At 48.8% G+C, this 57671-nt stretch carries 37 protein-coding genes and 1 pseudogene (1 of these 38 running past the window's edge); 16 read left to right on the plus strand and 22 right to left on the minus strand.

The annotated features are described in order from the left end of the window. Positions 1-360: 360 nt before the first annotated feature. The 11 genes and pseudogenes from GC178_05660 (at position 361) to GC178_05710 (ending at position 12142) form a co-directional block, all read left to right on the plus strand. Complete coding sequence (locus GC178_05660) at positions 361-2199, plus strand: hypothetical protein (GenBank protein ID MBI1287049.1); 1839 nt, start codon at positions 361-363, stop codon at positions 2197-2199. 18 nt (positions 2200-2217) lie between these two features. Further along, positions 2218-5184, plus strand: a complete 2967-nt coding sequence (locus GC178_05665) for a hypothetical protein (protein ID MBI1287050.1) — start codon at positions 2218-2220, stop codon at positions 5182-5184. 3 nt (positions 5185-5187) lie between these two features. Continuing rightward, positions 5188-5373: pseudogene (locus GC178_05670) on the plus strand (glycine C-acetyltransferase). A 104-nt stretch (positions 5374-5477) separates the two neighbouring features. Beyond that, entirely contained in the window at positions 5478-5924 is a 447-nt protein-coding gene (gene rplM, locus GC178_05675) for a 50S ribosomal protein L13 (GenBank protein MBI1287051.1), read from the plus strand. A 13-nt stretch (positions 5925-5937) separates the two neighbouring features. After that, positions 5938-6324, plus strand: a complete 387-nt coding sequence (gene rpsI / locus GC178_05680) for a 30S ribosomal protein S9 (protein MBI1287052.1) — start codon at positions 5938-5940, stop codon at positions 6322-6324. Positions 6325-6355: 31 nt separating this feature from the next. Continuing rightward, a complete protein-coding gene (gene rpsB, locus GC178_05685; GenBank protein MBI1287053.1) occupies positions 6356-7147 on the plus strand; it encodes a 30S ribosomal protein S2 in 792 nt (263 codons plus the stop codon). Positions 7148-7171: 24 nt separating this feature from the next. Continuing rightward, the gene (locus tag GC178_05690) at positions 7172-7990 is read left to right on the plus strand and encodes an elongation factor Ts (protein ID MBI1287054.1); all 819 of its coding nucleotides are present in this window, start codon (positions 7172-7174) and stop codon (positions 7988-7990) included. Between the two features lie 71 nt (positions 7991-8061). Further along, the gene (locus GC178_05695; protein ID MBI1287055.1) at positions 8062-8769 is read left to right on the plus strand and encodes a UMP kinase; all 708 of its coding nucleotides are present in this window, start codon (positions 8062-8064) and stop codon (positions 8767-8769) included. A gap of 96 nt (positions 8770-8865) precedes the next feature. Then, positions 8866-9429: a ribosome recycling factor gene (locus GC178_05700; protein MBI1287056.1), complete on the plus strand. Its 564-nt coding sequence runs from the start codon at positions 8866-8868 to the stop codon at positions 9427-9429. A 121-nt stretch (positions 9430-9550) separates the two neighbouring features. Then, positions 9551-11269 (plus strand): single-stranded-DNA-specific exonuclease RecJ, encoded by a 1719-nt coding sequence (gene recJ / locus GC178_05705; GenBank protein MBI1287057.1) that lies wholly within the window; start codon positions 9551-9553, stop codon positions 11267-11269. Between the two features lie 3 nt (positions 11270-11272). Then, on the plus strand, positions 11273-12142 hold the full coding sequence (locus tag GC178_05710) for a hypothetical protein (GenBank protein MBI1287058.1): 870 nt from the start codon (positions 11273-11275) through the stop codon (positions 12140-12142). Positions 12143-12212: 70 nt separating this feature from the next. Here GC178_05710 and GC178_05715 read toward each other — a convergent pair whose 3' ends face one another. The 3 genes from GC178_05715 to dnaG form a co-directional block, all read right to left on the minus strand. Next, positions 12213-12776: a PIN domain-containing protein gene (locus GC178_05715; protein MBI1287059.1), complete on the minus strand. Its 564-nt coding sequence runs from the start codon at positions 12774-12776 to the stop codon at positions 12213-12215. After that, positions 12766-13227, minus strand: a complete 462-nt coding sequence (locus GC178_05720) for a helix-turn-helix domain-containing protein (protein MBI1287060.1) — start codon at positions 13225-13227, stop codon at positions 12766-12768. The genes GC178_05715 and GC178_05720 overlap by 11 nt, the downstream gene beginning before the upstream one ends. A gap of 126 nt (positions 13228-13353) precedes the next feature. Then, positions 13354-15324: a DNA primase gene (gene dnaG / locus GC178_05725; protein MBI1287061.1), complete on the minus strand. Its 1971-nt coding sequence runs from the start codon at positions 15322-15324 to the stop codon at positions 13354-13356. A gap of 272 nt (positions 15325-15596) precedes the next feature. Here dnaG and GC178_05730 point away from each other — a divergent pair, with 272 nt between their 5' ends. Beyond that, entirely contained in the window at positions 15597-17708 is a 2112-nt protein-coding gene (locus GC178_05730) for an OmpA family protein (protein MBI1287062.1), read from the plus strand. Positions 17709-17984: 276 nt separating this feature from the next. Here the strand turns inward: GC178_05730 and GC178_05735 are convergent, their stop codons facing one another. Beyond that, positions 17985-21476 (minus strand): leucine--tRNA ligase, encoded by a 3492-nt coding sequence (locus tag GC178_05735; GenBank protein ID MBI1287063.1) that lies wholly within the window; start codon positions 21474-21476, stop codon positions 17985-17987. Positions 21477-21536: 60 nt separating this feature from the next. Further along, the gene (locus GC178_05740) at positions 21537-22280 is read right to left on the minus strand and encodes a hypothetical protein (protein ID MBI1287064.1); all 744 of its coding nucleotides are present in this window, start codon (positions 22278-22280) and stop codon (positions 21537-21539) included. Between GC178_05740 and GC178_05745 the strand changes: the two genes are divergently transcribed. Continuing rightward, the gene (locus tag GC178_05745; GenBank protein ID MBI1287065.1) at positions 22257-23357 is read left to right on the plus strand and encodes a CoA transferase; all 1101 of its coding nucleotides are present in this window, start codon (positions 22257-22259) and stop codon (positions 23355-23357) included. The two genes, GC178_05740 and GC178_05745, sit on opposite strands and share 24 nt — an antisense overlap. Positions 23358-23522: 165 nt before the next feature. Here GC178_05745 and GC178_05750 read toward each other — a convergent pair whose 3' ends face one another. After that, positions 23523-24821 (minus strand): hypothetical protein, encoded by a 1299-nt coding sequence (locus tag GC178_05750; GenBank protein MBI1287066.1) that lies wholly within the window; start codon positions 24819-24821, stop codon positions 23523-23525. Between the two features lie 135 nt (positions 24822-24956). Here GC178_05750 and GC178_05755 point away from each other — a divergent pair, with 135 nt between their 5' ends. Next, on the plus strand, positions 24957-25418 hold the full coding sequence (locus GC178_05755; protein ID MBI1287067.1) for a DedA family protein: 462 nt from the start codon (positions 24957-24959) through the stop codon (positions 25416-25418). Positions 25419-25463: 45 nt separating this feature from the next. Here GC178_05755 and GC178_05760 read toward each other — a convergent pair whose 3' ends face one another. The 16 genes from GC178_05760 to GC178_05835 all read right to left on the minus strand — a co-directional run bounded on the left by GC178_05760 (position 25464) and on the right by GC178_05835 (position 44216). After that, positions 25464-26123, minus strand: a complete 660-nt coding sequence (locus GC178_05760) for a hypothetical protein (GenBank protein MBI1287068.1) — start codon at positions 26121-26123, stop codon at positions 25464-25466. A 207-nt stretch (positions 26124-26330) separates the two neighbouring features. Next, positions 26331-27191: an alpha/beta fold hydrolase gene (locus GC178_05765; GenBank protein MBI1287069.1), complete on the minus strand. Its 861-nt coding sequence runs from the start codon at positions 27189-27191 to the stop codon at positions 26331-26333. A 44-nt stretch (positions 27192-27235) separates the two neighbouring features. Then, positions 27236-27757, minus strand: a complete 522-nt coding sequence (locus GC178_05770; GenBank protein ID MBI1287070.1) for a hypothetical protein — start codon at positions 27755-27757, stop codon at positions 27236-27238. 106 nt (positions 27758-27863) lie between these two features. Further along, the gene (locus GC178_05775; GenBank protein MBI1287071.1) at positions 27864-29504 is read right to left on the minus strand and encodes an NAD(P)-binding protein; all 1641 of its coding nucleotides are present in this window, start codon (positions 29502-29504) and stop codon (positions 27864-27866) included. Between the two features lie 96 nt (positions 29505-29600). Beyond that, a complete protein-coding gene (locus GC178_05780) occupies positions 29601-30794 on the minus strand; it encodes a hypothetical protein (GenBank protein ID MBI1287072.1) in 1194 nt (397 codons plus the stop codon). After that, positions 30689-31549 carry an SDR family NAD(P)-dependent oxidoreductase gene (locus tag GC178_05785; protein MBI1287073.1) on the minus strand — a complete coding sequence of 287 codons (861 nt, stop codon included), beginning with the start codon at positions 31547-31549 and terminating at the stop codon, positions 30689-30691. Before GC178_05785 ends, GC178_05780 begins: the two co-directional genes overlap by 106 nt. Continuing rightward, positions 31546-31884, minus strand: coding sequence for a type II toxin-antitoxin system RelE/ParE family toxin (locus tag GC178_05790; protein MBI1287074.1), 339 nt, complete (start codon positions 31882-31884; stop codon positions 31546-31548). The genes GC178_05785 and GC178_05790 overlap by 4 nt, the downstream gene beginning before the upstream one ends. Then, entirely contained in the window at positions 31854-32108 is a 255-nt protein-coding gene (locus GC178_05795) for a hypothetical protein (protein MBI1287075.1), read from the minus strand. Before GC178_05795 ends, GC178_05790 begins: the two co-directional genes overlap by 31 nt. A 16-nt stretch (positions 32109-32124) precedes the next feature. Further along, positions 32125-33468, minus strand: coding sequence for a hypothetical protein (locus GC178_05800; GenBank protein ID MBI1287076.1), 1344 nt, complete (start codon positions 33466-33468; stop codon positions 32125-32127). Beyond that, positions 33365-34867 (minus strand): cytochrome-c peroxidase, encoded by a 1503-nt coding sequence (locus tag GC178_05805; protein MBI1287077.1) that lies wholly within the window; start codon positions 34865-34867, stop codon positions 33365-33367. Before GC178_05805 ends, GC178_05800 begins: the two co-directional genes overlap by 104 nt. A 25-nt stretch (positions 34868-34892) precedes the next feature. Next, positions 34893-36089 (minus strand): cytochrome-c peroxidase, encoded by a 1197-nt coding sequence (locus GC178_05810; protein MBI1287078.1) that lies wholly within the window; start codon positions 36087-36089, stop codon positions 34893-34895. Next, the gene (locus tag GC178_05815) at positions 36086-36850 is read right to left on the minus strand and encodes a c-type cytochrome (protein MBI1287079.1); all 765 of its coding nucleotides are present in this window, start codon (positions 36848-36850) and stop codon (positions 36086-36088) included. The genes GC178_05810 and GC178_05815 overlap by 4 nt, the downstream gene beginning before the upstream one ends. A 9-nt stretch (positions 36851-36859) precedes the next feature. Continuing rightward, positions 36860-40114 (minus strand): T9SS type B sorting domain-containing protein, encoded by a 3255-nt coding sequence (locus GC178_05820; protein ID MBI1287080.1) that lies wholly within the window; start codon positions 40112-40114, stop codon positions 36860-36862. 152 nt (positions 40115-40266) lie between these two features. Further along, positions 40267-42396, minus strand: a complete 2130-nt coding sequence (locus GC178_05825) for a fatty acid oxidation complex subunit alpha FadJ (GenBank protein MBI1287081.1) — start codon at positions 42394-42396, stop codon at positions 40267-40269. Between the two features lie 67 nt (positions 42397-42463). Next, the gene (locus GC178_05830; GenBank protein ID MBI1287082.1) at positions 42464-42829 is read right to left on the minus strand and encodes a four helix bundle protein; all 366 of its coding nucleotides are present in this window, start codon (positions 42827-42829) and stop codon (positions 42464-42466) included. Positions 42830-42932: 103 nt separating this feature from the next. After that, positions 42933-44216, minus strand: a complete 1284-nt coding sequence (locus GC178_05835) for an acetyl-CoA C-acyltransferase (GenBank protein ID MBI1287083.1) — start codon at positions 44214-44216, stop codon at positions 42933-42935. A gap of 203 nt (positions 44217-44419) precedes the next feature. Between GC178_05835 and GC178_05840 the strand changes: the two genes are divergently transcribed. Next, positions 44420-57085, plus strand: a complete 12666-nt coding sequence (locus GC178_05840) for a tandem-95 repeat protein (protein MBI1287084.1) — start codon at positions 44420-44422, stop codon at positions 57083-57085. Positions 57086-57360: 275 nt separating this feature from the next. Beyond that, positions 57361-57671: part of a hypothetical protein coding region (locus tag GC178_05845; protein MBI1287085.1), annotated on the plus strand (this coding region is incomplete at its 3' end). Its footprint extends 4742 nt past the window's final position; the window shows 311 of its 5053 annotated nt.

Consider the following 57671-nt stretch of genomic DNA (forward strand, 5'->3'; position numbering starts at 1 on the left):
AAACAAAACGAAATATTTGTTTCGTATGCAGAGTCGCCAGCATCTGCAATAGGGAAAGAAAAAGCGTGGGAAATAATCAAAAAGCCTATTAAGCTATGAAATATCGGAATCAATCCTTTATAGGGAGACGTACGAAATAATTTATTCGGGTTGGACTACCCGATTAGGCAAAACCGATAGTTACGAATATACTTACGTGTGGATCCCGAATTACAATATTGATGACACAACAGTTTCTAATCCGCTTGTGAATCCGAAATACAACTTGGAGTATCAAATTGAAACGACTAATGAAATGGGGTGTATTGCGGAGGATCAGGTAAATGTTGAAGTAAGACAACCAATTCAACTAAGTGGTAGATGTATTATTTATTAGACCGATATACATTTCTGATTCGGCCATTGGTGCTAATAATGTTTACGTTTTTCAAAACAAGCAACTATAGCGTCTGGGCACAAGGGCCAGCATTAGAATGGGTGGGGGTCATGGTAAATGGTGAGCGTGAAATGGATTCGTACGCCATGACAGTCGATGACGAAGGAAGTGTCATTACAATGGGTTACTTCCTTGGTATAGTAGACATGGATCCAGGTCCTTCTGAGTATCTCTTGGAAACAGATTTTACTTACACCGATATTTTTATCCAAAAACTGGACTCCTCCGGTAATTTTCAATGGGCAGCACAATTTGGTGGCAACCTACCGGATGGCTCAATTTCTCCACCAGCACCTTTTGATAATGCTTCGCCAATAGGTGGTGCTGTGAAAGCAGATTCTGTAGGCAATTTGTTCTTAGTCGTTGGGTTCATGAGCGACTCTGTAGATGTTGACCCCGGACCGGGTGTTAATTACATATATCGAACAAGTCCCTTTTCAGAAAGCGGTTGGGAGTTTGACTACGCTGTAATAAAGCTCGACCCAGAGGGAAATTTTATTTGGGCTCATTCCTTTGGCGGAACCATGTCGGAGTACGTAAGTGACGCTGAGGTGGATTCAGACGGAAATTTATATGTAGCAGGTTCATTTCAAGATTCTGTCGATTTTGACCCTTCACCCGCCAATAGTTCGTGGCTTTTGGCTGATGGAACCCAGTCTGGATTTATCCAAAAGTTCAATGGTGATGGTGAATTGTTATGGGTGAAGCAAATGGGAAGTCCGACCGGATATGCCATTGTGTCTGATATCGAAACTGATGCATTTGATAACCTTCTATTGGTCGGAACATTTACCGACACATTTGACTTTGACCTTGGATTAGGAGTATTTGAAATGATTGGTATGGTTGATACTGTGGCATTGAGCACGTTTGTTGTAAAGTATGACTCTGACCTGAATTTCCATTGGGCAAAACAACTACCAACGGGTGGCAAAACCTCAATGACCCTTCACTCAGGAGGCTCTATCGCCATTGCCTGTGAATTTGCAACTGGTAATGAGGTTACTGTTGACATTGACCCATCACCTATCAGTCAATTTTTTGTAAGCAACAATGGGATTTATGGTTTCTACATTGTTAAACTAAACATGGATGGCGGCTTTATTTGGGGGGGAAGTATCGATTCCTATTTCTATAACCTGCAATATGAACAAGACGAGGGTCTTGTGCTGGCCATTGAACTACCAAGTGTAGTGGATATTGATCCCGGACCTGAGTTCTACGTCCCTGATTCAACTGACTTTGTTGGTGCCACATTCCTACGACTACGTCCAGATAACTCGCTTGATTGGGCAAGGTCGGTTGGCTATCTCAAACCATTTCACCATGAGCAACTGTCAATGGAAGTGGATGATTCAAACAACATTTACATTTCATCTGGTTTCATTGGTACTGTTGATGTTGATCCTTCTCCAGCTGATACGTTCAATATTGATTGGGGTGGTACTTATTGGCGAAATTACGACATTTTTGTTCTGAAATGGTCTCAGCCTGACATATCGGTTAATGTTTTAACCGAAATGGACTCAGCAATCTTAGCCGTTTATCCTAACCCCTCTACTGGCCAATTTGTCATAGACTTTGGAGATTCGCATGAAAGAGGAATATACCGTGTAGTGGATCAGTTTGGACGGGTTGTTCAAAGTGGTAGCTGCCCCGATGGTCAATATTGTGAAATTTACTTGGATGTCAGATATGGAACCTTCATCTGCACCGTGAACACAGAATCCAATAGTTACTCATTCCCGATTATTATTTATTGACGTTTAGCTCCCATCACTATGAAATCTATTGTACATTTTCTACCACTTTTCCTATTTGCCAGTCTCCAGTGTGTCGGTCAAATTCAAGTCGGCAATTATACAATCTTCGCTGATTCAGAAAATTATGGAACACCATATCAATTGTGTGAAAACAGAATCAATCTGGTCTTTTTGGCCGAAGGTTATACAGGCAATGCGACCAATGATACATCCTATTTTCTTGCCCATGTGGATGCGATTGTACAAAGAATGTTTGATGATGACCCCAGTATACAGCAGCCAAATACAATTCCACTCAACCGTTACAGAGACTATTTCAACATCTATTGGGTTTGGGTTGAGTCCGTGGACACAAATGGACTTACAGGAGCGGGTTGTCGCTTTTATCCCAATTGTACTCATACCTTACCGGGGTATACTTGCCAACCACCGGTGAATAACTATTTCGGATCCGTATATGATTACGATACGGTTACGCATAGATTACTGTTCCCAATTGATCCGGAATGGGTGCTTGATGAAGTGCAACTGGAAATGTTCGGTGGTGATACGACATCTCCATTGGAGATAATTCTCTGTGTAAATACATTAACATCTCAGCCAGCGTCAGAGGCTACGCCTCCATGGTCTGAGTGGGGCGGTGGCGGTGATTGGGATGTATCCAACGGAGTTGGAATTCTGACCACTGCTAGATTTTCTTATTCGTATGATACTTGGGGACCAGCGCTAAAGTATTCTGCAGACCTATGCTTACATGAGTTCGGTCACATGCTCGGTGAAGTTCTAGATGAGTACTGGTTTGACATGACCGAAATCGGTGGTGTCAACGAAGCTGCTAATCGGACGGTTGACGATAGTGACCCGTCATTGAGATGGGGTGAGTGGCAAGATGGAGATTACCCAGTTCCAACACCAATGATTGATGTTAACAATTTTGCCAATGCCGTGGTATCAGGTCCCGATACAGTTTTTAGGCCTACACAGAATGAGACATGTAAGATGGAGAATGTGACGAGCCCGTACTGTGCAGTTTGTAAGGAAGGAATAATAGAAATGATTCACGCTTCAATTAAGCCATACGACCGAAATGATATATCGCCCGATACGAATCTGACACATCAGGCTAGCTCAAGCCTTGTTTTCGACCCCGCAATAATAGACACCGACCCCAGTTATATGCAGGTAACGTGGTATGTTAATGGACAACCTGCTGAAACAATCCTTGGCAGTGGTGCTGATGGAGGCACAACGGATTTTACTTGGCAATTCGATTGTTCGGATACAAACTTGGTAGTTGGAGAAAATATCATCTCTGTAGAAATATTCGACATTACGGGTTATGATGATTCAAATAACCCTTTGGGTCCCGTATTTACGGCAGATACTCGACTTGTCAGAGAAGCATACCATTCATTGAATCATAGAGACACCATTTCTTGGACGGTTACCTACAATGGTCTGGCGCAGACCGACCTCTGGATGAAAGATTATGATGAGGACATTGGAGATGAACCATGGAGCCCCTTTGGGTGGTTCTTCGATCACTGCCCGGATGTGAAGGTGCAGAACACGCAGGAGACAGGCAGCTATACGTGGGATGACCTCGTTAATGAGTCGCCCCATTATGACCCGGACTCCTCATCATTCATCTATGCTCAGGTGCGCAACCGTGGCTGTTCCACCTCTGATGGGAGTGACACCCTTCGGGTTTACACCACGTTCCGGGGTTCGGGCGATTCATGGGAAGCGGGCTACTGGGGCAACCCCGTTCCATCTCAGTTCGGTTACCAAGTGGGATATGGCATTATACCGAGCATTGCGAAAGGCGACAGCGGCATCGTTGAGATAGAATGGGACTGGGCCATGGACACCATCCATCCCGATACCGTGAACAACTGGTACTCATGCCTTCTCGCACGTATCGAGAACGTGACCGTTGACCCGATCCATACTCCCGATACGCTCAACATCACCAACTGGATCCATTACAACAACAATGTTGCGATGTTCAACGCCCATGTGCTCGACCTGAACTTTGCTGGTATAGTGGTGCAGACAATAGGAGGAAAACCCTATGTGGGCGGCTGGGTGTATGTAGATAACAACAGCAGCAGCACCGATGATTTCGATCTTGCATTCGATACCGACAGTGAAGGCAAGGAGACGGATATACGCGATGAGGCTGAGATCATTGTGAGTTTCGGTACACCATCTTCAGGCTTTGATGTGGTCAGCGCATTGGACAATGCCACCTTATCGGGTCTTGCCCAATTGGATTCGGTGACATTCAAGGTCTCCTCAGACAATGCGACCATCAGTGGTCTGGAAATTCCAGATGATGGTTATGTACCAACATTTGTAGGATTCGCCTTTCTCACACAACAGGTGACCGGCACGATGGACCGACTGTATCACATGAGTCAGTATCTGTCTTCTGAACCCGGTAAAAATCTCGCAGGGCAGCATTACGAGACCAAGCGGGTTTCCAGAAACCTGTTCTCGGCCAATGCGGGAAGTGATGAAACGATCCTTTCGGGTGACACCGTTACGCTTTCGGCCACCGACATCGGTGAAGATGCCCTTTACTTTTGGCTGAACGAAGCGGGCGAAGTAGTTGGTACAGGAGACCAGTTGGATGTTTCACCGAGTTCCACCACCACCTACACGCTGGAAGCGATTGCCGAGGCCGATGGTTACAAGGATTACGATGATGTGACCGTAACCGTCACCAACGGGCTGATAACCAGTATTGCTCCCAATCCCGCCAGTTCCACCACCACGGTGTATTACGAGACCACGGGAGTTACAACGGTCAAATTGAAGGTGGTTGATGTGGGCACCATGATGCAGGTTGACAATTTCACGGTAACGGCAGGTACAGGAAGTAAGGTCATTACGGTATCGGGATATAATTCGGATGCGCACATAATTACCTTGGAAGGAGATGGCGAGAATCTGGATGCCAAGACATTGATGGTGCAGTAAAATGCGCAGCAGTTTGCCGATAAGCTGTTGGAAAAAGGCATTTACGCCATCGGGTTCTTCTATCCCGTTGTTGGGAAAGGGCAGGCACGGATCCGAGTTCAAATTTCAGCTGCGCACGAACAGCATCACTTGGATAAAGCAGTGGAAGCATTCACCTCCGTTGGCCGAGAATTAGGCGTGGTGAAATGATTTATTTACAAACCATTGTTCATTCTGGAAATTAGTAATATCTTCGCAGCCCCAAATTCGGGGAGGAGTGGAAGCTCCTTTGATAAACTGAAAACAAATTTGAAGTGAAAGCACCGAGCTTTAAGACCATTTCAGCCAACAAGAACACCGCAAACAAAGAGTGGGTGGTGATCGATGCCGAAGGAAAAACCCTTGGCCGTTTGGCTTCTACCGTTGCCTACTACCTGAGAGGTAAGAACAAAGTCAATTTCACTCCACACGTTGATTGTGGTGATAACGTAATCGTTATCAATGCAGAGAAGGTGGAGCTTTCTGGCAACAAGCGCGAAAGCAAGCAGTACATGCACCACACAGGTTACCCTGGCGGACAGCGTTTGCGCAGCGTAGATCAGGTTTTGGCCAAAGACCCAACAGGGTTGGTGACCAAAGCGGTAAAAGGCATGTTGCCTAAGAACCGTTTGGGCCGCGCGCTTTTCGGTAACCTTCACGCCTATGCAGGACCTAACCATCCGCATGAGGCTCAGAAACCACGAACTATTTCACTTAACTGATATCCGAATTTAGATGGAAGTGATCAACACATTAGGAAGAAGAAAGACCGCAGTTGCACGCGTTTACCTGAAAGCAGGTAAGGGCGCAATTTTGGTTAATGGAAAAGACGCAAAAGTGTATTTCCCAACGTCAATCCTTCAGGATACTATCAGAAGACCATTCAACGTATTGGAAGTTGATGGTAAGTACGATGTAAAAGTGAATGTGAACGGTGGTGGTATCACCGGACAGGCTGAGGCCATTTCGCTTGCAATTGCCAGAGCATTGGTGAAGCAGGATGAAACTGTGAAGCCGGCATTGAAAAAATTCGGACTGATGACACGTGATCCACGTATGGTTGAGCGTAAGAAATTCGGTCAGAAGAAGGCAAGGAAGAAATTCCAGTTCAGCAAGCGTTAATCAAGAAGATATTTCAAACAACATTATTCGAATGGCTCAACCTACAGTACAGGAAATGCTAGAATCAGGTGTTCATTTCGGACACTTGAAAAGAAAATGGAATCCGGCAATGGCGCCTTACATCTTCATGGAGAAGAATGGTACGCACATTATCGACCTGAACAAGACCTCAGCCAAGTTGGACGAGGCTTGCAAGGCCATCAAAAACATGGCGCGTTCAGGAAAGAAGATCCTTTTCGTTTCTACAAAGAAGCAAGCGCAAGGAATCATTGCTCGCGAGGCAGGTCGTGTAAACATGCCTTACGTTACTGAAAGATGGCCAGGAGGTATGCTTACCAACTTCGCTACTATCCGTAAAGCGATCCGTAAAATGGCTGCTATTGATAAAATGGCAACTGACGGAACGTTCGATACCATGTCGAAGCGTGAGCGTTTGATGATCACGCGTCAGCGTGAGAAATTGGAGCGTGACCTTGGTTCAATTGCTGACCTTACACGTCTACCATCTGCGATCTTCATCGTAGATATCGTGAAGGAGCACATTGCGGTTAACGAAGCACACAAGTTGAACATCCCAACTTTCGCAATCGTTGATACCAACGCAAATCCGAAAGAAGTTGATTTCGCCATTCCTGGAAATGACGATGCCGCCAAGTCGATCGAGTTGATCGTGAAGGCATTGACAGATGCAGTTGCTGAAGGTCTTGCTGAGAGAAAAGCAGGAAAAACGAGTGATGCTGAGGAAGAAGAGGAAGAAGGAGAAGTGGAAGAAGTTCCAGCAAGCGTAAAAGCTGTTGCTGCGGATAACGGAGACGATGACTAAAAACTAATTAAAGTGGAAGCTACAGTGAAAATTACTGCTGCTCAGGTAAACGAGCTAAGACAGAAGACAGGCGCAGGAATGATGGATTGCAAGAAAGCCCTTGTTGAGGCTGCTGGCGATTTTGATGCTGCTATTGACCTACTTAGAAAGCAAGGACAGAAAGTTGCTGCAAAGCGTTCTGACCGCGATGCTGCTGAAGGAATGGTTCTGGGTAAGGTGAACGGCAACAAGGCCATTCTTCTTAACCTAAGCTGCGAAACTGACTTCGTTGCGAAAACCGATGATTTTGTTGGTTTCACAAACGCGTTGGTTGATCTTGCTTTCGAGAACAACTTGACCACAGTTGATGCATTGGTTGCAGCTTCTTACAACGGAACAACGGTAGCTGAGGCTATTACTGAGCTTACTGGTAAAACGGGAGAAAAAGTTCAGGTTTCAGGACTTGAGGTGATTGAAGCTCCAACTGTTGTTGCTTACAATCACCCTGGAAACAGAGTTGGAACCATCGTTGGACTTAACAAGGCTGGTTTCGAGGAAATGGGACGCGATGTGGCAATGCAAGCTGCTGCCATGGCTCCGGTTGCCTTGAACAAAGAATCAGTTTCTGATGAGGTCATCGCCAAGGAAATTGAGATCGGTAAAGAGTTGGCCATCCAAGAAGGAAAGCCAGCTGATATGGCTGAGAAGATCGCTCAAGGTCGTTTGGGTAAATTCTTCAAAGAGAACACCTTGATGGAGCAGGCCTTCATTAAGGACAACAAGTTGAGTGTTGCTCAGTACTTGAAGACCGGAGACCCTGAATTGACGGTTACAGATTTCAAGCGTTTTTCGCTTGGAGCTTGATAAAAACAGAAAAAAGAGGATTTAAATCCTCTTTTTTTTTGCCCACAATTTTTTAAGATCGTAGCATGAATTTGAAGTACAAGAGAGTGCTCCTGAAACTCAGCGGAGAATCGTTGATGGGAGATAAGCAGTTCGGTATCGACCATGATCGTTTGGGTCAGTACGCGCAGGAGATCAAAGAAATTGTGGAATCTGGTGTTGAGTTGGCCATCGTAATCGGTGGTGGAAACATCTTCCGAGGAATTCAGGCGGCAGAAGGCGGTATGGACCGCGTACAGGGCGATTACATGGGCATGTTGGCCACGATGATCAACAGCATGGCGCTTCAGTCGGCTTTGGAGAACATCAACCTGGATACACGACTTATGTCTGCCATTAAGATGGATGAGATCGCAGAGCCGTTCATTCGCAGAAGAGCAGTTCGTCACTTGGAAAGAGGCCGTGTGGTCATTTTCGGTGCAGGAACTGGAAATCCATATTTCACTACGGATTCGGCTGCTTCGCTGCGCGCCATCGAAGTAGAAGCCGATGTGATTCTGAAAGGAACGCGTGTGGATGGAATCTACACGGCTGACCCTGAGAAAGACGCTACAGCCGAGAAATTCGATACCATCAGCTTCAATGAAGTTTACAACCGAGGACTTCAGGTGATGGACATGACCGCATTCACACTTTGCAACGAGAACAAATTGCCGATCATCGTTTTCAACATGGATGAAGGCGGAAACCTTTCTCGTGTTGTGGCAGGTGAAACGGTCGGTACGCTTGTAGAAGGATAGATTACGCAGCCTCAAGCCTCTGTGTAACTCCTTTTCTCAGGTCATCTCTGTGCAACAACTTTATTCATAATCCCTATTTTCGACCAAATTTCAATTATGGAAGAAGAGTTAGAGTTCATTTTCGATTCGACTAAGGAAGGGATGGAGAACGCCATTGAGCGTTTGGAACATGAGTTGGCGCGTATCCGTGCGGGAAAGGCAAGTCCTCAAATGCTTACCAGCGTGATGGTGGAGTATTACGGTTCCATGACTCCGCTCAAGAATGTGGCGAACACCACCACGCCAGATTCCAAAACGTTGCAGATTCAACCATTCGAAAAAGGAATTCTTGAAGAAATTGAGAAAGGCATCATGCGTGCAAATCTCGGTTTCAATCCGATGAACGATGGAAAAGTGGTACGCATCAGCATTCCACCGTTGACAGAAGAGCGCAGACGCGATCTGGTGAAGCAAGCGCGAGCCGTAGCCGAGCAGGCAAAGGTTTCCATCAGAAATGCGCGTAAGGACGCCAACGATGAGATAAAGAAGCTTCAGAAAGACGGAATGTCGGAAGACATTGCCAAACGCGCTGAAGGTGACGTTCAAGAACTCACGACCACTTATTCGAATAAGGTAGATGCGTTGGTTGAAGAGAAGGAGAAAGACATTATGACGATTTGATATTTGGTCATGCTGTCCGCCCGAGGCGGATTCAGCATCTAAATAGACCCTGAAATAAATTCAGGGTGACGAAAAAGTCCCGTGCCAAGCGACACGGGGCTTTTTGTTTTAAATTAAGGGCATGCTTGAAACCGAATGGAAATATGCTGACCTGCCCGACCCATCGTTGGTTCGGAATCTGTGCGACCAACTGGGCGTGAAGGAAGATGTGGCGCAACTGCTCATCAATCGCGGTATTACCGATTTTGATGAGGCCAAAGCGTTTTTCCGACCAACGTTGGAGGACCTGCACGACCCATTTCTGATGAAGGATATGGACAAGGCGGTTTCGCGGTTGGAAGAGGCCTTGGGAAACGGGGAGAAGATTCTTATTTATGGCGATTATGATGTGGATGGAACCACTTCGGTCGCGCTGGTTTACAGCTTTCTGAAAGAGCTCGGACAGGTCGATTTCTACATTCCAGACCGCTACACGGAAGGTTACGGACTTTCCATTGCTGGAATTGATTTCGCCAAGGAAAATGGCATTTCGCTCATTATCACTTTAGACTGCGGTATTCGCGCCATTGAGAAAGTGGCGTATGCGAATGAGTTGGGCATCGATATCATCATTTGCGATCACCATTTACCAGGTTCAGAACTGCCAGCGGCTTACGCCATTTTGGATGCGAAGCAAGAAGGCTGCAACTATCCGTACAAGGAATTATGCGGTTGTGGAGTCGGCTTCAAACTGCTGCAAGCGTATTGCGAAAAGAACAATTCTGACTTCGACCGACTGGCTTCACGATTGGATCTGGTGGCGGTGGCCATTGCGGCTGATATAGTTCCGATTACGGGCGAGAATCGTGTTCTCACAGCTTTCGGATTGCAGAAGATCAATCAGGAGCCGTCAACGGGAATCCGTGCGCTCCTCGAATACACCAAAATGAACCGTGAAATGACCATCAGCGATGTGGTCTTTACCATTGCGCCACGCATCAACGCGGCTGGTCGTATCGCTTCTGGAAAGCGCGCGGTGGAACTGCTCATTTCGGATGATCTGAACGAAGCGTTGGAGTTCTCGGCAGAGATTTCCAAGTACAATACCGAGCGCAGAGACTTGGATAAGACGGTGACCGAAGGCGCGCTGGAAATCCTGCAAACGGATGATTTCTACAGCACTTCCAGAAGCACGGTGGTGTTCAACCCCGATTGGCACAAAGGCGTGGTGGGCATTGTGGCTTCACGGCTCATTGAGAAGCATTACAAACCGACCATTGTGCTGTGCGAATCGGAAGGAAAGGCCACGGGTTCGGCACGTTCGGTGCACGATTTTGACATTCACGAAGCGCTTGCCGCCTGCGAAGACCTTCTGGAGCAGTTCGGTGGGCACAAGTACGCGGCCGGTATGAGTTTGAGCTTAGAGAATGTGGATGCATTCCGACAACGGTTTGAGGAAGTGGTTGCCGACCGCATTCAGGAACACATGCTCACGCCCAAACTGGAAATTGACCTCGAGATCGACCTCGACCGCATCACACCCAAATTCATGTCGTTGCTCAAGCAGTTTGCGCCCTTCGGGCCAGGAAACATGAATCCGGTGTTTGTTTCTCGGAATCTGGTGGCGGAAGATGTGCGCACCATGGGCGCGGACGATTCGCATTTGCGGTTCAAACCTGCGCAGCATGGCGTAAAGCATCTGATGCTACAGGCCGTTGCCTTTAAAATGGGACAACTCTATCCGCAACTGGCCGAAGGAAAACCCTTTGATATGGCGTACACGATTGAAGAAAACCATTGGAAAGACAAGGTTTATCTTCAGTTGAATGTGAAGGATATTAAGTTTTGGCACAAGACCTAGACGTTGGATTCAGCAACTTCATTTCTCGAAGCAATTTTTGATGCTCTCAGTAATCGTGAGATTTCAGTTCTGATTTGGATTGCTGGAGCACTCCTCTTAATGCTCGCATCAAAGTCTATTCGAGAGTCGATTTGGGATATTGTGAAAATTCTTTTTGGTAGAACCTTCTTGGTTATTTACGCAATACTATTCTCTTATCTCGGAGTGATGTTGCATTGGTTGTACTCTTCTGAAATATGGGGTTTGGCTCAAGCAAAAGATGTGCTCTTCTGGACTTTCTCGGTTGCCATTATTTCGATTTTCAATACAAAAAAGAAAGATTCGGCTTATTTCAGTGGAGTAATCTTAGATGGTTTGAAATGGACTGCCATCTTGGAATTTGTGGTTAATTTCTACAGTTTCAGTCTGACCGTTGAACTTGTCCTTATACCATTCATTATTTTTTTGAGTCTTATGCAGGCCGTAGCCGAGACTAAGACAGAGTATGCTGCATTGTCCAAGCAACTTTATAATCTGCTCGCCATCTTCGGTCTGATGATTATTTGCTTTACTGCTTATAAAACAGTTACCGACTCTGGTAGCTTCTTTCGTTTTGAAACCCTTTTCGACTTCTTCCTTCCGGTACTCTTGACGGTGCTGCTAATTCCGTTCTTATACGGGTTAGCTCTGTTTAGCGAGTATGAGTCTTACTTCACGTATCTAAATGTCATCACGAATAAATACGATCAGGTAAAAGAGACTAAACGATTGGTGTTGTTGACCGCAAATTTTAACCTATTTAAGTTGGGGCGAATCAGAAAGAACTTCAGCAAGTCTGTTTATTATGACGGAACGGATCTTAAAGATTATATCCGAAAAATAAGTTTGAAGTGAGATTACTTCAAAACCGTTGACCCGATTTCCTTGACCAATACTTTTCTGACCGCCAATTGACGGTTCAGTTTTACAGAAGTGAGTGGAGATAATTGGCCGTGTCTTTCAGGCCATTCGCTCGGAGTTGGTCAAGCACTTCAAATTCATCCATGTCGGGATTGCGTCTGTGAAACACCATTTCCTTGAAGGCTTTCAGGGCTGTTTCGTGGTTGAGGTCTATCAGGTCGGTCAGAAAATCATCCGCGCTTTTGGCAGAAAGTCCGTAACTCGAAAGATACTCTTCGGGAAAATGCTTGAGGTTGTTGGTTACAATGATGTTCGCATTGGTCTTGATAGCAGCAGCCAATACATGTCGATCTTTCTCGTCAGGTAGATTCAAAACTGCGATCAATCCCTCATATTTAGTAACCAAGGCATCAGGAAATGCTTGGTTTGCAATGCTTACCCGTTTGGCAATTTCTGCTTCGGAAACGCCTTTCCGTTGCATCACATTTTCCCATTCATCAAAAATGTGCGCGCTCCATTTGGGTGTGAACAGGTCGTAATGGGCGAACCAGAAAAGTAGGTCACGAATGGTGATCGGGTAGATAACATTCGTATCCAGCACACACGTAAATCGAACACTATGAATCATACAGACCCGATTCTTCGTCCGATCTCATAAGGTCGATCAGCAGATTCCGCTGCTTCTCCTTCATCTTCTTCTTGTAACCCATCACATCTTCGTATTTGATTCTGCGATGCTTGCCAACCTTTGTGAAAGGAATTTCGCCTTCTTCGAGCAGTTTCACCAAGTGCGGTCGTGAACAACCGATTATTTCGGCAGCAGCTTGCGTGGTTATTTCGGTTGCGATAGGAACGATTGAAATCGGTTGGCCTTCGCCCGTCACCTTTAGGATGTGTGCAAGCATTTTCAAAGCCATCAAGGGAATTTTAATCTTCTCCTGTGTTTCCTCGATTTCAATTTCCACTTGTTCATCCTGCGCATTCAACTCTCCAAGAATTGCTTCCAGCGCGCTGTAAGATTCCATGGCAGATTCTTGCACGGCTTTGGATGGGCGTTCTATTTGATCATACGTTTTCATGACTGTGACGGCTCAAAAGTTTATGTCAAATAAACGAAATATTCGAAAATATGTTTTGATTATTTCGAATGATGATTGAATCAAGTTTGAATTTGATCGGGTTATCTTCAAGAAAGATGGTCGATTTCACTTCAAAACCGTTGAACCGATCTCCTTGGCCAACACCTTTCTGACCGCCAACTGACGGTTCAGTTTTTCCATGAGTAGGAGCAGTTGTTCCTCTTCCGCTTTCTTCATCAGTTCGCGGGTCTCGTTGATCATCTTTTCGAGCTTGCGCAGCTTCAGCACGTTGAGTGATGAAAGGATGGAGCGCTTCAGCACGTCTTCTTCGCGGGTTACGAAAACGTTGTGCTCTTTCCACCGTTCGCTGACGGTATGCGGTTGAGCAAAGAAGTTCACCGCCAAGGCAGAAATTTCGGGGTTCGGGTGGTTGATGAAATGCTGTTCCGTTGGTATTTGTTCCTTTTCCAACATGCTGGCAATCTCCTTGAAAACGGTGTCGTACAGCGGATTGTCGAACGTAATTTCATCCTCCACCAACTCGGTGATCACAAAATCCACCACGTTCACTTCCTCGCGGTCGATCACCTTTTCCTCGTCCTCATCCCACACATCAAACTCAATGTTCTTCTCGCTGTAAAGCATCAGAATGCGGATGATGTCGCGCTCCTGAAAATCCGCATCGCGCTTCTTCAGTTCCTGATTGGATTTGCGCGTGAACGCAGGCATTTCCTCCACCGCAGGCGTTGGTTCGCGACCTGCATCCAGATCGGCCTTGCGCTGTTTTTCGCTCCAATTCTTTCTGCGCGAACGGTTCAATTCCATCATCAGCACTTCCTCGTCCATGTCCATGATGGTGCTGCACTCGCGGATGTAGAGATTGCGCGTAATGGGGTCGGGGATGAGCGCAATGGAACTGATGATGTCCTTGATGAGCCCAGCCGTTTTTATCGGGTCGCCTTTGGCCTCTTCGGCCAGCAGTTGCGCCTTGAACTGAATGAAATCCTTCTGGTTCTGCGCAATGAATTCGCTGAATTCCACCTCATCCAGCTTCTTGCTGTACGAATCGGGGTCTTCGCCATCGGGGAAAAGCACCGTGCGCACGTTCATGCCTTCTTCCAGCACAAGGTCGATTCCGCGGAATGACGCTTTGATACCCGCGTCATCGCCATCGTACATGATGGTGAGGTTGTTCGTGTAGCGTTTAATGAGGCGGATCTGCTCCACGGTGAGACTGGTCCCGGAACTGGCCACCACGTTGTGGATGCCCGCCTGATGCAGCGAGATCACATCGGTGTAGCCTTCCACCATGAAACAGTTGTCCTGCTTGATGATCTCGGCCTTGGCCTGATAGATGCCGTAAACGATCTTGCTCTTGTGGTACACGTCCGTTTCGGGACTGTTGATGTACTTGGCAACCTTCTTATCGCTGCGCAGCGTGCGGCCACCGAACGCGATCACACGCCCCGAAAGATTGTGAATCGGGAACATGACACGGCCTTTGAATCGGTCGAGCAGCTTGCCATCACGCTCCAAGCAAAGCCCGGAATCGATGAGGTATTTCTTGTTGTACTGCTCTTCCAGCGCCTTGTTGCCGAACGCATCGTAGCGGTCGAAACAATAACCGAGGTCGAATTTTTCGATGGTTTCCTGTGAGAACCCACGCTCTTTGAAGTAGCTCAGTCCGATAGCCTGTCCTTCCTCTGTTTTAAGTAGGTTGGAAGTGAACGTACGCTGCGAGAACGCCAAAACCAGATAGAGGCTTTCGCGCTCATTCTGCTCGGCCATCTGTTCGGGTGTCTGTTCTTCCTCCTCAATCTCAATGTTGTACTTCTTGGCCAAATATCGCAGCGCCTCTGGGTAGGTCATCTGCTCGTGTTTCATGATGAAATTGACGGAGTTTCCTCCTTCGCCACAACCGAAACACTTGTAAATCCCCTTGGCGGGCGACACGCTGAACGAAGGCGTTTTCTCGTTATGGAAAGGGCAATTGCCCCACAGATTGGCGCCCTTCTTTTTCAGGTGCACAAAATCGCCCACAACCTCCTCTACACGGGCGGTCTCGAATATCTGCGCTATGGTCTCCTGCGGAATCAAAAGGGCGTTAAAGTTAACCCAAACGAGGTCAAAGCACGAAACTCTAAAAACTCAAATTCGAAACAATTTGCCGTCATGCTGAACTTGTTTCAGCATCTATTTAATAAAGACCCTGAAACCAGTTCAGGGTGACGGTCTATTCTGGCGTATCGTGCTTCATCCCCTCGCTTCATCGCCATCAAAAATGTCTCAAAACCTTTTCTATGAGCAATAAGCAGAAAGCATTGGCAGTTTTTATGATGTACGGTAAGAATGTCTAAAACCCGTCCCCGATGAAAAAGTTGCTTGTCTCTCTGCTGATGGTCACCACGTCTGCTTTTGCGCAGAACACGGTCGATCTTTCTGTTTACTTCGATAAGAACAGCGATGTGCCGCACATGCCCGAAATGGCGATGCTCAATGACATTGCGCAGCATCCCAACTCGGACGAGCTGCGCTTTTCGGTGGTCGGATTTACCGACTCCAAAGGCTCGGAGGAATACAACCGCCAGTTGGCCAAGCGCAGGACCAAGGCCGTGGTGAACCATCTGCTGCTTTCGGGAATCATGCCATACAACATCATTTTCGAGTACGAAGGAGAAGTGTGTGACGATGGCGCTACGGATGAGGCGAGTTTGGCCAAGAACAGACGCGTGGACATCCACATCAGCAACGTGGGCAAGTTGGAGGATGAGGGCTTCGCTGGCATGTATGATGAATCGGTGTTCGATAGGCCGCTGCCAACGGTCAATCCCGATGCGGAGAAGTTCAGCATCAATGCCGATGAGGGTTCGTGTATTGAAACCGCCAGCGGTACGCTGATCGACATTCCGCCCATGGCGTTTATGGATGCTTACGGACGGCCGATAAGCGGTGAGGTGGAAATTGAGTACGAGGAGTTCAACGACCCGTTTGCGATTTTCCTCAGCGGCATAACTATGAAGTACAAGGGAAACGGCAAGGTGGAGGATTTTGAATCGGCTGGAATGTTCAGTCTCACGGCATCGCAGCGCAATCGCCCTGTGGAGTTGCGTCCCGACCGCTCTGTCAGCCTCGATTTTGCTTCGGTAAGCACCGATGATGATTTCGATTTCTTCTTCCTCGACCCCAATTCTGGGGAATGGAATGACGTTGGGAAAGCCGCTCTGCGCGAGGATGAGGCGAATGTCGTTTACGCCATGAATTCCATGTCGCCTGCGGTGATGCATTACATCGGTCTGACCGATTTTATGTCGCCATCAACTGCACGGAGGATGACGCTTGAAGACCAATTTCAGAACATGCAGTACATGAACGGCCGACCCATTGCCAGCTACTACCGTTTTCTGCGCAATGGCGATCAGCGCGAGAAGCGGAAGTTCCGATCGGGCTGGAACAAGCAGGCGGGATTCAAATTCAAAATGAAATTGGCCAAACTGAAGGAACATCCCAATACCCTTCTTTTCAGCATTGATAAGCGCAAACGTTTTACGCAAAATCCGGAACTCCGCCTGTTCAATGGCCGCCTGTGGGAGTATGCCGGTGCTCTTTCGCGTGAGCAGTTGAGAGCACAATTTCATCGCAGAAAGTTCCACAACATGCGAATTCGGTACGAAGCGGGTTCTGAAACTGCCATCCTCGAACTAAAGGATCTCGATTCTATCGTTTCGGTCCCGGTCAAGAAGGTGGCGGTTGCCGATCCATCGCTCGACATCCGCCAACGGATGTGGGGCGAATTCTCTCCCACTTACGAGAAAATGCGCCTTAAAAGCCAGACGCGGCAATTCGACACGCGTTATAAGATCTACCAGCGTTCGCTTGCCAGACAGGAGAGACAGTTGCAGCGAGAGGCCGACCGTTTCGATAAAAAGTCTCAGCGCGAATATGTCCGCAGCCTGAAAGGCGCGTGGAAGGAAAGCAAATATCAGATGCACGATGGCGAGAAGATGATGAGTTTCTCCTCGTGGAACACCTACTGCGAGAACCTGACCGATGAGGTGGAAGCATTTCAGGCGCGACAACAAATGAGCAAGTCCGTCATTCGAAGCCTGCAGCTTGACAGGATGGGAATCTACAACTGCGACCGCATCAAACTGCTCAACGACCCGCAGAAGGTTGAACCACGGTTTGTGATGGGCGATGGCAAGGCGATCTACTGGGAAAAGGCCTACGCCATCCACGACAATTTCAATGGCGTGATCGAGTTTTGGAGCAGGGGAAAAGGTCCCATCACCATCGATCCCGCCCAGCTCGAAATGATCCTGGTGATCGATTTCTCAGGGCGCACCTATCGCCTCAACGAGGCCGAAGTGATTGCCATGAACCGTGGCAAGGTGGCACATAGGATCATGCACGTGACCGAGTTCGACCACACGCCCGAATCATTAGATGACCTGCGGGAGTCTTTGAGTATGGTACGGCAGTGATCGCCCTACCCTCTTTAAGGCCAATATTATGCTAAGAATTTGTGGTTCGGAACACCTTCCGGGCCACATAGTCGTACGAAAGTATCTGTCGGAACATCTTCCGACCCCTATATCCGTACGAAATAATGGTACGGAACTTCTTGCAACCCATGTATTCGTACACAAGTATGGTACGGAACATCTTTCCGCCCATGTATCTGTACGAAACTATGGCTCGGAACGGGGGTCAATCCACATATTGACGGTTAAGTTTTCCGTTTGACGGAAAAGGAATTATTAGACAACGATATTCACAATCCTTCCTGGAACCACAATTATCTTCTTCGGAGTAGCTCCTTCCAAACGCTGCTGCACTTCCTCGTTGGCGAGGACGTACTGCTCCACTTCTTCCTTTCCCATGGTAGCGGGAAGCTCTAAGTTCAAGCGTGTTTTGCCGTTGAAGCTGATCGGGTACGAAATGCTGTCTTCTACCAAATAGCTTTCGTTAAAGGCTGGATATTCCGCAAACGTGATGCTCTTGGTGTGACCGAGTTTTTCTTCACTCCACAACTCCTCACAAATGTGCGGTGCGTAAGTGGAAATGACAACCGTCAATGGCTCCAAGATTGCGCGTTTGTTGCACTTGAGGTCGGTGAGTTCGTTTACGCAGATCATAAACTGGCTGACGCACGTGTTGAACGACAACCGCTCGATGTCTTCCTGCACCTTTTTGATGGTGGCGTGCAGCGCTTTCAGTTCCTTCTTGTTTGGTTCCTCATCGCTAACGCTGAAGGTGTCGCCATCGTAAAACAGGTTCCAGAATTTCTTGAGGAAACGGTACACGCCCTCAATGCCGTTGGTGTTCCACGGCTTGGCATCTTCCAATGGCCCAAGGAACATTTCGTACAGGCGAAGCGTGTCGGCTCCGTATTGTTCAACAATCCCGTCAGGTTCATCTTTTTCAACCTTTACTGGAGCAACCACATTGTATTTCGACTTAGACATTTTCTCGACTTCGGAATAAGTCGTAAACGTCACTGGTGAAGTACATGGTTGATAATCCGAGATTCGATTCAAGGTCTGAATCTTTTCCAATGGAATTCTTCGATAATCCAGAAATTTATTGTTCCACCACAGTCCTTCCTCACAAGCAAATATGGCATTGGAATAGTGCGGCCACTTCTCAACTAGCGCCTGCAAGTCAACTCGACCCTGAGAATCAACGCAAGAAATAGGTATGTTAATACCAGAAGGCATGATAGTGCGAGATGTTTGAGCGACCTCTGGATGTAGCTTTCTTAGTTTGAATACGTTTGATGCACTATAGAAGAATTCATTGATATCCCCACCCAAGCTGCTTGCTCCATAGAAACTGATTTCAGTAGATAGGTATCCGTTCTCAATACTTGTTCCATCATACTTTTTGAACATTTTTTGAGAAACCCCCTGAATCATCCCTTGATTCACCAACTTCTTAGCAGGTTCATCAAACGGTAGATAGCCAAGGTCTTTCAGGAATTTGGTCCAGAAACGCACGTACAGCAAGTGACCCGTGGCGTGCTCAGCACCGCCCGCGTAGTAATCCACATTGCCCCAGTATTTGATGGCCTCTTGGCTACAGAATTCGTTGTCGTTTTTCGGATCCATGTATCGGAGGTAATACCAGCTACTTCCCGCCCAACCTGGCATGGTGCTGAGTTCAATCGGGTAACCTTCTCCATTCGGAACAATCGCTTCTTTTTCTGGGTCCCAATTCCAGTTTTCGGCATTGCCCAATGGTGGGTCGCCAGCCTCGGTGGGGAGGTATTTTTCCACTTCCGGCAATTCCAGCGGCAACTTGTTGATCGGATAGGGCACACCATCCTTGTAGTGGATCGGAATCGGTTCACCCCAATAGCGCTGACGACCGAACACGGCATCGCGTTGACGGTAGTTGATCTTGCCCTTGCCAATTCCTTTTTCTTCCAGCTTCGCGATGGCTGCACGGATAGCGTCTTTCACCTTCATTCCGTTCAGGAAATCGGAGTTGATGAGAGTTCCGTCTTTGCCTTCATAGGCACCGACCTCCCCCTGACCCCCTCCCAAGGAGGGGGAATTCGCAGGTGGTTCAACCACAGGAATGATGGGAATGTTGAAATGTGTTGCGAAATTCCAGTCGCGCTGGTCGCCACTTGGTACGGCCATAACCGCGCCCGTTCCGTAACCGGCCAACACGTAATCTCCAATCCAGATTGGAATCGGCTCGCCTGTGAACGGATGTTCGGCATAAGCACCTGTGAAAGCTCCCGAAACGGTCTTCACATCGGCCATCCGCTCGCGCTCCGACTTGGCTTTCGCCTTTTGGATGTACGCTTCAATTTCGCCTTTCTGTTCTGGAGTTGTGATCTGCGCCACCAACTCATGTTCAGGTGCCAGCGTCATGAACGTCACCCCGAAAATGGTATCAGGTCGGGTCGTAAACACCTCGATTACCTCCCCCTGACCCCCTCCTGAGGAGGGGGAATTCGAGATATTAGGCCGCTGTTTCAATTCAGCCGTGATGGCGGCTAAAACCCTGTCTGTATCACCAAAAATTTCTTCGTTTTTGAATCGCAGCACCTTGTATCCGAGTTCTTCCAGCCGTGCTGTCCGCATGGCGTCATCATCCTGCGTGTAATCGTGGATTTTTCCGTCCACTTCCACAATCAGCATTTTGCTGAGACAGACAAAATCTGGAATGTACTTGTCGATAATGTGTTGTCGTCTGAAATGATACCCCGTTTTATCTCCTTTCAGCAATTGCCACAACGCATTTTCCGCTTGCGTTGGATTGTCCTTCATCCATTTGGCCTTGTCCTTTAGGACCCCATAAAGCATCGGGTCTACGGTAACGTATCCGGGCGCGTCACCCCTTTCCTTTGGAGAGGGGTCGGGGGAGAGGTAGAATTTGATCGAAGCACCTTCACTTCTTCCTATCCAATTGCGCTGCTGCTCCTTCAAACTTTCGCTCCAATCAAGGTCTTCCAAACCATCCAACAAACGCTGCGAATAAGCCGTGATGCGCATGCTCCACTGCTTCATCAGCTTTCGCTCTACGGGATAACCGCCACGTTCCGAGACACCATCTTTCACTTCATCATTCGCCAAAACGGTTCCCAATGCAGGACACCAGTTTACGAACGCTTCGCTCAAATACGCAATGCGGTAATTCAGAAGGATGGTCTGCTGCTTCGCCTCATCCCAACTGTTCCAATCATCGGCAGTAAACGCTTCTGTCTCATCGCCATGCGCATTTACCGTGGCGTTGCCGTTCTTGCCGAACTCGGCCACAAGGTCTGCGATCGGTCGTGCCTTGTCTGTAGCGTTATCGTACCATGCATCAAACAATTGCAGAAAGATCCACTGCGTCCATTTGTAGTACGATGGGTCGGAAGTCCGCACCTCACGGTCCCAATCGAAACTGAACCCGATGTTATCCATCTGCCTGCGGAACGTATCGATGTTCTTCACCGTGGTAATGGCAGGGTGTGTGCCCGTCTGAATCGCGTACTGCTCGGCAGGCAACCCGAATGAATCATAACCCATTGGATGCAGCACATTGAAGCCCTTCAAGCGCTTGTAGCGCGCATACACATCCGAAGCAATGTAGCCCAGCGGATGCCCCACGTGCAGCCCCGCACCCGAAGGATACGGGAACATGTCCAGCACGTAAAACTTCGGCTTGGGCGAGTCGTTCTCTGCACGGAACGTCTTGTTCTCGACCCAATATTGCTGCCACTTCTTCTCGATCTTCTCCGGATGATACTGCATGCTTCAGAATTTGAAGCCGCGAAGTTAAGGATCGCGAACGCTTAATTCAGGTTAGAATGCTTACAGAAATAGCTTGAGATAGAAGGTGTAAAGGATGGAAAAGATCAGCGGCAACATTACCCATTTGAGTCGTTTTACGTTTTTACTCAGGAATTCATTCTTCCATGCGCTGTAAAAAGAGTATCCAAGGACGCTGAGAAGTAGTAGTCCGGTGAGACTGACAACAGCCTTATTCGTAGAAACAAAAAATGTTCCCATTACTGCAATCATACCTACTGACGCCAAAAGGACAGGCATTATTCCGAGGTCGAAGGTTCTGCTGGAAGGAGCAAATGGGACGGTTCTTTGAAGAAATTCCTCAACCTCATTGATACGTTCCAATTGTGCTGGTATCCAGATTTTATCAGCTGCACTGACTCCATTCACTATTAGGTCGCCATTCTTGCGTTTGACAATATTTGTGATGTCATCCAAGCGCATCGATCGTACTGGCATGTCGCCCATTTCCCTGATCAGCTGGTCATCTTCAACACGGAGCAAGTACAGCGAAAACAGTTTTGCTTGCTTGGACCAAGTTCGGTATAGTGTGAAGCCTAAGACCAAGACAACCAAAAAATAAGGTGCAAAGCCAACCAGGCCTTGGTTTTTAGGAACATTCCCTCCAAACTCTACAAGCAGGATGCCTCCAACTACAGCCATTGATGAGACAATAACACTTCTAATGCGAAGCTTTTTATTAATGGCTTTCAAGCCTTCTGGGGTAATGCGGAATTGGGTTTGATGCATGCGATCAAAATAAGACATTTTGGAATTTGTGCTTTCATGGTTTTCTATTTTCACACCATGAACCAACCACTTCGCGGCTACCGCATTCTCGATTTCACCAAACTGCTGCCAGGTCCGTTGGCCACACTTTGGATGGCACAGCAAGGCGCGGAGGTCATCAAGGTCGAGTCACCCACTTCGCCAGATTCCGTCCGTTGGATGCCACCAACCAAAGATGATGGGAACTCGGTTTTCTATCATGCCTTGAATGCTGGCAAGAAGAGTGTTTCGGTCGATTACCGTTCAGATAGTGGGAGAGAGGCCATCCTCAAATTGGTGGAAACGTCAGATGTCGTCATCGAGCAATTCAGGCCTGGTGTTCTGGAGGCTTTCGGACTTGGTTTCAAAGCGTTGAAAAAGCGTAATCCAAAGATCATCCTTGTTTCCATCACAGGTTACGGACAAACGGGTGAAATGGCTGCCAAACCAGGGCACGACATCAACTACCTGAGTTATTCTGGTGTGTTGGATGGGCTACGCAATGGCAATGGAAATCCCGTCATTCCTAAAGCACAATTGGCCGATGTGGCGGGTGGTAGCATGATGGCGTTGAATGCAACCGTTACAGCTCTTCTTCACAGAGAAAGATCAGGCGAAGGCCAACACGTGGATGTGGCCATGGCCAAGAACGCTTCAGTCCTGCAAATGCTTCGTATTGCAGAAGAAAAAGAAACAGGCAACTATGAAGATTACCTGTCAGGGAAACTCGCTTCATACAACGTTTATCGCTGCGCAGATGGAAAGCATGTGGCTTTGGGCGCTCTGGAACCCAAATTCTGGCAGAAACTCTGCAATCTGATCGGCCATTCCGAGTGGGGCGCACGCCTCATGGAACCCGAATTGAAACAGGAAGTAGCAGACCTTTTTGCATCTCAACCGCAGCAATTCTGGACAGGCAAATTGGAGAACGAAGATGTTTGTCTATCACCCGTTCTTTCAGTTCAAGAAGCCATGAATCATCCACTTTTCGCGGATAGTTTTCCTACGGTTTTCGGTTCAGCGCAGCTTTCGCCAGCCCCGAAACTAGGAGCGGATAATGATGAACAGACCTCCTAAATCCCCCAAAGGGGGACTTTGCGCCCTCCACGAAATCTCTGCCCTATGCGGTTAATAATAGAACGCGGATGACGCGGATGAAACGGGTCTGCACGGATCAAATATTGTGTTTGATCAGCAACTCAGTGTTCTTTGTGCTTCCTCCGTGTGTCCTCTGTGGTTAAATCAATCGCAAGGAGCAAACGTGATCAACTGCAAATAGATCTTCGTCTTGCCCAATTGCCCCATCAGCCAATCGCGTTTTTGGTGATTGATGGGCGATGTGTAATTCGCCACCAGAAAACGGTGTTTGTCCAATCGGATGATGGACGGAAAAGCCGTGTCTCCAGCACCAGGAAGGTCCATAACCCATTCTACTTTGCGCGTTTCCTGGTTGATCTTGAAAAGCGCAGTGGTTTTCGGGGAAAGCGAATACCCGACCCAATTCCCTTTTCGCTGCGCGGACATTTTCTTGCTTCGTTTCACCTTTCCGAACGGCTTTTTGCCCAACTGCCTTCTTCCGATCAGGTAAAGATCATCGCCATGTCGGAACATTTTGGGCGACATGAAGCAGCGCGCATCAGCCGTATCCGGAAACTCCCAGTTGCCCAGGTTTCCTGCTTTCGCGAAAGCAACATGCGAACCGAATCCTGTTCTGTCGCCATCTTCTAATCTTGTAACTGCCCAGAGGTTTCCATCTCGGTCAAATTCCCACGCAGTTTCCGACACCCCTCCGAAATAGACCGCGCCTGTATCGTTCATGGAAGTCCAGTTCACGCCATCATCGGTCTGTTTGAAGAACAACCGCACTTTCGATGGGCCTTTCAGTTCGTAATGCGACCCAACGTAGCTCGTCATAAAAGTCGTATTGTTCCGATTCTTGATGCTCCAATGCACTTCACCCAATGTCAGCACCTTTTCAGGTTCGCTCCAGTTTCCGTTGCCATCAGAAGTGAAGTGGTCAATGAATTCGGGTTCGAAGGCCGTCATTTTGGTTCCTGCACCGAAGGTGTAGAAATGCAGTTTCCCATTGATCGGAACTAAGAAAGGTTCGCGCATATCGCGCCCAATGAAGACCTCCTTTTCCTTTTGCCATGTCTTTCCATCTGCGGAGCTGATGATGTAAATGCCCGTTTTCTTGGAGGCGAAATGCGTTGGTCCTGTTCGGAAAGCGAGGAAAATACGCTGCTTGAAGATGGTAATGCTGACGTTATTGTTCGAGTTCTGTGGTTTAACGCCTTCGGGAAGATCGACCGATGGTATCAGCCAGTACGGATTGCTCAGCTGCGGGCAATATTCCTTGCTGAAATCGAACCCAGCGTCATGAAGCGCGGGGTCGTCCGCGGCAACTTCCAACCGTGGAAGCAATTCTCCCAAAACCGTCTGAACCTCCAATGGATATTCGTTCTGCATGGGCCATTTGGGTGTGGTGCAGGCGGTGAGGAAAAAGGCGAAAATGAAAAAGGGAAAATGGTGGAGCTTCATAAAGGTTTGGGTGTGCCACGAAAATACAGGAACGCGAAGCCAGACGACTGTTAAATTAATGCAAAGTGAAAAAGACCTTTTCGGTCGGAACCGAATTACTCCGAACCAAGCAGAATTACTCTCTAACTTGCGAGCATGGACTGGCCCAGTCTCTTACATGCAATTCAGCAGTTCCTCATTGACTGGGGATATTGGGGGATAATCCTGGCAGGGTTTCTTTCCGGTACCATCATTCCGCTATCATCGGAAGCTGTTCTGGTGGTACTTCTCAGCCAAGGTTTGGATCCGGGAAAATTGTTTCTGCTTGCCACGGTCAGTAATTGGATTGGTGGCATGACCACTTTCTGGATCGGGCATCTCGGCAAATTGGAATGGATCGAGAAGTATTTCCGTGTAACGCACAAGCAATTGCTTGAATGGGAATCGAAAGTGGAGAAGTACGGAGCTTATTTCGCCATTTTGGGTTGGCTTCCGCTTTTGGGTAATGCGATCGTACTTGCATTGGGGTATTTTCGCGCCAGAGAATGGCCAAGCGCGTGGTGGCTGCTTGTCGGAAAAACAGTCCGCTACGCGATCATCATTTGGTTGATGAACTAGATGTTGGTCAAGAGGCGACTTTTCTTGTAATCGGAGAAAGAATTGTTACCTCTCATACCTCAAATGTTTTGATACCCTCGCAGCCAATGATCTCACCATTCCAATATCAACTGGAGTGTTTTCAACCTCGATTGTATCTTCCTCATCCTCAATTTCTCCGGTCAGATTTTCCTCCAGTATCTCGTAGTAGTCATATTTAACCTTGCAGCCTTTAGTACACGGTGCATAACTGGTCCGCATGGTACCAACTATTTCTCCCGTTTTAAGGTCTATGATTTTGGATGAAAGTTCTGCACCTAAGTAGTAATGTCTCATACCGTTTTGGCGAATTCCTTTTTTGCCTGCAGGTCTTTGATGGAGAAAGATTCCCGTATAATATTTTACCGTTCTATACTCTACGATTTCAAATACGTAGTCTGCGAATTGATCAAGGTTAACTGATTCGGCTGATTTTTTTTCGAAGAAGGTTCTATCGATAACCTTAAATCCATTGTCAACTAGGGCTTTTTCCAATTCATAGTACATGTTGGAATTGTAGTAGCCATCCTCCTTTACAATGGAGGTTTGGACTTCAGGAAACCTCACAACAAACCGAGGTATCCGGACACTGTCAATCAAATATATCAGACTTGGATTCAAGAAAACGTCATCCTTGCCTTCCTTGAATTTAACTCTTTTGGTAAGGGTCGGATTTGGAATTTCCACCGTTTTACATTGGGTGAAAAGACAAATGACAAACAGAGCCAATGCTAGATTAAGACTTGTTTTTCCAGTGTGCATTACTTTAGGTCGGTGGTTGGATTCAATCGAAAGTAGATAATTCAAACTAAATCCGCTGTTTAGTTGAGACTACGGTAAACGTTTTGTTTCAAACAAATTGTTTCCGCTAAGATTCAGAAACAATTGGCCGTGTCATTCCAGACTATTCAGGATTATGTTCCTCACCAACTCCTCATCTTCCCAAGGTGTCATGTGGCTGCCTCCATCAATTGTCACGATCGTTAAGAGTGAATCTGGCATCATACGATTCGAAAATTCAATATTGGAATAAGGCACAATGTCATCATCCGTTCCATGAACGTGTATGAATGGCGTTCGGACCGTCTTCCATTTTGGGAGCATTTTTCTGAGCTCAGATTCGTGTGCTTTTTTCTCAGCGGCAGCTACCATGAAAAAAGGAGGGACCGCCCATCGCGTGGCCTTCCATTCGGTGAATTTGACGATGGCGAAATCCTTCTCTTCATCGGGATTCAAAGCGGGGGCAAGCAGAACGGCCGCTTTCACTTTTTCGGGATGGTCAAGCACGTAGTTTGCGGTTATCGGCCCGCCATACGAATGCCCGACCGCAATCACGTACGGATACGGATAATGCGACAGCACTTTTCCCAATGCCTCGCTCTGTCGCTGAATGGAAACCTCAGCATTTCCCTGATCATCAGGACTGTAGCCCAAACGGTCGATGGAGATCAATCGTGCGTGTTTCAGCAGCGAAGTATCATCCAAAAACTGGAAGAAATTGTTGGCAGCACCTGGAGCTCCGTGCGTGAAGATGACGATCGGTAACGAGTCGTCCTTCAAGGTCGATACCTCAACCCACCGCAGCGGATGACCGAAAATGCTGTCGTGGCCGATGGTGCATGTCAGACCCTTGTCTTCGAAGAAATCATACGTGTCTTCATCATTTGCCACCGACATCGGACTGTTGAAGTACCAGATGGCAAGCGGAATGTGAATTCCGATGAAGATGAGCAGAAAGATGTAGCGCTTTTTCACGTGCTTCGGGTCAAGCAACTACAACATCAGAATCGAAGCGAGGTTCAATCGTACTTCACCCAAAAGGCGGAAGTAAACCCGCGCAGATTACCGCCTTGCGAAGAATACACGGGAATTCGTGGAGCGATGCCCAGAATTTTGCGGTTGATGATGGCACCTTCGTCATTGTAGGCCCATTGTTCGCGGAAGGTGAATCCGTAGAAATCCTTGGTGTAATCGCGCTCCACAATATCGATGGAACGGTCGCCTGTTTCGGGTTCTTCAAACCAAATGGTATCGGTGAAAACCAGAATCTCCTTGGCCTGTTCAGGGCTCAGCACCTCGTCTGAACCGCGGTCATACGCTTTCAGCTTTCCTTCCAGTACGTTGGTGATCAGCTTCTCCGCCAATGGCGAAACATCTGAGAAGTCCTCGTCATTCAGATCCTGATGGAAAACCGAGTTCAGATCCACCGCATATTCCATGGTTTTGGTGTAGGCAACCTCTTCCTTGGGCGTTTCGGGTTCAACTGGCTTTTGATTGCAGGCCGCAAGGCCAATAAGTAAAAAGGGAATCAATCGTTTCATGAGGTTACGAATTGCAAATACCGCAAGCGGTACGAATATAACAAATGTGCAATCTCCCGTGGTGTTAATGCAAGGCGATAGGGATTTACCGTTCGCATATTCGTACTTATTCGTGATTCGAAACCATTTCTGATTTCATCTTTTCCCGCTCCTTCATCACGGTATCTGCAATGTTCTCGGCCAGCCTGAAACTGGTGGTAACGTGCGCTGCGGTCAGCAGTCCGCTCATCAATGCACCCCCAATACCAACGGTCACAATATCTTGACCCGTGAGATACAGATTTTTGATCGGTGTTTTGGGTCGAAGTTCCGTTTGGCGGAATCGGGCAGGGGAGTGGTCGAGGCCGTAAATTTCTCCTTTCTCATAGTTCACGAAATGCTTGGTGGAAAGCGGTGTGGAAAGTTCGTAGTAATCCACTTTTCCCTCCAGCTGCGGAAACTGCTTGTAGAGTTCCTTCAGCAATCGCTGCGAGAATTCCTCCTTGTATGCTTCGTACTCTTCACCACGGTGCTTCCAACGCTCATCTTCCCATTTCTCGAACCATTCATAAGGTGCCAGCGTGATCATTTCAATGGTGCTCTTGCCAGGATAACGCGCTTCCCATTCTGGATCTTTCAGCGAGGGGAATGAAATGTAAGTGATCGGGAACGGTTTGCTCGGATCCTCCATATACTCCTTCACGCCACGGTCGTGATCGTTGTGCGGATACACCCAATAATTGGTGTTGCCGATGCCGAGTTCGCGGAGGTTTTCCTTCAATCCGACATACAGACAAACGTGCGACACCGATCGCGCCACGGAGTTCTTGGCATCAAAACCAATGGCTTTCTGAACGTCCTTGTCGAGCAGTTTTTCCATCGTGTTCAGGTAACCTGCACCGCTCACGATCATCGGAGCGTTCAGCACGGTTCCATCTTCCATCAGTACGCCCGTGGCTTTTCCGTTTTCCACAATGATCTTTTCCACCCCGGCCCGCACGGCAACCGCTCCGCCCGCTTTCTCAATCACAGGAATGATGGTCTCTGCAATACGCTGGCAGCCACCAATGGGAAACGCACCGCCTTTCCAATAATGCTTGTTCACCACAGATTGAATGGCAAAACTGCTTTCGGCAGGAGGCATGCCATGGTCTCCGTACTGCCCGGCAAGTACCGCTTTCAGCTCTTCATTATCGGTAATTCCATCCAGAACCTCCTTTGTGGTCTTATCCGACCACTCGTTGTATTTCTTCGTGAGAAGACCTCCGAAGAGCTTGCTGAGAATGGTCGGCAACGCCTTCTCCTGAAAGAATTTCTTATTGGAGCCACTTGCGGCATAAACGGCTTTGATGTAGTTGTCGATGGCCTCTTCCTCACCTGGAAAACGCTCGTAGAGCATCTCAATGAAATTCTCTTTTCCCGATTTGAAATCGTACACATTCTCACCGAGAATGATGCGATCATACACCTCGTCCATCTCCTGCCATTTGAGTTGATGGTCGGTGATGTAATCGAAGAGAATACTCATGAACGTGAACTCCTGATGCACATCTCCCACGTAGTGAATACCCACGTCCCACTCGTAATCTTTCCGCTTGAAAACGTGTGTGAAACCGCCTGCCACATAATGCTTTTCGAGCAACAGCACCTTCTTACCCATCTTGGCCATGATGGCCCCGAAGGTCATGGCACCAAGCCCCGAACCAATGACAATGGCATCGTAGCCCGTTTTCTTTTCAAGTCGTTTCCAAGGAGTTCCTGTTGCCATAGGTTCGTTTACAGAGTTGATAAAGTTGACAAGTTAATTAGTTGCAGCGTGATTTCAAGTGTTGATCGCGGAATCAGTTCCCCTCCTTTGGAGGGGTTAGGGGAGGTTGCACGGATGTTTTTCATCCATCCCCGAAATCCATTGTCGGATGATCTGCATGGCTTCTTCGTGAACCAATTTACGACCCATTTCGGGCATCATAATACCTGGGTCGGTGCTTTCCATTCGGTACACCATGATGGAACTGTCGGGCTGACCAGGAGCGATGTCGTACATGTACTGACCGCCACCACGGCCCGCAGCCACATTCGTTTTGTAGAAACCGCGCCTGGTGCAATCGGTCTCTTCAATATTCAGGAAGAAACCAGATGTGTTTCCCGGCCCTTTGGGGTTGTGGCAATGCGCGCAATTGATGTCGAGCCAAGCACGGGCGCGCTCATCCAATGTTCCTGTGGTTTCATCATCCCAAACGGCCAGTTTTGGCGCGGCATCCGAAGGAGAAAATCCTGTGAGATAACCCTTGGCCGCCCATTTTTCCAGTTGGTTCATTTCGCCATCGGAATACGAGAAATCTCGGTTCAAATGCTTGGCCTTTGGGCCGATGGGAACCCAAGCTCCGTCATATTCATGGCAACCTTTGCATTGGTTCTTGTTTGGAATAACGTAGTTGACCGACTTCTTCGAGCCATCATCATGAATCCATGAAACATCGGTCTTTCCACCAGCCAATTCCAGCTGCGCATCGGTCTGTTCTTCGTTCCAGATGTACGGCAATCCGACCCAACCATCTTCTCGGTTTATGAGCAAGCGTGTTTCGATGATCCTGCGGCCTTTGCTTTCATCACGGAAATCAAAAGGGTAGTAGAAGTTTTTGATGAGAATGGCTCCAACGGGAAAGTCGAATTCGCGTGTCGGATTGTACTCGGCCGTCTTGCCTTCTGGCATCCAGACGAATCGCGCTTTGTGCGCATAATCTGTGAAAAGCGTGGAGTTGAGCGTGTACGGAAGCACGCCATCGTTCGGTTCGAGGTTTTTCTGTTCACCACGGAACAGGTGGTACTCGGATAGCTTTTTCAAGTACTCGCCAGAAGTTGGAACATTCACGGGGCCATCAACAATGGTTGCCGATTCCTGACAACCGATGACGGTAGCCAAGCACAATCCGATGACCAAAAATCTGCACATCATTTGAGTGGGAATTCCTGTCCGACCAGTTCTTCGCTTTTCTTCCAAAGTGCTGCTGCTGTTTCGGGGTCTTGCGATGGTCGGTTGCTGTAATACTGTTTGCATTTGACCCAATAACCGCCTGTTTTTCCTTCCACTTCATCGGAAGAAGCGAGATACACGGATGTTTTGGCACCATCCTCTACCGAAACCATCAGCGGTTTGGTGAGAATCCATCCCAGTTTGGTGAACCAGTTGGCGTTCTTCTCGGCAATTTCCGTTCGCACTCCGCCTGGATGCACCGCGTTGGCGGTGATTCCTGTTCCTTCCAAGCGTTTGGCCAACTCTCTGGTAAACAGAATATTGCAGAATTTGGAACGGGAGTACGACTTCCAGCCTCCGTAACCCGACTTCTCGAAATTGATGTCATTCAGGTCCAGCTCTCTGGTTGATTTGTGTGCGATGGAAGCAAGGTTGACGATGCGTGCTTTGTCCGTAGCTTTCAGGTTTTCCATCAACAGATTAGTTAGTAGAAAATGCCCCAAATGGTTGGTGGCGAACTGCATTTCCAATCCAGCATCATTCAGTTTCAATTCCGAGAAATAGCAGCCCGCATTATTGATCAGCACATCGATCTTCGGGCATTTCGCCTTCAGTTTCTCCGCTGCTTCCCGAACGGATTTCTGCGAACTCAGGTCGATGGTCACAAAATCAATCTTCTCGTTTCCTGACGATTTCTTGATCTCGGCAACGGCTTCCTTCGCTTTTTCTTCCGAACGGGAAGTGATGACAATGGAAGCACCTTTCTTGGCCAGCGCAATGGCCGTGGCTTTCCCGATTCCAGCGTTTCCGCCAGTTATGACAACGGTTTTTTCGTTCATTTCCCTGAATTTCGTTTGTGCTTCAATAGTCTGTGGAGCTTTTTCGGATCCTGTCGGTTATCCCAAAAAGAGGTGATCAGAATTCCATCCTCAACAATCCGATACAGAATGGAAAAATGACCCATCGCGGCTTTTCGAGTATTCGGAAAATCTGCTTTCACAGAACTCAACGGGTTCTTGGCCAAGAAAGCCGTTCTGTTCCAAACTGCACTGGATAGCTTTTCCGCATAGGAAGTAGAATTATTTCTTTCCGTCCAGTAATCCAGCACCTCAAAAAACTGATTTTCGGCTGTTTCGGTCCATGCTATTGTCGGCTCCTTTTTTCGTTCAGCCATGCTGTCGTTCTGGTTTTCAACTCACTCTGAGATAGGACTTTGCCGTTGCGAATGTCATCTTCGCTCATTTCAAGCATCAGTTTCTGCTCTTCGGTGAGTGTTGCCGTTTCCGAATTTTCTGAACTGGATGCAATGAGTTTATCCAGCGCCAAAAGGAATTCCTTATTGCGAATAGACAGGATCTTATCGATCAATCCATTTCTGATGTTGTCAACCGTAGCCATGCACTAAAGATACGCTTTAACTCTCCGTTTTCGGAGTTTGCGGATGCGGCAGTTCGCAGTCGAAACCATCCAATTCCGTACTCATATCCTCAAAATTGCTGGGCGCATTGATGTTGCAGAACGTGGTATTGTTGTTCTTGATGCAGATCATGTTCTCTGGCGCAATGCTCATGGTTTCCATGTCGATCAGCGCAGGGTCGAAGATGCCATCATAAACGATATGAGGTGATTCCGCTCCGAACAGCGAAGCCATCAATTGACCCAAACGCTTGGTCGTGTCGGGAAGCATCGGTTCCTGTTCTTCATACACGTTATCGTGAACGTAAATACCCGTTGAGAACGGGTAAAATAGCGAGTCTTCCCAAGGGCGTTCTGTGAGTTGATAGCTCACAATTCCTGTGCTGGTTGTCTTGTGGTTTGAGAACGTGTTGTGATCCATCTCAATGTTCTTTCCCGCAAGGATGAAACTGGCTGTTCCGCCTGGAAGGACGCCCACGATCGCACCTGGATTTCCGAAGTTATCGTGGTTGTTGTTGCGGATAATGTTGTCGTGGATACGAACGTTCGACCCTTGTTTTTCAATCAGATCAGGAAGGTTGTAGAACGCAATGCCACACGCATTTCCTTCGCACGTGTTGTTGTAAACCTCTGTGAAGGAGCAGTTCTCGATGGCAATTCCCTGCACGTTCATGGAAGCGTAGTTGTCACGAAGGATGACATTGCGGCTCTGACCTGTGTAAATACCCGCATCGCTGGCGTTGTAGAGTTCGCATTTTTCGATCAACAGGCCATCGCAAAGCACGGGATAAAGCGCGTAAGCCCCGTTTGCAGAAGATGAACCGCCCGTCCATTCCACTTTGATGTTGCGCATGGTCACATCCTTGCTCTGATGCACCTTGATGCCGTCTCCGCTCAGATCCTGAATGGTCATATCGCAGATGGTCACGCCATCGGCTTTGATGTAAAAGCCCTGCGCGCCTTCGGTCTGCTTGCCAAAGTTGATGATGGTCTTATCGATGCCTGCGCCTTTGATGGTCACATTCTTCACGTCACGCATCGACAGTTCGCTGGTGAACTCATACGTCCCGGCAGGAATCTCAATGGTTCCGCCTTCCTGCACCGCGATCATTTCTTCCTGCAATTTCTTGTGCAGTTCTTCCGAGGTCAGTTTTGGCTGGCCGCATGAAGCCAACAGCATCGCTGCCGCAGCTATGCCGAGAAGTTTGGGGTTGATGGTCATAATTGGTTGGGGTTGGTTATTTCTTTTTCTTTTTGGGCTCGATGCTGAGCAGGTACTCGGCAACGGCCAAACGTGTTTCCTCGGTGAGGTAGTTCTGAGGAGGCATTTCTTCGTAGTCATCCCGTCTGTGCACCGGATTGGCAATGTAATCGGCAATGCCCTGCGGATTGCCCTTGTACATGGCCTGAATGGTCTGAACGGGAGGTCCGATCATGCGCACATCATACGCGTGGCAACCGGAACAAACTCCGTAGAACGCCATCTTTCCTTTCTCTTCTGTTTCGATGTCGCGAGGTGCAACTGGCTCAGAAAGCAGATACGATTTCACATTGGCCGTGCTTGAAAGTTCGCATGAAGCGAAATTGTCCAAGCCCCACGTCCGGTACATATCGCGGTTGCGGATGCAACTTCCGGTACCGCCACCGTAGGCAAGAATGTCCGGACCTTTGGTTTCCATCAGCGTGGCCATCGCAGCTTTCACATCTGCCACAGGATTGTTGCCGTTGTCAAACATCACGTTGTCCAAGATCACCAAGTTGTCCGGGTTTGGATCCGCTTCCGGATCTTTCGAGATCTGCGAACCGAAACTCAGGTCGGTGATGCTGATTCCTGCATTGTCGTTTCCAGAAATGATGTTGTTCTCCACCACTACTTCATCGGCAGCCATGATGATGAGACCGCTTCCCGGAGGCAGCATGGAAATGATGGCTCCCGGCTTGCCGAAATTCTCGTGGTTGTTGTTCACCATATAGTTGTTTCGGATGATGACATCCTTGCACGTTTTGATCGGAAGTCCAGGCGTAATGAAAGCCAGAATTCCGCCCGTGTTGTCGTGTGTGTAGTTTCCTTCCACCAACGCGTGACGGCAGTTCTCGATCTCAATTCCGGCCACGCTTTCGAACACCTCATTGTATTTCACGTCAATATTGTCGCACATGCCCACATAAATGGCCGCATCGGCAATGCCGCTCAGCACGTTATGCTCGATCAGTCCGTTCTTTCCAAACTCAGGGAAAATGCCGTAAACGCCCGATTCCACGATCCAGTTGTTGCGGATAAGGAAGTTGTTGCCCGCCTGCCCCATGATGCCGTTGCCCTTGTACTGAACGATCTTGAAGTTCTCGATCAGCGTGTTCGAACCTGAGTAAAGGATCGCATCGTTCAGCACTTTCTCGCCATTCTCGCTGCCATCCAACGTGGGCCATTTGCCTTTTTGGATCACGCCTTGCAGGCTGATGCCGTCCTTATCGATGTACACCGTTTCGTGATACGTTCCCGGATAGACGCGGATGAGGTCACCCGAATTCGCCTTTCCAACCGCATCCTGAATGGATTCTCCTGCGTGCACTTCGATCACGTTCTTTTCAGACGCGTCAATCGACATGGTTCCGTCACCGCCCTCGAAGAATGTCGGTGGTGGAGCGGCAGGTCCAGAAGCGGAATATTTCACCTTTCCGATATACACTCCCACAACGAAAACGAGTGCAGATACAATGATCCAAATGATGGCTTTTTTCATAGGGCTTTAGAAGAATTGATTTTTATCAAGGCGATGAAGGTAATCGATCTGGGCGTTTCGGCATAAAGCTTTCATCTGTAAGTGTTTGCAGAAAATCCACCAATCGGTCCAATTCATTGTCAGAAAGCTCTGGCTCCCAAATGTGCCAATGCAGATACAGGTTCTCGCCTTCGGGAACAGCATGCCCGCGACCCATGGTGTAGAACTCAACTGTTTCGCGCAGCGTTTTGAAATTTCCCGAATGCATGTAAGGCGCGGTCTTGGCCACATTCCGCAGGCTTGGAACCTTGAATGCTGCCCGCAACGTTGGGTCGTTGTATGGAACCTGCGCTCCGGGATCGAGTTCCCGTCCGTCAGGTTCGGGCGTGCCCAGCACCGCCAATTGCTGATTGGTAAAAAGCGGTGGCGTGTGGCATTCCGCGCATCGCGCCACAAACGAGCGGAACACGTTCATTCCTTCAATTTCATTCTGATTCAGCGCGCCATGAAAGCCATGCGCATATTGATCGTATCTGCTGTTGAGCGAGATGAGCGAAGTTTCGAACGCAGCTATCGCGAGATAGATCTCGTTCAGTTCAATTTCCTCGCTCGACTTTGGAAAAGCCTCATGGAACAGCTTGCGGTAGTTCTCAATACCGTTCAGCGTTGAGATCAATTTTTCAGGCGTGGTACTCATTTCATTTTCGGCAAATAGCGGTCCTTGCATCTGCTCTTCCAAAGAATGCGCTCTTCCATCCCAGAAGAAGAGTTTCAGAAATGCCACATTCCAAAGGCTTGGTGCACCGCGCTTTACCGCTTGTCCACCAATTCCCACGCTTGTTCCCAAACCATCGCTGAAACCCTTTTCGGGTTGATGGCACGAAGCACAGCTCACCGTTCCGTCCTTGGAAAGAACAGGGTCGAAGAACAGGTAACGCCCAAGGTCGATCTGTTGTGGGGTGAAGCCATCTCGGTATTCGGGCAGCGCGGTTTTCAGTCCGCCAACGCCTTGGTCTTCCAACGATTTGTACTGCTGGTACATCGACCGCAATCGGCAAACGCCTTCTTCGGTCAGTTCAAAACCGGGCGGACAGGTTTCACAGAGACTGAGATCGCCAGTAGCGGTGGATGCAAGTTCGGTTGCATCTTCCGCATCGTTCGGAATCACATCTTTCTCGCAGGAAACCAGCGCAACCGAAAGGGTTGCTATGAAGAACGTAACGCCTGCGAGCGCGTTTCTCATTCGGCACTCAGCGAATTGATGTATGCGATGAGGTCGCTCACCGTCTGATCGTCTGGAATATCGGCTGCAATCTGCAGCATCTGTGCTCCGTACGTGTCTCCCGGTTCGTTGCCTCTTATGCTGTCGCGGAAGTTGTTCAGCTGCCGCTGGATGTACCAATCCTGCAAGCCCACCAAACGTGGCGAATGCAACGATTCAATACCCACCGCACCCGGACCATGGCACGCACCACAGATCATGTTGTAATACGCCTTGCCGTTCTCTGCATCGCCACCTTCCAACGTGGGCTCCACTTTCGGTGACGGAAAGGTCTTGATGTACGCGATCACATCATCAATGCCTTGGCTGTCCAATGTCTTTGCCATCGGTGCCATCTGCGCTCCGTAGGTGTCTTTTGCATGAACGCCACGCTTGTTCGTTCTGAAATTCTGTAGCTGCTGATGCAGATAATATGGTTCCTGATCGGCCAGCGCAGGAGCACCCAAAGCGCGCATTCCTTCTGCCTGTTGCCCGTGGCAGGTGGTGCAGGTCATGTAAAGCGATTTCCCTTTTGCCGCATTTCCAGTGGATTCTGCGGTTGGCTCTACCGTTCCGGGAGGAGCAGCTTTTTTGGTTTCTTCTGTTTTGTTTCCGCAGCCCGAAAAGGCTATAGTGGCCAATAAAATGCCGAGAGAAATGAACGTGATGCGCATCGTGTAGTTGATTGATTGCGAAGATGCGCAATTGTGCTTGAAATTCCTGTAAAGTAGTACGGATTTCACGGAACAGTATCAGTAAACGTTCCGCAGCAGCGTAACCGTACCGATCTTCTTATGCACATCCATCGGAGCAATGTCGGTGGTGTACTGAAGCGTCCACACATACACTCCGGTCTGCACGTCCCGTCCGTTCATGGTGCCGTCCCAGCCTTTATCAAGCTCGTTCGATTGGAAGATCATCTGTCCCCAACGGTTGAAGATGGTCAGCGTGAAATCGGCAATGCCACGGCCGTACGCATAGAAGATCGGATTCTTCTCGTTGCCGCCCGGTGTAAAGGCGTTCGGCACATAGATGGTCGGGTAGGCATAAACGATGATCGAGTCGATGTTGGTACAGCCCAGCTCATCTGTAATGGTGATGTAATACGTGGTGGTCTCCTCCGGATTGGCGATCGGGTCGGGACAGGTAATGCAGCTCAAACCTTCGGTCGGAGACCATTCGATAGTACTGCCAACTTGAACGCTGGCCGTAAGACTTCCATTTACTCCTGGTTCCAAATAGGCATCATCCCCAACACTCAGGTAAGGCGGCTCCGATACCACCACCAGAACCGTGTCGGTAACGGTGCAGCCAACCGAATCGGTGGCGGTAACCAAGTAGGCCGTGGTTTCTGAAGGGGACGCATTCGGTTGGGTGGAGGATGGGTCATCTACCGTAGCGGCCGGGTTCCATTCGTACGAAACGATACCAATGCCTTCCACGCCCAACGGAACGGTATCGCGCGCGCAGATGGTATCGCCTCCGAATACCGAGATGACCGGTGGTTCAGGAATGTCGAATTCCACATAACCCGTGTCGGGAACCAGGCAGCCTGCCGAGTCGGACGCATACAGTGAGATTTCGTAATGCCCGGGGTCGGTGTAATAGTGGTTGCCCTCAAAATAAGAGGAGGTTTCCCCATCACCGAAGGTCCACAGAAATGTGTTGGCCCCTGTACTCTGGTTGGTGAAATCCACCTCCATCGGAAAGTCGCAGTTCTGCAGGTTGAGGTAGAAATCCGGAACGGCAATGATCTGGTTCAGGTTGAACTTGAACACGCCCAAGTTGCAGTTGCTGGAATTGTTGGTGTTGGACCACGCGCCCGGTGTGGTAGGGAAATCACTGTGGCCGTCACATCCGGCACACACGGCCTCATATACGATCCCGTTCTTGTCAAATCGGCTGGTGCCACCGTCCACGTGTTCTTCGCTCACAGGTCCGCCAAAGAAAGTTCCGTAGGTCAGTGCGGCTACGTCTTCTTCCAGCATCATCAGGTAAAAGTCGCTGCCATCGCTGGTGGACTGGTGGGCATCGGAAGTGATTGGAAGCCCCACCGTGGAACTCTGCACCGCATTACCGATAACGTGGTTGGTGGCACCGCCCCAGCCCGAAACGAATATCTGGTAGCAGTTACTGACAAGGAAGGCCGTTGGCGAGAAATCGATCACTCCGCGGCCTGTTCCGATCGTGGAGGACACGAGGAGATTGCTCAATGAATTGTCCAGTTTCTGAATGAACTGGCAGCTGTTATTGTTGTGATAAACGGATGCCGGAGTGATCGGCATATTCCCAAGGCTCTGACCAAGCAGGAAAACGTTATTGTCCGGGTCTATCTGCACAAAATAGGCCTGATCGTACTTGTCGGTTCCGATGTAACTGCTGGCGGTAATGCTGCTTCCGTTGGCCGCAAGTTTCATCACCCAGCCATCGCCTTGCCCGCCATAGGTAGGATGCAACGAACCGCTGGTGGTCGGAAAATCGCTGCTCAACGTACCACCTGCGATCACGGGGCTTCCGCCTTGATCGAACTGGATGGAATAGGCGTTATCGGTAGAAGAACCTCCCACGTACGTGGACCAGATCATGTTCGAAAGATTCGGATTCATCTTAAAAACCACCCCATCGCGGCCTCCCGCATTCGTGGTCTGCACCGCACCCGATGTCACGGGAAAATCGGTCGATTCCGTGGAGCTGGCCACATACACGTTTCCGGCATCATCAAGGTTGATCTCGCCTCTGAAAGGATCGCCATAGTTGTAGTAGAGGATCGTGTTTGGGTTCAGTCCGTCATTCAAAGTGCCTCCAACAAAAGTGGATGATAGAATGGCCGATCCATCCGCAGCCAATCGCGTGATCACGATGTCGCATCCCAGATCATGGTCAATTCCATAGCCGTAGGCATAATTGTATTGGGGCAATACGGTCCAATTGACGGAAGGTCCTCTGCCATTGGTGGTTTGAAAGGCGTTGTTGCTGATCGGGTAATCCAAACTACTGGAGGTTCCCAATATGTACAGCTCATTATTGCCATTCACAATAAGGCTGTTCACCGATTCGGCATTCGAACCACCTATAAAGGTGGAATACGCCAAGGATGAGCCGTCAGGGCTGAATTTGCTGATACCGATGTCCGTATGTCCGGCAGCCGGTTGGCTGTAAGCTCCGGTGGTCACCGGATAGCCGTCTCCGAAACTGGTTCCTGCGCCATACAGGTACCCGCTATTGTCAAAGGTGGCAGAACTTCCAAAGTTGTCCGTGGTCGATCCCGTAAAGGAGGCGAAAACCAGTTCGGGGTCAATGATCAGTTCGCGGGTCGGGTCATATCCTTCCGGAAAAATGAACGTCACGGTTTCTCCGTTCAATTCAAACGCACACGGAACCTCAACCCGCTCATCTCCGATCATCTGATACGCCACCGGTTTCTTCTCAAAAACATTGACCACCGAGTTGCTCAGTTCCAGGTCGCCATTTTCAAGGATTCTCATTCCGTCCAATCCCTCATAATGCATTTGCAGTTGGCCCAGGTCGGCATTCGGGGCCACCATCAGGTCGTATTTCAAATGCTCACCGTTGCTATACACTTTCAGGTCAATGCCATCGTAAAGCGAGACGTACTGCACCGTTTGGTACGCATAAACCTTGGAAGCCCATTTCGTTGGGTCGTTCCCCAAATAGTAATTGCGATAGTTGGTAGAGCGCTCGGTTGTTTTGGTTGCGGCCTCGGTATTGGCATTCACGAAGGTCATTCGAAAGGCATGCGCCTGAATGGTCTCCGGAAAGGGCGTATGGTGGTCGTGCGCTTCGCGGATGGCCTGCAGATCCATCAATGAGTACATGAACCCGCCTTTCTCCAAGTAAAACCCGCCTGTGGAAAGACCTACCTTGTAAAGGACCTGTTCCGGCCATTGGCCACCATTCTCAATAAATTCAATATTCCCCGCCCGCGCATCAATGTTGGATAAGAGCACGCCCCAAAAAAGAAGGATGAAAAAGACTGTGCGTAGCACGAAATGGGCTGTTCAGGGTTTTGAAAGGTTGAATATCGTAATTTATTGTGTTAGAAAATGTCAAGTGCCGAAACAAACATTTATTTGAAATTACATTCTAAACGAAAAAAGCCGAAGCAGTTGCCTCGGCTTTCCCTTTTATTCGGTTTTGGTTAGGAGTAGAACTTTTCTCCCGCCTTTGCCTTGTCTACAATGATCTGTGGCGGCAAGAAACGCTCTCCGTGTTTCTGGGCCAAGCGGTTGAAGATGTCAACAGTTTCCTGCGCGCCTAACGCATCCATGTATCGGAACGGTCCACCACGGAATGGAGGGAATCCCAATCCAAAAACAGCCCCCACATCGCCATCCAACGGGTTCGAAACAATGCCTTCCTGCAAGCACAGAGCGGCTTCGCTCACCATGCTCATGCCAATACGCTCATAGATCTCCTTGTCATCGAACTTCTTGCGGTTGTTGCCACCGAAAAAGCTGTAAACGTTCGCATCCAGTTCCTTTTTCTTATTGCCGTTCTCATCGTACTGATAGAACCCTTTCTTGTTCTTCCTTCCATGGTAACCCGCATCGAACATGCGCTTCAACCCGTCAGATGCCTTCGCACCTTTTCGGGTCGAAATGAAATGCTGCATCAATTCACCGCTCATGATGTGTGCACCCACATCAATTCCAACCTCGTCCATCAGCGTTATAGGTCCCACAGGGAAACCGAATTTCTTCAGCACCTTGTCTATTTGAAGCGCGTCTGCGCCTTCTTCCAACATGTTCAAGGCTTCGCCAAGAAGCGGAGCCAGAATACGCGTGGTGTAGAACCCAGGGCCGTCTTTCACCACGATCACCGTTTTGCCTTGCTTCACACCGAGGTCGTAGCAGGTGGAAGTGACCCAATCTGCCGTCTGATCAGTGACAACGATCTCCAGCAATGGCATCTTCGGAACAGGGGAGAAGTAGTGCATCCCGATCACCTGCTCAGGTCGTTTACTTGCTTTCGCGATCTCGCCAATGGGCAGGGCGGAGGTGTTGGAAGCAAAAATGGCGTTGGGGCTCATCGCCTCTTCGCACTCGGCCAACACGCGGTGCTTCAGTTTCAGATCCTCGAAAACCGCTTCAATGACCACCTGAACCTTCTCAAAGTTGTTGTAATCGAGCTGGCCTGCAATGCGGTTCATCAAGCGGTCGGCATCCAACTGCGGCATCGCCTTGCGCTGCACCTTTTTGCCTATGTCTTTCCAAATGGTCTGCTTGGCCTGCGTAATGGTTTCCTGCTTGATGTCTTTCAGCAGCACCTTCACATCCTTGGCGGCAGAAACCTGCGCAATGCCTGCACCCATGAAACCGGCACCTACCATGGCGATGGTGTCAACGGGCTTGGCCAACTCGGCCAATGGGTTTTTCTTCTTCTCCGTCATGGCGAAGAAAATGCCGCGCAACTGAAAACTCTCGGGTGTAAGGATGAGTTTTTCAAAACGCTTCACTTCTTCCTCATAACCGCGCTTCTCACCAGATGTCATTCCAATGCGAACGCACTCCAGAATCTCGTACGGAGCAGGGTAGTTTCCTTTGGTCTGTCCGTCCACCATCTCTTTGGCCTTCTTGAAGATGATGCCTTTGGTGATCGGGTTTCCTTCCAGGAATTTCTCCATCCCCGAACGCTTATCCTCACGCTTCAGCGGGCCTTTGGTCAGTTCTTTCGCCAAACAAATGGCCGCATCAAGCAATGCTTCTTTGGTGGAAAGTCGATCGACCAATCCCATTTTCTTGGCAGGATACGCGAACACGTTCTTTCCAGTGAGCATCATATCCAAGGCTTTCTGAATACCAACTAATCGTGGCAGACGTTGTGTTCCGCCACCGCCAGGAAGCAGTCCAAGCTTCACTTCAGGTAGAGAAAGAATGGTCTTTGGACTATCGGAAGCCACACGGGCAGCGCACGCCAACGCGATCTCCAGTCCAGCACCCATGCAAGCACCGTTGATGGCGGCCACCACGGGCTTTTTGCTCTTCTGCAATCGGTTCAGGATCTCGTGGCCTTTCTTGGCGATAGGTTGCCAGTCGCCCTCCTTCTTCACATTGGCGAAAGCCTCAATATCAGCTCCTGCAATGAAATCCTTTTTGCGGCTGATCATCACCGCAGCTTTCACCTCAGGGTCTTTTTCGAGTTCGTCCATCATCGGGTTGAACGTTTCGATCATATCAGGCCCGATCTTATTGATCTTCGAATCTTGCTCGTCCATCCAAATGATGGCGATACCGTCCCGTTTTTCTATTTCAACATACTTGTTTTTCATACTTCAGAGATTTTCAATAGACGATGTGCAATTGGCAATTTACAATTTGATGGGCCGATGCACTCCGTCATTTCTGATTCATGTTCTTTTTAGCTGTGTTTACGCTTGCAACGAAAATTGCAAGAAGTTCTTTGCATTCTTGTCTGGCCTTAACGATCACTGCTTCAGAAGCGTAGAGCTTAGTTCTTTGGATGATTTTGAGACAATTGGTCGTTTCTCTCAACTCCTTAAGAACGACATTCATCTTATGAACAAAGTCACGCTTTGATTCTGCTGCACGCACTTCGCCATAGTTTAGTGCTGGAGAGGAACCACTTCTGAGCAATTGCTTTGCGTAGTAGTCTGCTGCGTACGACTTTGGCATCTTCTCCGTGATTTCTACGATCATCACGGCAAAGTCAATAACCCTATTCTCGAGTTCTTCTGAGGTCATCTGTAGTTTACTTGCGATGGACAATTTGCAATTTTCAATGTGCAATTGGATTGCAGCCTTCGCTCAAATTGTCAATTGCATATCGCCAATTGTCAATTGCAAATTAGTTTGGATAGCGTTCCAAAATACTCGCATGACCATGCGCCCCAGCAGCACAGGCGGCCAATAGTCCATAACGACCACCTTCAGCGATCAATCGGTTGGCGGTGGTTGTCATAATACGTGCGCCAGTGGCTCCAAATGGGTGACCGATGGAAAGCGACCCGCCCCACAGGTTCATTTTCTCCATTGGAATTTGTCCTACAGCCTTGTCTCTGCCCAAATACTTCTTACAGAAATCGTCTGAGGACAAAGCGGCAATGTTTGCCAATATCTGTCCGGCAAATGCCTCATGGAATTCAATGACATCCATGTCCTCCATCTTCAGGTTGTTTCTGTCGAGGATTTTGGCCATGGCATAAGCAGGTCCGAGTAAAAGCTCTTCGCGAATATCTTGAGCTGTGAACAGATAATCGTGGATGTAAGCCTTGGGCGTGAATCCAAGTTCTTTTGCTTTTTCTTCACTCATGATCAGAACTGCTGCACCGCCATCCGTCAGGAATGATGAGTTGGCAGCGGTCAATGTTCCGTGAGGTTTTACGAAAGCAGGCTTCAGTTTCGCCAATTTCTCCAAAGGTGCAACGCGGATTCCGTTGTCTTTATCGATCGGTTTGAACTTCGGAGCGAGTTCTACGGGTGCGATCTCCTTGGCAAGATGACCTTCGTCCTGTGCTTTCTGTGCCAACGTGTGCGATCGCAATGCAAACTCATCCTGCGCCTCGCGGCTAATGCTGAATTTGGCGGCCAATGTTTCGCAGTCCTCACCCATCAGTCGGTCTGTCAAGAACTCGGCAACGGCTGGCCTGTCGGGGAGGAAGTCTGTCAACTTCAGCGTCATTGCAAACTTGATCATATCGCCCGTTGTTTTCAGTTTCTGGGCGTTGAACAGCTTCTTGCGCATACTTTTCTTGTAGCCGATAGGCGAATCGGAAGTACAATCTGTACCGCCTGCAATCACCACATCAGCATGTCCCAAACGGATTAGGTCTGCTCCGCGAGAAATGGCCTGGTTGGCCGAAATACACGCCTGTGAAACGGTGTGGCAAGGCGTGGTCATGTTCAATCCTGCCGTCAGGGCGCTTTCGCGCGCCACATTGGGAGTTTTCACATTATGGATCACGGTTCCCATCACCACTTGGTCGATCTGGTCGGGTTTTATCCCCGTTTTATCTACCACGCCTTTGATGGCGAAAGCTCCCAATTGGTAACTCATCAGGTCCATGTAATCGGTCCCAGCCCTCAGAAATGGAGTGCGCGCTCCATCTATCAATACTACTTTCTTGCTCATATCAAATAATTCAATGCATGCATTGCAAATGTATTCTTTTAGGCAACAAGTTTAAGCAAGAAAAGTTTCGCTGGAAATGTGGACAACCATGTTGACAAACCCTGTTGACTTTTCTCCACGATGGTAAATCACTTCTTCGTAATATTGTGGTTTCATCGGGAATTGTAAAACCAATTACAGTTTTCCGCGTAGAAAACGCTCGCATGCGAAACCAACCAATCACAAATACGGACATCATGAATAACCGTAGTTACCCTTTGGCCCTATTGACGGGCCTCTTTTGTTTTTTTATGCTTGGTTCTAACCTCTCTTACGCAGAAGGTACCAAGCAGACCACGGCCACATCCTCGGATTATACTCACCTTTTGGTGAACGTGGATGAATACAACAATTTCGGTCGATATGATGGAAATGTCGATCAGCGGCTTTTCATTCACTTTGAGGATCCGGAGAATGAGGTGGTCTATTTCGGTTTCAGTAACTTCAAGAGTGAAACGCATTGGCCGAACACTGGAGGCAACAGAACCGGATATTTCCGCATCAAGGATCCAAGTGGTAACGTGGTTTGGCCAACTGCCGGAGACCCAGCAGGTCAGCTGAACAATGCTGCTATATCCACTTGGCAGCAGGCGGTAAACGGTCCGAACCAGATTGTTGGATCGGGCGGTTATAACGCTTACACATTCAATCCGGATGGCCTTCCTGCGGGTGATTACTACATCGAGTTTAGTGCTTCGCAGTCCAGTTATAGCTCGCAACAGCTTATCATACCTTATTACGACATTACCGTTGCAACTGAAGGTGGAACACCAACTGCAATTGATGGTCGTGTGTTCTCGTACAACTGGGCTTTCATGTGTCCTTCCATCGACTATCCGAACGATTATTTCGACCGCGATTTTACGGGTACGCTCTATATCTATTCGGATGATGGTTTTGTGAGTCTGATCGATTTCAGCCAAGCTGGTTTTCAAGGTGCAGCTTTTAACATCGCTTTCAACAGTTCCGGTACCAGCGCGACAGGCGTTTTTGAAGTGGACCGTGCCTCGGTGGAGAGTGCGAACGTGACCTTTGCGGAGTATCGGGTCTTTTTGAATAATCCGGATGAGACATCCTACCCGAACGGCTCATTTGGTGAGTTTGTGACCAATGCCGACTTTCCGAAACTCTATGGTTGTCCTGACGACAATCTATGGTTCTTCAGGCTTGCGGCAACGAAAGCGGGTAGGGTAGAAGTGCTCATAGATTCAGATGCCAACGGACAATATGATCCAGGTTCGGCTGACGTGCTTCTGACCACGGACATCGTTCCGTTCCCGGGTGAGACACCCCCATATGACCGAGATATTCCTTGGGATGGTCTGGATGGTTTAGGAAACCCGATTCCAACCAATACCAACCTCAGTGTTCAATATAGTTACTCCCAAGGGTACTATCACTTGCCGGTGTATGATGTGGAACACTTGAGAACCGGTATGCAGGTTCAGGCGGTACGCCCTGCCACACCACAGCCCTACGATCCGAAGTTCTTCTATGACGATCAGGCGATTACCGAAACGTTACCTGGTGGTCAGCCAGCCCTCGAATTGAACGGTTGTACGCCTCCTTGTCACTATTGGGATGCATACGATTATGGAAACGTGAATACGATTAACACTTTCTGGTATGCTTATCGATCTGCGACCAATGTGACGATTCCGTTTGAGACGCCTCCGCCAACATGTGCGGGATGTCCTTTTGTTCCGTTTGAGATCATAGGCAGTGTCTTCTTGGATACTGATGCCAATGGCACCATGGATGGTTCCGATTACGGTTTTGCTGGCGTAACTGTGAACGTATATAATGATGCGAACAACAATGGCACTTACGAATCCGGGACAGATCCGCTTATAGATACGGATGTGACTGACAGCCTTGGTAATTACTCATTGATCGGTCAGATCGCTACGGATCACTTGATCGTGATCGATCAGACTACGCTGCCATCGAACAGCACAATGACCACAAACGATCTGTATAGCGTACAATTCTCATCTCTGTACGATGCTTCTTGCGATAGCATGTTCGGCTTTGTGACCTATCCGATCGCTGTTACTGACTATGATACGATCCAAGATACATCCATTCCGATCGTTGTATGTGTTCAGAACAATGATTCTGACCCATTGGGCGGAGGATTGACCACATCCATTGTTACCGCACCTGTAAATGGCGGAACGGCTGTGCTTCAGGGAGATTGCATCCAGTACACGGCCATACCCAATTATATAGGTGTAGATTCTCTGCTCTATCAGGTATGTACTCCTGAGGGCCTTTGCGACAGTGCATGGGTCATCATCCAGATAGGAGATATATGTGGTGATGGAATTGATAACGATGGCGATGGTATCATTGATAATTATTCTCCTCAGATAGTTGTCACAGCAAGTGGAACAGACCCTTATTGTGTAGGTTTTTCGGATGGAACGCTGACCAGTAGCGCCACCGGTGGTCGACCTCCATATTCTATCACTTGGATCGAGAACAGCCTTCCATTTGCATCAACTGCCGATGTGAACGGACTGGGCGCAGGAACTTATATCGTTTCTTACGAGGATGCAAACGGTTGTAAGGAAAGTCAGACGGTTACGTTGACAGAGGACAACTGTCCACCGATCGCGAACAATGATTTCAACAATACCTTGGTTGATGTTCCGGTTTCAGGAAACGTGGTAACAAATGATATTGACCTGAACGGTGACAACCTCATTGTAAATACCACTCCGGTTTCTGGTCCTTCGCATGGTAGTGTAACGCTTAATGCGAATGGAACTTACACGTACACTCCGAACTCCGGTTATGAGGGAGAGGATGAGTTCGTTTACCGTGTCTGTGACGATGGCACACCCTCACTCTGCGATCAGGCAACGGTTTACATCGAGGTGATTCCGATCACTTCTGGAAATGAGCCACCGATAGCAAACGCGGATGTTGCTCAAACGATGCAGGACGTTCCGGTTACAGGAAATGTGCTTGTAAACGATGGTGACCCTGATGGAAACAACATCATTCTGAACACAACTCCGATCACGGGTCCAACCAATGGAACGGTTACATTGAATCCTGATGGTTCATTCACCTACACGCCCAACTCCGGTTTCACCGGAACGGATACCTATATATATAGCATCTGCGATGATGCTACCCCATCGCTTTGCGATACCGCGGTGGTGACCATCAATGTTCTTCCGGATTCTGGTCCGGGCAACGACCCTCCATTTGCGGGTGATGATGGTGCATTGACCCCGCAGGATGTTCCAGTTTCTGGAAATCTGCTTACCAATGATTTTGATCCGAACGGAGACAACATCATTATTAATACAACTCAGGTCTCAGGGTCATCGAATGGTACGGTTACCATTTCCTCAAATGGAGATTACACCTATACTCCAAACTCCGGTTTCATCGGTGCCGATCAGTTCGTGTATCAAATATGCGATGATGGCACGCCAAGCCTTTGTGCTACGGCCACTTGCTACATCACGGTTTACCCGGACAATAATCCTCCGATCGCCACCGATGATATCAACTCAACATTGGTGGGTGTTCCGGTTTCTGGAAATGTTTCAACAAACGACACGGATCCGGATGGCGATGACCTGACGGTGAACACCACGTTGGTGACCAACCCTTCCAATGGTTCGGTGACCATCAACCCAGATGGTTCTTACACCTATACTCCAAACTCTGGTTTCAGCGGTGAGGACACATTTGAGTACGTGACCTGCGATAATGGAATTCCAAGCCTTTGCGATACGGCTCAGGTTTCCATTCAGGTTGTTCCTATTACAACCGGTAATGAACCTCCAGTTGCACAGGATGATGCTGCTCAAACGCAGGTTGATGTTCCTGTTTCTGGAAACGTACTCATCAATGATGACGACCCTGATGGAAACAACATCATTTTGAATACCACTCCGGTCACAGGTCCTTCTCACGGTACCGTGACCTTGAACCCTGATGGAACGTTTACTTACACGCCTGATCCGGGATACGTTGGGACAGATGTCTTTACATATAGTATATGTGATGATGCCACACCATCGCTGTGTGATGAGGCACAGGTGACGATCGTGGTTGTTCCGAATTACAACGGACCGGACAACGATCCTCCATTTGCTGGCGATGACGCTGCATTGACACCTCAGGAAGTACCTGTTTCTGGAGACCTTCTTGCGAATGATTTCGACCCGAACGGAGACAACATCACCATTAATACTACTCCGGTTTCTGGGCCATCTCATGGTACGGTGGTCATTAATCCGAACGGAACTTACACGTATACTCCAAACCCAGGCTATACTGGTCCAGACCAATATGTGTATGAGATCTGCGATGATGGCACGCCAAGTCTTTGTGCTCAGGCCACATGCTACATCACGGTTTACCCAGACAATAACCCACCGACAGCGGTCAACGACTTCAATAATACATTGGTTGATACGCCAGTTTCGGGCAATGTTGCTACCAACGATTCGGACCCTGACGGTGATAACCTCACGGTGAATACAACTTTGGTAAGTGGCCCATCAAATGGTACCGTTACCATGAACCCAGATGGCTCTTACACCTACACGCCAAACCCAGGGTACGTTGGTGAGGACACCTTTACCTACGAGATCTGCGATGATGGAATTCCATCGCTTTGCGATCAGGCAACGGTAACCATTTCGGTTATTCCTGTAACGAATGATAACGACCCACCTGTAGCCAACCCAGATGCATACGTAACGCAGGTTGGAGTTCCTGTTGGTGGAAATATCACGGCAAATGATGATGATCCGGATGGAGACAACATCATGCTGAACACAACTCCGCTGACCGGACCTTCTCATGGAACCGTTACGGTGAACGCGAACGGAAATATCGTTTACACTCCGAACCCGGGTTATGTAGGTCAGGATTCTTTCACATACCAGATATGTGATGACGGAACACCTGTGCTGTGCAATCAGACGACTGTGACCATTACGGTGCTCCCAGATTACAACGGACCGGACAATGATCCTCCATTTGCCGGAGATGATGCAGCGCTGACTCCGATGAACGTTCCGGTTTCTGGAGACCACTTGGTGAACGATTTCGATCCGAACGGAGACAATATCATCATCAATACAACTCCTGTTTCAGGGCCGTCTCACGGTACGGTTGTCATCAACCCGAATGGAACTTACACCTATACACCAGCATCTGGTTATGTTGGTCCGGATCAGTTCGTGTATCAGATCTGTGATGATGGAACGCCAAGCCTTTGTGCTCAGGCAACCTGCTACATTACGGTGTTCCCTGGTCCAGGAATTTCTTACACCACTACAGAGCCATTGTGTAATGGAAATGCCAATGGTTCTATCAACATTACAGTTACCAATGCCACGCCTCCGCTAACTTACAGCTGGTCCAACGGTGCAACAACTGAAGACCTGAATAACGTTGCTGCTGGTACTTACGTGGTCACGGTTACTGATGCGCAGGGAAGTGTACTTCAGCAAACTATTCAACTTACACAACCCGATGTTCTCGGTACCACTGTTGATGTTCAGGATGAGACCATCGTGAACGGATGTAACGGTTCGGCAACTGCCAACCCAACAGGTGGAACAGGACCATACACTTATTTGTGGAGTGATGGTCAGACCACACAGACCGCAACAGGTCTTTGTGCTGGAATCTACACGGTTACGATCACAGATGCGAACGGATGTACGGTTACAACAAGTCGCGTTATCAATCCGCCATCCTGTGATCTGGATGTGAACGTCACAGGTCAGCCAGTTGGTTGTAATGGCGGCACGAATGGAAGTGTTCTTGCCACTCCAATCACGCAGCAGAACAATACACCATTTACGTATGCTTGGAGCAATGGAGCAACCACTCAGCAGATAACCGCTGTGGCTGCCGGACCATATTCGGTAACAGTTACCGATGCCATCGGTTGTACAGCTTCTGGAAGCTTCACCGTTACCGAACCACCTTTGCTTGGGGTTACCACTTCGGTTGTTGACGAGCAGACCTTCAACGGATGTGATGGTTCGGCAACAGCAACGGCTACAGGAGGAACATCACCATTCCTATATGAGTGGAGCGATGGCCAGCTCGGTCAGACGGCTTCAAATCTCTGCCCAGGAAACTACACCGTGACCATTACGGATGCGAACGGTTGTACCAGTTCAAGAACAATTACTGTCAATGCACTTTCGTGCGGTGGATTTGCGGTATCGGTCAATACGTATAACCTATCATGTTTCAACGCAAGTGACGGTGCTGCCGTAGCAGTAGTTTCTGGCGGAACTGCTCCGTTTACTTATTTCTGGCCAACAGGAGGTTCATCGGCAGATAGCCTTGCCAACTTGGGTGCTGGAACGTTCACTGTTCAAGTGACGGATTCTGTCAACTGTCAGCAGACAGCGAGTGGGGTTGTTACGCAACCAGCCGTTTTGCAGGCGGCAACTGCTGTTGATCCAGTTACCTGCCACGGTCTGGCAAATGGAGCCATCGAGCTGACGGTTACTGGAGGTACAACGCCTTATTCTTATTCATGGTCGAATGGTGCCACCACCGAGGACATTAATAACCTCGGACCAGGCACTTATGGTGTGTCCATTCTGGATGCACACGGTTGTACAGCCAATTCAAGTGGTTCGGTAACCGAGCCAGATACATTGGGAGCCAGTAGTGTTGATACGGACGTGACCTGCTTTGGAGGTTCTGATGGAGCCATCGACCTTACGGCTACGGGAGGTCTTCCACCATATAACTATTCTTGGTCGAACGGGCAGACAACGCAGGATGTCTCCAACCTCAGTGCAGGAGCGTATAGTGTAACGTTTGCCGATCAGAACGGATGTGTGTTCGTTTACTCCACCACAATCGATCAGGCATCGCAGTTCAATCCGACCATTACGGCTGATGGCCCGACCACATTCTGTAATGGAGACAGCGTAGTACTTACTGCAACTGCGGGTGACAACTACCTGTGGAGTACGGGAGCAACCACGCAGTCCATCACGGTATTTGCAAGTGGTGTTTACACCGTTCATGTGGTGACTGCCGAAGGCTGTTCGGGAGATTCCGGTCCTGTTCAAGTAACGGTAAACTCGAACCCAACACCGACCATCAATCCGATCGGACCTACTACTTTCTGTCAAGGCGGAAGTGTGACCCTGACAACCGGTTCGTATGCCACATATGAATGGAGTACCGGAGCAACGACTCAAAGTATTTCGGTTTCCACTTCAGGAACATACACCGTAACAGTTACGGATGGAAACGGATGCTCGGCAGCTTCGGCTTCTGTCACGGTGACGGTCAATCCATTGCCTACGCCAACTATCGATGCAGATGGTCCGCTGACCTTCTGTCAAGGCGATAATGTTGTTCTTACAGCAAGTTCTGCCTCTGCATGGCAATGGAGCAATGGCGCAAATACACAACAGGTAACGGTGACCACCGCTGGTACTTACACCGTAACGGTAACGGATGCCAACAGCTGTGTTGGAACGTCAGATCCCGTGACGGTTCAGGTGAACAGCAATCCGACACCAACTGTGACACCAGATGGTCCAACAACTTTCTGTGACGGAGACAGCGTTGTACTGACTTCCTCTGTTGCTGATTCGTATGCTTGGAGTACGGGAGCAACAACGCAGTCCATTACGGTCTATTCTTCAGGAACGTACACAGTAACTGTGACAGATGCCAACAGTTGTTCTGGTGCCTCGGCCCCAGTAACAGTTACGGTGAACAGCAACCCAACTCCGACCATCACGGCAAATAACGACCTTGAGTTCTGCGATGGCGATAGCGTGGTGCTGACCTCAAGTTTGGCCAGCTCTTATCTATGGAGTACGGGAGCAACAACAAGATCGATTACCGTATTCGCAACTGGAGACTACTATGTAACTGCCACACTCGGAACGGGATGTGCTGGAACATCAGATACGGTAAGCGTTACTGCATTCCCGAATCCAACTCCTACGGTAACTGCAAATGGTCCAACCACTTTCTGTCAAGGTGGAAGCGTGGATCTGACCTCAACACCGGGTGCATCTTATCTATGGAATACAGGTGCCACCGGGCAGACCATAACGGTGACAACTACTGGTCAGCGATGGGTTACGGTAACTTCCATCAACGGATGTTCGGGAGTTTCGGACACAGTTGATGTGGTTGTGAACCCGAATCCAACTCCGACAATTACACCGGACGGACCACTTGAATTCTGCGATGGCGACAGCGTTACGTTGACTGCCTCGGCAGCTGCCTCTTACCTGTGGTCGAACGGAGCAACTACACAATCTACCGTTGTATACGCGTCCGGAACGTATTCGGTAACGGTTACCGATGCAAACGGATGTTCGGGAACTTCGGGATCGGTCACAGTCAATGTGAATCAGCTTCCGTTCTCATTCATCTTTGCTACAGGACCTACCACTTTCTGTGAAGGTGATAGTGTCGATCTCGTGGCCCGTCAGTCAGCAGGTTATCTGTGGAATACGGGTGATACGACAAGGATCATTACTGTGAATACATCCGGAACATACTCCGTTACTGTTTTCGATGCCAATGGTTGTCAGAGCGAATCGAACGAGATCACCGTGACGGTGAATCCGAATCCGACACCTACGGTTTCTGCAAATGGTCCTTTGGCCTTCTGCGATGGTGAGAGTGTGATTCTGACGCTGTCCGGTTCAGGAACGTATACTTGGAATACTGGAGAGATCACTAGAAACATCTCTGTTGGCGAAACAGGAAGCTACTGGGGAACTGTGGTTGACAATAATGGTTGTGAAGGTCAGAGTGACACGGTTGATGTGACGGTTTGGGATCTTCCGCAACCGGAGGTTACCACCATAGGAACACCTTCTTTCTGTGCTGGCGATACCATTTGGTTGACCACAACAGAGCCGTTCGAATCATATCTGTGGACCAACACGGGAGACACAACTCAGACAACATACGCGGTTCAAACCGGATTCTACACCGTTCTGGTAACGGATACGAACGGTTGTCAGGGACTCTCACCGGAAGATCTCATCACGGTGAATGTGAATCCAACACCTACCACCACACCGGATGGAACGGTGGAGATCTGCCAGGGCGATACCATCACCATTACCTCTGTAATGGCTGAAAGCTATCTCTGGACAACTGGAGACACCACGCAGGCCATTCAGATTTGGCAGGCTGGAACATACAATGTTTCTGCTACCGACCAGAACGGATGTACTGGAACAAGTGCTGATGTGATCGTAATTGTGAATCAGTTGCCAACTCCGACCATTGTTCCGGATGGAGACCTGGATTTCTGTCTTGGTGGAACGGTTGGTCTTTCCACTCAGAATTACGAGACCTATTCTTGGTCGAACGGTGCCAACAGTCAGGCAATTCTTGTCAATCAGTCAGGAACGTACACGGTAACTGTTACAGACAGTACTGGGTGTGCCGCTGCGGCTGCATCTATCGATGTAACGGTTCATCAACCGCCAACGGTCAACATCAACGTGACCGGACCGCATCAGTTCTGCTTCGGAGATTCTGCCGTTCTGACCGCCACACCGGGTTACAACGGATACCTGTGGTCGAATGGTGCTACCACGCAGTCCATTACGGTTTACACATCCGGTTCGTTCAACGTAACAGTAACGGATGAATACGGCTGTGAAGGAACATCTCCATTGACAACCATTGAGGTCTACTCTCTGCCGAACATCGACATCATCGCCAACGGCCCGACAGAGTTCTGCCAAGGAGACTCAGTTGTACTTACCGCTACCGGTGGTATGAACTACCATTGGAGTAATGGTGCCAGTGGACCATCCATTGTGGTGTACACAGCAGGAAGCTATTACGTGACCGGAAGCAACCAGTTCGGTTGTCAGGATGTGTCTGCCAGCGTTTCTGTACTGGTCAATCAGCCTCCAACGGTATTCGTATTCCCTGATGGGCCTACTGAGTTCTGTCAAGGTGGAAGTGTAGATCTTGTGGCGAGCGGGGCAGACTCGTATCTGTGGTCAACAAATGAGACAGGGCCGATCATCACGGTAACCCAATCAGGACTTTACCACGTGACCGGAACAGATGCGAACGGTTGCAGTACACAGTCTGGAAACGTTCAGGTAACTGAATACCCAGAGCCTGTGCCAACGATCACGGCCAGCGGTCCTACCGAGTTCTGCGATGGTGACAGCGTAGTTCTTACTGCCAGTACTGCCAACTCCTACTCATGGTCAACTGGTGAGACCACACAATCCATTACTGTGTTTGTTGCGGGTTCTTACCAAGTTACGGTGGTAGATGCAAACGGTTGTACCGGAACATCGGCTCGTGTAACGGTGGATGTTTGGTCAAACCCGACTCCAACGATCACACCTGATGGACCGACCGAGTTCTGCGATGGCGATTCTGTGACCCTTGCAGCTCCAACGGGATTTGAGGAGTATCTGTGGAGTACGGGAGATACGACCGAAACGATTGTCGTAATGGTCGGTGGTACATACAACGTTGCGGTAACCGATGAAGGTGGTTGTTCAGGCGTTTCGCCAGATGTAACGGTGACGGTTTACGCCAATCCTGTTCCTGTTATCTCTGCCTCAGACACCGTTGTGTGTGATGGTCAGATCGTGACATTGACCTCAACTCAGGCCGTTGGTTATGAGTGGAACACGACCGCCAATACGCAGCAGATCACGGTGACAACATCGGGCATTTACTCGGTGGAAGTAACCGATGGCAACGGATGTATGGGTACGGACAGTATCGAGATCACGGTCAATCCAACACCTACACCGGTACCGGTCATCACACCAGATGGCCCTACCACGTTCTGTGATGGCGATAGCGTAACCTTGATGGTGGATACTTGGAATTCTTACATGTGGACGCCAACTGGCGACACGACTCAGAACATTACTGTTGGCGAATCAGGAACGTATATCGTAACCGTGACCAACGAGTATGGTTGCGATGCTGCCGCTGCAGGTGTCACCGTAACGGTCAATCCATTGCCAACGCCTACAATCCAGTCAACCGGAGACGGTATGCTTTGCGCAGGTGAATCCATCACGCTAAGCACAGGATTGTTCAATAGCTATGAGTGGAGCACAGGAGACACCACACAGGCCATTGATGTAGATACGACCGGATTGTACAACGTGACAGTGACGAACAGCTTCGGATGCGAAGGAACATCTGAGGACTTTGAGGTCACTCAGCATCCGCTTCCTGAAATTTCAATTGATGCGGATGGCCCGACAACCATCTGTGCAGGAAGTGAGGTGACGTTGACCGCGGTTGGAAACGGTCCTTACCTGTGGAGTACAGGCGATACTACGCAGACCATTACAGTTTCTGATGAAGGTGTCTATTTCGTTCAGGCAACAGATACTGTTACCGGTTGTTCCGGTGTGTCTGACGATGTGGTGGTTTCATACTTCCCAGATTTTGTACCGGAGATCACAGCAGATGGCCCTACTGCTTTCTGCGATGGCGGACAAGTGGTTCTTACTGCCACAGAAGGACTGTCGTACACTTGGTCAACCGCAGATACCACGCAGAGCATTACCGTTTCTACAAGTGGTGTTTATCAGGTAACAGTAGTTGATACGAACGGATGTTCTGGAACGGCAACACGTACAATAACCGTGTTGCCAACTCCGCAAACACAGATCATACCGGACAGTCAGTTCCCATATTGCGATGGCGATGTGGTGACCCTGACCGCCACAGGTGTACCATTTGTAGATGACTTTGAGTGGAACACGGGTGAAACATCACAGACCATTCAAGTAACGCAGAGCGGTGTTTACACGGTAACGGTAACCAACCCGCTTGGATGTTCTTCTTCGGCATCGTTGCCTATCGGCTTCTTGCCATTGCCTCCGGCCAACATCAATGTTGATGGCGGCTCAAGCATCTGCGAAGGCGATCAGGTAACGTTGACCGCTTCAGGTCTGCCATTCGGTAACGATTACATGTGGAGCAACGGAGAGAACACGCAATCCATCACGGTTTCGGAGGCCGGTACGTATACTGTAACCGTTACGAGCGTTACGGGATGTAGCAATACATCGGAGCCGGTTACAATTGATGTGGTGCCTGGCCCAACGGCAGATGTTTCTGTGTTGCCAGATACGGCAGTATGTGTGGGCGACACGGTTACGCTGGGTGCTACGGGCGGTGAGAATTACATGTGGAGCAATGGCGAGACCACTCCGTCCATCACATTTGTTGCAACCGAGAATGCCACTTATTCTGTAGAAGTGACCAATACCGGTTGCGATCAAGTGGCTACGGCCGGGGCTTCCATTGTGGTTCAGCAATATCCAATGGCCGGATTCACCGTTGGAGATACCGATCTTGGAAAACCGGTTGAGTTCACCGATACCTCGTTGGTTCCACCGCTGTACAGTTGGAGCTGGCAGTTCGGTGATGGTCAAACATCCAGCGATCAGAGTCCGAACCATGATTATGAGGCACCAGGTCAATATACCGTATCGTTGATCGTAAGCACTTCTGCTGGTTGTATGGATACAGCTTCGCAAGCAATCGATGTGGAAGAGTTCTTCACCATTACCAATGTTCTTACACCGAACGGTGATGATATCAACGACTACATCTGGATCACCAGTAGTTTGGCCAAGCAGATCGATGCCAAGGTTTACAACAGATGGGGCTTCTCGGTATGGGAAGCTGTGGGAACAGACCTGCGATTTACAGGAAAAACAAGCGAGGGCGTTGACCTTGAGGCCGGTACCTACTACTACACCATTGTATTGGATTATGATGATGCTGGTGTAAGGGAAATGACCGGTTACATTACGCTGATCAGGTAATTGTAAAAAGCGTTTGAATTGAACGGGGCGGCCAATCGGTCGCCCCGTTCTGTTTTACGTCAGTTGTCGAAATTAACGTAGTGTTCATCGAACCAATATTGGCGTTTGACGTATTTGTGTACCTTCGTAGGCTGTCCGAAGTGGCCTGTTTTGAACATGTTATCAACACAAGAAAGTATGTCGTTCATCGAAACAGTATCAACTGTTCGTGATTTTGTGCGTAGCACCGACCACTTCGGAACAACCCCCTTTCAAGAATTGAAATTCATCTTTATATGAGAAAGCAATACTTCCCTACCGTATTGAAGTCTATCCTGTTTGTTGCCATCATGGCAATGCAGTCGTTTTCAGCTTCCGCCACTTGTAATGCCCACATCGATAATTTGGTGATCCATGACCTTGGGAACAACAGTAACACCACCATTGTGGATGGGGCCACCTATTCTCTCGGCAGTCTGCCTACCAACTGGAATGTGGAAGCCATTGTTTCGGGTACGACCATAGGCAGCGTCAAGTTTACGTGGTCTGGAGACTACTCTTCAACGAACACGGAGAACGCATATCCCTATAGATCGCCATCAGATGC

The organism is Flavobacteriales bacterium (assembly GCA_016124845.1).
Taxonomy (GTDB): domain Bacteria; phylum Bacteroidota; class Bacteroidia; order UBA10329; family UBA10329; genus UBA10329.

Coding starts and splice junctions, on each gene's coding strand:
- GC178_05745 (MBI1287065.1), top strand. CDS start 22,257: ATGCATGCGATCAAAATAAGACATTTTGGAATTTGTGCTTTCATGGTT.
- GC178_05810 (MBI1287078.1), bottom strand. CDS start 36,089: ATGAGAAACGCGCTCGCAGGCGTTACGTTCTTCATAGCAACCCTTTCG.
- recJ (MBI1287057.1), top strand. CDS start 9,551: ATGCTTGAAACCGAATGGAAATATGCTGACCTGCCCGACCCATCGTTG.
- GC178_05735 (MBI1287063.1), bottom strand. CDS start 21,476: ATGCAGTATCATCCGGAGAAGATCGAGAAGAAGTGGCAGCAATATTGG.
- GC178_05775 (MBI1287071.1), bottom strand. CDS start 29,504: ATGGCAACAGGAACTCCTTGGAAACGACTTGAAAAGAAAACGGGCTAC.
- GC178_05700 (MBI1287056.1), top strand. CDS start 8,866: ATGGAAGAAGAGTTAGAGTTCATTTTCGATTCGACTAAGGAAGGGATG.
- GC178_05755 (MBI1287067.1), top strand. CDS start 24,957: ATGGACTGGCCCAGTCTCTTACATGCAATTCAGCAGTTCCTCATTGAC.
- GC178_05750 (MBI1287066.1), bottom strand. CDS start 24,821: ATGAAGCTCCACCATTTTCCCTTTTTCATTTTCGCCTTTTTCCTCACC.
- GC178_05800 (MBI1287076.1), bottom strand. CDS start 33,468: ATGACTACGAAGAAATGCCTCCTCAGAACTACCTCACCGAGGAAACAC.
- GC178_05805 (MBI1287077.1), bottom strand. CDS start 34,867: ATGAAAAAAGCCATCATTTGGATCATTGTATCTGCACTCGTTTTCGTT.
- GC178_05840 (MBI1287084.1), top strand. CDS start 44,420: ATGCGAAACCAACCAATCACAAATACGGACATCATGAATAACCGTAGT.
- GC178_05825 (MBI1287081.1), bottom strand. CDS start 42,396: ATGAAAAACAAGTATGTTGAAATAGAAAAACGGGACGGTATCGCCATC.
- GC178_05780 (MBI1287072.1), bottom strand. CDS start 30,794: ATGCAAACAGTATTACAGCAACCGACCATCGCAAGACCCCGAAACAGC.
- GC178_05835 (MBI1287083.1), bottom strand. CDS start 44,216: ATGAGCAAGAAAGTAGTATTGATAGATGGAGCGCGCACTCCATTTCTG.
- GC178_05665 (MBI1287050.1), top strand. CDS start 2,218: ATGAAATCTATTGTACATTTTCTACCACTTTTCCTATTTGCCAGTCTC.
- GC178_05730 (MBI1287062.1), top strand. CDS start 15,597: ATGAAAAAGTTGCTTGTCTCTCTGCTGATGGTCACCACGTCTGCTTTT.
- GC178_05785 (MBI1287073.1), bottom strand. CDS start 31,549: ATGAACGAAAAAACCGTTGTCATAACTGGCGGAAACGCTGGAATCGGG.
- GC178_05715 (MBI1287059.1), bottom strand. CDS start 12,776: ATGATTCATAGTGTTCGATTTACGTGTGTGCTGGATACGAATGTTATC.
- rpsB (MBI1287053.1), top strand. CDS start 6,356: ATGGCTCAACCTACAGTACAGGAAATGCTAGAATCAGGTGTTCATTTC.
- GC178_05830 (MBI1287082.1), bottom strand. CDS start 42,829: ATGACCTCAGAAGAACTCGAGAATAGGGTTATTGACTTTGCCGTGATG.
- GC178_05770 (MBI1287070.1), bottom strand. CDS start 27,757: ATGAAACGATTGATTCCCTTTTTACTTATTGGCCTTGCGGCCTGCAAT.
- rpsI (MBI1287052.1), top strand. CDS start 5,938: ATGGAAGTGATCAACACATTAGGAAGAAGAAAGACCGCAGTTGCACGC.
- GC178_05720 (MBI1287060.1), bottom strand. CDS start 13,227: ATGAAAACGTATGATCAAATAGAACGCCCATCCAAAGCCGTGCAAGAA.
- GC178_05660 (MBI1287049.1), top strand. CDS start 361: ATGTATTATTTATTAGACCGATATACATTTCTGATTCGGCCATTGGTG.
- GC178_05795 (MBI1287075.1), bottom strand. CDS start 32,108: ATGGCTACGGTTGACAACATCAGAAATGGATTGATCGATAAGATCCTG.
- GC178_05740 (MBI1287064.1), bottom strand. CDS start 22,280: ATGTCTTATTTTGATCGCATGCATCAAACCCAATTCCGCATTACCCCA.
- GC178_05790 (MBI1287074.1), bottom strand. CDS start 31,884: ATGGCTGAACGAAAAAAGGAGCCGACAATAGCATGGACCGAAACAGCC.